Annotated in this window: 53 protein-coding genes (1 of these 53 running past the window's edge); 34 read left to right on the top strand and 19 right to left on the bottom strand. The window is 52.7% G+C overall.

What is annotated here, in order from left to right; genetic code table 11:
* Together IE073_RS14155 and IE073_RS08075 are read left to right on the top strand one after the other, a co-directional pair.
* A protein-coding gene (locus tag IE073_RS14155) for a MotA/TolQ/ExbB proton channel family protein (RefSeq protein ID WP_233349933.1) crosses the window boundary here: on the top strand, nt 1-154 show its end. The gene continues 197 nt to the left of window position 1, outside the view; the window shows 154 of its 351 coding nt (coding positions 198-351); its start codon lies off the left edge, out of view; its stop codon occupies nt 152-154.
* Nucleotides 155-175: 21 nt separating this feature from the next.
* Nucleotides 176-511 carry a hypothetical protein gene (locus IE073_RS08075; RefSeq protein ID WP_189584062.1) on the top strand — a complete coding sequence of 112 codons (336 nt, stop codon included), beginning with the start codon at nt 176-178 and terminating at the stop codon, nt 509-511.
* 64 nt (nt 512-575) lie between these two features.
* Here the strand turns inward: IE073_RS08075 and IE073_RS08070 are convergent, their stop codons facing one another.
* The gene (locus IE073_RS08070) at nt 576-761 is read right to left on the bottom strand and encodes a hypothetical protein (RefSeq protein ID WP_233349931.1); all 186 of its coding nucleotides are present in this window, start codon (nt 759-761) and stop codon (nt 576-578) included.
* Between the two features lie 310 nt (nt 762-1071).
* Here IE073_RS08070 and IE073_RS08065 point away from each other — a divergent pair, with 310 nt between their 5' ends.
* Complete coding sequence (locus IE073_RS08065) at nt 1072-2637, top strand: YifB family Mg chelatase-like AAA ATPase (RefSeq protein WP_189584056.1); 1566 nt, start codon at nt 1072-1074, stop codon at nt 2635-2637.
* 192 nt (nt 2638-2829) lie between these two features.
* Entirely contained in the window at nt 2830-4086 is a 1257-nt protein-coding gene (locus IE073_RS08060; protein WP_189584053.1) for a response regulator, read from the top strand.
* Nucleotides 4087-4095: 9 nt separating this feature from the next.
* On the opposite strand, the gene IE073_RS08055 is transcribed toward IE073_RS08060, so the two are convergent.
* The gene (locus IE073_RS08055) at nt 4096-5739 is read right to left on the bottom strand and encodes an MFS transporter (protein ID WP_189584050.1); all 1644 of its coding nucleotides are present in this window, start codon (nt 5737-5739) and stop codon (nt 4096-4098) included.
* Between the two features lie 137 nt (nt 5740-5876).
* Here IE073_RS08055 and mutS point away from each other — a divergent pair, with 137 nt between their 5' ends.
* The 5 genes from mutS to IE073_RS08030 are packed head-to-tail and all read left to right on the top strand — an operon-like array spanning nt 5877 to nt 14494.
* Nucleotides 5877-8570: a DNA mismatch repair protein MutS gene (gene mutS / locus IE073_RS08050; RefSeq protein ID WP_233349929.1), complete on the top strand. Its 2694-nt coding sequence runs from the start codon at nt 5877-5879 to the stop codon at nt 8568-8570.
* A 1-nt stretch (nt 8571) separates the two neighbouring features.
* Nucleotides 8572-11391 (top strand): [protein-PII] uridylyltransferase, encoded by a 2820-nt coding sequence (gene glnD / locus IE073_RS08045; protein ID WP_189584047.1) that lies wholly within the window; start codon nt 8572-8574, stop codon nt 11389-11391.
* Complete coding sequence (gene murJ / locus IE073_RS08040; protein ID WP_189584044.1) at nt 11392-12969, top strand: murein biosynthesis integral membrane protein MurJ; 1578 nt, start codon at nt 11392-11394, stop codon at nt 12967-12969.
* Between the two features lie 22 nt (nt 12970-12991).
* Nucleotides 12992-14014: a tryptophan--tRNA ligase gene (gene trpS, locus IE073_RS08035; RefSeq protein ID WP_189584040.1), complete on the top strand. Its 1023-nt coding sequence runs from the start codon at nt 12992-12994 to the stop codon at nt 14012-14014.
* Nucleotides 14015-14017: 3 nt separating this feature from the next.
* On the top strand, nt 14018-14494 hold the full coding sequence (locus IE073_RS08030; protein ID WP_189584037.1) for a copper chaperone PCu(A)C: 477 nt from the start codon (nt 14018-14020) through the stop codon (nt 14492-14494).
* Between the two features lie 3 nt (nt 14495-14497).
* Here IE073_RS08030 and IE073_RS08025 read toward each other — a convergent pair whose 3' ends face one another.
* Nucleotides 14498-15382, bottom strand: coding sequence for a M48 family metalloprotease (locus IE073_RS08025; protein ID WP_189584035.1), 885 nt, complete (start codon nt 15380-15382; stop codon nt 14498-14500).
* 101 nt (nt 15383-15483) lie between these two features.
* The gene (locus IE073_RS08020; protein WP_189584032.1) at nt 15484-16485 is read right to left on the bottom strand and encodes a M48 family metallopeptidase; all 1002 of its coding nucleotides are present in this window, start codon (nt 16483-16485) and stop codon (nt 15484-15486) included.
* A gap of 77 nt (nt 16486-16562) precedes the next feature.
* On the opposite strand from IE073_RS08020, the gene IE073_RS14295 reads away from it, so the two are divergent.
* From IE073_RS14295 to IE073_RS07995, 5 genes are read left to right on the top strand one after another with little or no spacing between them, the layout of a single operon-like run.
* Nucleotides 16563-17141 (top strand): NifU family protein, encoded by a 579-nt coding sequence (locus IE073_RS14295; protein WP_189584029.1) that lies wholly within the window; start codon nt 16563-16565, stop codon nt 17139-17141.
* Nucleotides 17142-17147: 6 nt separating this feature from the next.
* Complete coding sequence (gene tsaB / locus IE073_RS08010) at nt 17148-17744, top strand: tRNA (adenosine(37)-N6)-threonylcarbamoyltransferase complex dimerization subunit type 1 TsaB (RefSeq protein WP_189584026.1); 597 nt, start codon at nt 17148-17150, stop codon at nt 17742-17744.
* A 38-nt stretch (nt 17745-17782) separates the two neighbouring features.
* The gene (locus tag IE073_RS08005; protein ID WP_189584023.1) at nt 17783-18205 is read left to right on the top strand and encodes a GNAT family N-acetyltransferase; all 423 of its coding nucleotides are present in this window, start codon (nt 17783-17785) and stop codon (nt 18203-18205) included.
* Nucleotides 18206-18259: 54 nt separating this feature from the next.
* A complete protein-coding gene (locus IE073_RS08000; protein ID WP_189584020.1) occupies nt 18260-18670 on the top strand; it encodes a Fur family transcriptional regulator in 411 nt (136 codons plus the stop codon).
* Nucleotides 18618-19487 (top strand): hypothetical protein, encoded by an 870-nt coding sequence (locus IE073_RS07995; RefSeq protein ID WP_189584017.1) that lies wholly within the window; start codon nt 18618-18620, stop codon nt 19485-19487. The genes IE073_RS08000 and IE073_RS07995 overlap by 53 nt, the downstream gene beginning before the upstream one ends.
* Here the strand turns inward: IE073_RS07995 and IE073_RS07990 are convergent.
* The 3 genes from IE073_RS07990 to IE073_RS07980 form a co-directional block, all read right to left on the bottom strand.
* Complete coding sequence (locus IE073_RS07990; protein ID WP_189584014.1) at nt 19484-19939, bottom strand: hypothetical protein; 456 nt, start codon at nt 19937-19939, stop codon at nt 19484-19486. The two genes, IE073_RS07995 and IE073_RS07990, sit on opposite strands and share 4 nt — an antisense overlap.
* Nucleotides 19940-20091: 152 nt before the next feature.
* A complete protein-coding gene (locus IE073_RS07985; RefSeq protein ID WP_189584012.1) occupies nt 20092-20676 on the bottom strand; it encodes a hypothetical protein in 585 nt (194 codons plus the stop codon).
* 18 nt (nt 20677-20694) lie between these two features.
* Nucleotides 20695-21264, bottom strand: a complete 570-nt coding sequence (locus IE073_RS07980) for a hypothetical protein (protein ID WP_233349927.1) — start codon at nt 21262-21264, stop codon at nt 20695-20697.
* A gap of 97 nt (nt 21265-21361) precedes the next feature.
* Between IE073_RS07980 and miaB the strand changes: the two genes are divergently transcribed.
* The 3 genes from miaB to IE073_RS07965 all read left to right on the top strand — a co-directional run bounded on the left by miaB (nt 21362) and on the right by IE073_RS07965 (nt 24797).
* Entirely contained in the window at nt 21362-22771 is a 1410-nt protein-coding gene (gene miaB, locus IE073_RS07975) for a tRNA (N6-isopentenyl adenosine(37)-C2)-methylthiotransferase MiaB (protein ID WP_189584006.1), read from the top strand.
* A gap of 560 nt (nt 22772-23331) precedes the next feature.
* On the top strand, nt 23332-23937 hold the full coding sequence (locus tag IE073_RS07970) for a hypothetical protein (RefSeq protein WP_189584003.1): 606 nt from the start codon (nt 23332-23334) through the stop codon (nt 23935-23937).
* A 152-nt stretch (nt 23938-24089) separates the two neighbouring features.
* Nucleotides 24090-24797 (top strand): hypothetical protein, encoded by a 708-nt coding sequence (locus IE073_RS07965; protein ID WP_189584000.1) that lies wholly within the window; start codon nt 24090-24092, stop codon nt 24795-24797.
* A 29-nt stretch (nt 24798-24826) separates the two neighbouring features.
* Here the strand turns inward: IE073_RS07965 and IE073_RS07960 are convergent, their stop codons facing one another.
* Together IE073_RS07960 and IE073_RS07955 are read right to left on the bottom strand one after the other, a co-directional pair.
* Entirely contained in the window at nt 24827-25276 is a 450-nt protein-coding gene (locus tag IE073_RS07960; protein ID WP_189583997.1) for a helix-turn-helix transcriptional regulator, read from the bottom strand.
* A 132-nt stretch (nt 25277-25408) separates the two neighbouring features.
* Nucleotides 25409-27067 (bottom strand): AbgT family transporter, encoded by a 1659-nt coding sequence (locus IE073_RS07955; protein WP_189583994.1) that lies wholly within the window; start codon nt 27065-27067, stop codon nt 25409-25411.
* Nucleotides 27068-27295: 228 nt separating this feature from the next.
* Between IE073_RS07955 and IE073_RS07950 the strand changes: the two genes are divergently transcribed.
* The 10 genes from IE073_RS07950 to IE073_RS07905 all read left to right on the top strand — a co-directional run bounded on the left by IE073_RS07950 (nt 27296) and on the right by IE073_RS07905 (nt 36930).
* Entirely contained in the window at nt 27296-28306 is a 1011-nt protein-coding gene (locus IE073_RS07950; protein WP_189583991.1) for a restriction endonuclease, read from the top strand.
* 57 nt (nt 28307-28363) lie between these two features.
* Complete coding sequence (locus IE073_RS07945; RefSeq protein WP_189583988.1) at nt 28364-29314, top strand: PhoH family protein; 951 nt, start codon at nt 28364-28366, stop codon at nt 29312-29314.
* Nucleotides 29315-29416: 102 nt separating this feature from the next.
* A complete protein-coding gene (gene ybeY, locus IE073_RS07940; protein WP_189583985.1) occupies nt 29417-29863 on the top strand; it encodes an rRNA maturation RNase YbeY in 447 nt (148 codons plus the stop codon).
* Nucleotides 29864-29870: 7 nt separating this feature from the next.
* On the top strand, nt 29871-30839 hold the full coding sequence (locus IE073_RS07935; RefSeq protein WP_189583982.1) for a hemolysin family protein: 969 nt from the start codon (nt 29871-29873) through the stop codon (nt 30837-30839).
* 13 nt (nt 30840-30852) lie between these two features.
* Nucleotides 30853-32442 (top strand): apolipoprotein N-acyltransferase, encoded by a 1590-nt coding sequence (lnt, locus tag IE073_RS07930; RefSeq protein ID WP_233349925.1) that lies wholly within the window; start codon nt 30853-30855, stop codon nt 32440-32442.
* A 90-nt stretch (nt 32443-32532) separates the two neighbouring features.
* On the top strand, nt 32533-32967 hold the full coding sequence (locus tag IE073_RS07925) for a helix-turn-helix domain-containing protein (protein WP_189583976.1): 435 nt from the start codon (nt 32533-32535) through the stop codon (nt 32965-32967).
* A 93-nt stretch (nt 32968-33060) separates the two neighbouring features.
* Nucleotides 33061-33768 carry a tRNA (guanosine(46)-N7)-methyltransferase TrmB gene (gene trmB, locus IE073_RS07920; RefSeq protein ID WP_189583974.1) on the top strand — a complete coding sequence of 236 codons (708 nt, stop codon included), beginning with the start codon at nt 33061-33063 and terminating at the stop codon, nt 33766-33768.
* A gap of 25 nt (nt 33769-33793) precedes the next feature.
* Nucleotides 33794-34507 carry a ribonuclease PH gene (gene rph, locus IE073_RS07915; RefSeq protein WP_189583971.1) on the top strand — a complete coding sequence of 238 codons (714 nt, stop codon included), beginning with the start codon at nt 33794-33796 and terminating at the stop codon, nt 34505-34507.
* 49 nt (nt 34508-34556) lie between these two features.
* A complete protein-coding gene (gene pgi, locus IE073_RS07910) occupies nt 34557-36116 on the top strand; it encodes a glucose-6-phosphate isomerase (protein WP_189583969.1) in 1560 nt (519 codons plus the stop codon).
* A gap of 208 nt (nt 36117-36324) precedes the next feature.
* Nucleotides 36325-36930, top strand: coding sequence for a peptidylprolyl isomerase (locus tag IE073_RS07905; protein WP_189583966.1), 606 nt, complete (start codon nt 36325-36327; stop codon nt 36928-36930).
* Nucleotide 36931: 1 nt separating this feature from the next.
* Here the strand turns inward: IE073_RS07905 and IE073_RS07900 are convergent, their stop codons facing one another.
* The gene (locus IE073_RS07900; protein WP_189583964.1) at nt 36932-37399 is read right to left on the bottom strand and encodes a hypothetical protein; all 468 of its coding nucleotides are present in this window, start codon (nt 37397-37399) and stop codon (nt 36932-36934) included.
* An 83-nt stretch (nt 37400-37482) separates the two neighbouring features.
* On the opposite strand from IE073_RS07900, the gene hisS reads away from it, so the two are divergent.
* Both hisS and IE073_RS07890 read left to right on the top strand, forming a co-directional pair.
* A complete protein-coding gene (gene hisS / locus IE073_RS07895; RefSeq protein WP_189583962.1) occupies nt 37483-38991 on the top strand; it encodes a histidine--tRNA ligase in 1509 nt (502 codons plus the stop codon).
* A gap of 35 nt (nt 38992-39026) precedes the next feature.
* Nucleotides 39027-39398, top strand: coding sequence for a c-type cytochrome (locus tag IE073_RS07890; RefSeq protein WP_189583960.1), 372 nt, complete (start codon nt 39027-39029; stop codon nt 39396-39398).
* A 27-nt stretch (nt 39399-39425) separates the two neighbouring features.
* Here IE073_RS07890 and IE073_RS07885 read toward each other — a convergent pair whose 3' ends face one another.
* Nucleotides 39426-40691 carry a hypothetical protein gene (locus IE073_RS07885; protein WP_189583958.1) on the bottom strand — a complete coding sequence of 422 codons (1266 nt, stop codon included), beginning with the start codon at nt 40689-40691 and terminating at the stop codon, nt 39426-39428.
* A gap of 77 nt (nt 40692-40768) precedes the next feature.
* The gene (locus tag IE073_RS07880) at nt 40769-41839 is read right to left on the bottom strand and encodes a hypothetical protein (protein ID WP_189583956.1); all 1071 of its coding nucleotides are present in this window, start codon (nt 41837-41839) and stop codon (nt 40769-40771) included.
* 238 nt (nt 41840-42077) lie between these two features.
* Between IE073_RS07880 and IE073_RS07875 the strand changes: the two genes are divergently transcribed.
* On the top strand, nt 42078-42629 hold the full coding sequence (locus IE073_RS07875) for a peroxiredoxin (protein ID WP_189583954.1): 552 nt from the start codon (nt 42078-42080) through the stop codon (nt 42627-42629).
* Nucleotides 42630-43098: 469 nt separating this feature from the next.
* On the top strand, nt 43099-43785 hold the full coding sequence (locus IE073_RS07870; protein ID WP_233349923.1) for an MBL fold metallo-hydrolase: 687 nt from the start codon (nt 43099-43101) through the stop codon (nt 43783-43785).
* Here IE073_RS07870 and IE073_RS07865 read toward each other — a convergent pair.
* Nucleotides 43782-46916 carry an intermembrane phospholipid transport protein YdbH family protein gene (locus IE073_RS07865; protein ID WP_189583948.1) on the bottom strand — a complete coding sequence of 1045 codons (3135 nt, stop codon included), beginning with the start codon at nt 46914-46916 and terminating at the stop codon, nt 43782-43784. The genes IE073_RS07870 and IE073_RS07865 overlap by 4 nt on opposite strands.
* Before the next feature lie 302 nt (nt 46917-47218).
* Between IE073_RS07865 and IE073_RS07860 the strand changes: the two genes are divergently transcribed.
* Together IE073_RS07860 and IE073_RS07855 are read left to right on the top strand one after the other, a co-directional pair.
* Nucleotides 47219-48652, top strand: coding sequence for a M23 family metallopeptidase (locus IE073_RS07860; protein WP_189583945.1), 1434 nt, complete (start codon nt 47219-47221; stop codon nt 48650-48652).
* Between the two features lie 101 nt (nt 48653-48753).
* A complete protein-coding gene (locus IE073_RS07855; RefSeq protein ID WP_189583942.1) occupies nt 48754-49548 on the top strand; it encodes a DUF4282 domain-containing protein in 795 nt (264 codons plus the stop codon).
* Nucleotides 49549-49607: 59 nt separating this feature from the next.
* Here the strand turns inward: IE073_RS07855 and IE073_RS07850 are convergent, their stop codons facing one another.
* The 6 genes from IE073_RS07850 to IE073_RS07830 form a co-directional block, all read right to left on the bottom strand.
* Nucleotides 49608-50354, bottom strand: coding sequence for a class I SAM-dependent methyltransferase (locus tag IE073_RS07850; RefSeq protein WP_189583939.1), 747 nt, complete (start codon nt 50352-50354; stop codon nt 49608-49610).
* 55 nt (nt 50355-50409) lie between these two features.
* Nucleotides 50410-52986: an ATP-dependent chaperone ClpB gene (clpB, locus tag IE073_RS07845; protein WP_189583936.1), complete on the bottom strand. Its 2577-nt coding sequence runs from the start codon at nt 52984-52986 to the stop codon at nt 50410-50412.
* Between the two features lie 118 nt (nt 52987-53104).
* Nucleotides 53105-53782, bottom strand: a complete 678-nt coding sequence (locus tag IE073_RS07840; protein ID WP_189583934.1) for a DUF4167 domain-containing protein — start codon at nt 53780-53782, stop codon at nt 53105-53107.
* 193 nt (nt 53783-53975) lie between these two features.
* Nucleotides 53976-54878: a peptide chain release factor N(5)-glutamine methyltransferase gene (gene prmC, locus IE073_RS07835; RefSeq protein ID WP_189583931.1), complete on the bottom strand. Its 903-nt coding sequence runs from the start codon at nt 54876-54878 to the stop codon at nt 53976-53978.
* 38 nt (nt 54879-54916) lie between these two features.
* Nucleotides 54917-55354, bottom strand: coding sequence for a hypothetical protein (locus IE073_RS14140; RefSeq protein ID WP_233349920.1), 438 nt, complete (start codon nt 55352-55354; stop codon nt 54917-54919).
* Nucleotides 55351-56103 (bottom strand): alpha/beta hydrolase, encoded by a 753-nt coding sequence (locus tag IE073_RS07830; protein ID WP_189583928.1) that lies wholly within the window; start codon nt 56101-56103, stop codon nt 55351-55353. The genes IE073_RS14140 and IE073_RS07830 overlap by 4 nt, the downstream gene beginning before the upstream one ends.
* A 29-nt stretch (nt 56104-56132) precedes the next feature.
* Between IE073_RS07830 and IE073_RS07825 the strand changes: the two genes are divergently transcribed.
* Nucleotides 56133-57239, top strand: a complete 1107-nt coding sequence (locus tag IE073_RS07825) for a glycosyltransferase family 4 protein (RefSeq protein WP_189583925.1) — start codon at nt 56133-56135, stop codon at nt 57237-57239.
* The last annotated feature ends 243 nt before the right edge of the window (nt 57240-57482 follow it).

Raw genomic sequence — 57482 nt, 5'->3', positions numbered from 1 at the left:
TATGGCGGCGGGAATTTCAGAAGCGCTAGTGAATGCTCTGTTCTCTCTGCCCATCACACTTCCGGTATTGGCGCTCATCCAATGGATCGCGCGGCGACGGTTTAAGAAAAAACAAGCTTTGTCGGACAAAGCGGGGAAAGACGTTTTCTCCTGAGGGTGGGGCGAAGGCGCACTTATGATCTTACTGCTGCTCGTTATTCTCTCGTCCGTGCTTTTGGCCATTCCCAGCTTCATCGTTTTAAGGTGGAAAGCCCGACCGGTTCGATCCTATCTCATTGCTCTTGGTGTTTTATATCTAGCGATCAGCGCGCTGATGGCATGGGGCTTAAGCGGGAATGAAATGTTCGAGGCGGAAGAACCCAAATTCCTGTTCGCGGAAAAGATTATCTTTGCGCTCGCTATTCTTTTTGTTCTCGCACCCATTCTTGCTCTGATTCAGTGGTTCGGGCGCCGTCGATATAAACGCGAGTTGGGCGTTTCCCGTGAGAAAACAAAACAGACCTTTGACTAAACAAAAATGCGCCGAACACCCTCTCCGATGTCGGCGCTTTCTTAAAAGCGAAGCTGTGCGGGCCTTATTTCCCCATAACTTTGCCGAGGATCGCTGTCAGCAACCCGCCGCCAACACCGCCCGATACGATACCGCCCAGAATGCTACCGATGTCCAAACCCGCTTGGTCGGCAGGGCTGGCAAACACGCCTTCCAGACCTGGGATCATCGGCGCTAGCGCCGCGAGGCCGGTGCCCCCGACTACACCCATTAAAGCTCGGGACAAGAGTCCGAGTTTTAGCCGCATAAATTCACCAGCGACTACCCCGCCACCGGCGCCACAAAGAAGGCTAAGGGTTAGAGATAATGAATCCAAAAAATAAGTCCCCGAGTGGTTTTCTCCGAACGGGATAGGGCCAAACCCGATTGAACCGCAAACAATTTCCACGGATACGTAAAGACGAACACGCTACCTCTATTTGCAGGTTTGACAAACTAACGTCATAAAGTTCTTGATTTGTTCTTTCACTTCTGTTTTCCTAAAGCTTATATAATTTCGTTCGATGCCGACGTGAGGACCTATGGTCGCCCGCTTAACCACCGTTGCTTTTCAAGGCACAGAGGCGCGCCGCGTTGATGTGCAGGTACAAGTCGTGTCGGGCGGAAAACAAATTTTCAATGTCGTTGGCTTGGCAGATAAGTCAGTTTCTGAGGCCAGAGACCGCGTCCGCGCCGCCTTTGTATCCTTGGGTCTGCATCTGCCGGGTAAACGCATTACCATAAATCTTGCGCCCGCCGACTTGCCCAAAGAGGGCGCACATTATGACTTGCCCATTGCGATTGGCCTCCTCGCCGCTATTGGCGCAATTCCTGCTGATGCAGTCGCGGGTTTCGCTGCGATCGGCGAACTCTCCCTCGATGGAACGATCTGCGCGGTGCCAGGCGCATTGCCAGCAGCGGTCATGGCCAGCAGTCATAATCTAGGTCTGATTTGTCCCGCTGAAAATGGAGCCGAAGCCGCCTGGGCCGGCGACCTTCCCCTTCTGGCGCCTCAAACCCTCGTCCAATTGATCAATCATTTTAAGGGAACACAGGTTCTGGCCCGTCCAGAGGCGGGTCAAATGCGAGAGCTAGACAGCCCGTTAGATATGCGGGACGTCCGTGGTCAAGAAACTGCGAAACGAGCTTTGGAAGTTGCTGCCGCTGGTGGACATAATCTTCTGATGGTGGGTCCGCCCGGTTCGGGAAAGTCCATGTTGGCGGCGCGCCTTCCCGGACTATTACCGCCACTGGCTGCGAATGAACTTTTAGATGTGTCGATGATCCACTCCGTTGCGGGATTGCTCAGCAAGGGGGAGTTATCTCGGGCCCGGCCCTTTCGATCGCCGCATCATTCGGCGTCAATGGCGGCCATGGTTGGCGGCGGGTCCAAGGCCAAACCGGGCGAAGCCTCACTCGCCCATCGCGGCGTCTTGTTCTTGGACGAGCTTCCCGAATTTACGCCCCAAGTTTTGGACAGTTTGCGGCAGCCCCTCGAAACAGGTGAAATTTCCGTTGCCCGGGCCAATGCGCATGTGTCCTATCCCGCGCGGTTCCAGCTCATTGCAGCCATGAACCCCTGTCGATGCGGAACGGGTGGGGCCGATGGCATTGCGTGTCGTCGCGGCGCGCGCTGCGCTGCTGATTATCAAGCGCGCGTATCGGGACCATTTATGGACCGTATTGATATTCAAATTGATGTGCCCGCCGTCACGCCTGCCGATTTGGCGTTACCCCCCGCTTCTGAAGGGACGGCTGAGATCGCATTGCGGATTGCGGCGGCGCGGAACCGACAAATGGATCGGAATGACGGTGTGGTGAATGCCGCCTTAGGTCAATCAGAGCTGGAAGGTGTGTCGGAACCCGATGCCGATGGCCGCAAACTCTTGATCCAAGCCGCCGAAACGCTTGGCCTCACCGCGCGGGGGTATCACCGTGTCTTGCGGGTGGCCCGCACATTGGCAGATCTTTCAGGATCAGACGGTGTGCACCGCTTACATATCGCAGAGGCCCTATCTCACAGGCGGGCGCGAACGGGATTGGTGGCAAATCAGGCCCAGACAAATGTATCTAGCCGAACGCCACGAAATCCATTTTACTCGCAATAGACAGATGGATACTCGCGCGAGGGTTGATTTGACAATAAATACAAACCTAAATGTCTCCGCGATCGCAATATTTTCCAGTATGGTAACCGTTTTTTCAGATTGAGGGTTCAAAACGGGTGGAAACCTAACCCACCGTCGCGATGTGACTACATCACCAGATGTGTGGACTTGGGTAAAACCAGGGATGATATCATGTCACCAGACGACATTTTTGCCGCACAATTTTGGCCTTGGCCCGACCCCGCGATCAAGCGGGACGCACAAGGGCGTGTTTTATTTGTCAACGCGGCCTTCTTGGCCTTATATGGTGGGCGTGTCGAAGATTGGCGCGGAAACGCAGTCGGCGGCTGGGCGGCTCCACAAGTTGGTGGACCCTCGCGATTTGAAACTCGCATGCCCGCAGGTGATGGCACAGAACAAGTTTATGACTGGATGGAACAAACGCTGGCTGATGGTCACGCGTTCGCGCTCGCACGAAATGTAACCATCTTTACTCAAGCGCCTGATCCAATCCCCAATGAAACCTATGCGCCAGAGCCAGACTATACGCCTGTCCAACAAAACGAGCCGCCAGCTGCTCAACAAGAGCAAGCGGCCGATGACCGAGCCTTTGCTCAGAATGGCGCACCAGCTGAGATGCATAACCCTATCGCCGCGCATTGGGAGAACGTCGATACAAGTTCTGAAGAGACCTACGCTGAACCAGACTATGCTGAACCGACTTTTGAGCCTGCACCTGCGGCAGCACACCAGCCTGAGATGGCTGCGCCTGAAATTCCCGTTCCGCAAATTCAAATCCCGGAAATCGAAATTCCGTCTGACGAGGCTTACGCCCTAACAGAACAGGTACAGCCACAGCGTCAACATCAAGACGCCCCACGCGAATTTGAACGCCGGCCGCTTCCGATTGAGGATGAATCTGCGGTTTTAGGCAATAATTGGCGGGACGCTGTGATTGCGAAAGCCGTCGGCGCCGCTGATGTGGCCAAAAATATTGAGCCAGCAGCTGCCGAAGTAGAAACTCCAAGTGCAAACAGCGATAGGGAAGGTCCAATCCGCATATTGTTGGCTGAAGACAACGCTATCAATGCACTTCTGACACGGACGCTACTGGAGGCTGATGGTCACACGGTTGATACCGTCGAAGACGGGCAACTCGCTGTCGAGGCCATGAAATCATCTACCTATGATTTGATCTTCATGGATATGCGTATGCCAAATATGGATGGCCTTGAAGCCACGCGTAAAATTCGCACATTGCCAAATGTCAGCAAAGGTCTGCCAATCATCGCCCTGACAGCCAACGCATTTGATGATGATCGAAATGCATGTTTCGACTCTGGCATGAATGATTTCATGACCAAGCCTGTCAGCGCGGAAGAACTCGCTGAAAAAGTTCGGGACTGGACAAACCCAGAAGCCAAAGCCCGCATCGCAAACGCGGCTTAGCTTGAAGCTTTAAACGCGTTCGCTTCTGGCAATTCGGACCCACTCGGCGAGCGCCAGAGCGCTCGCAACGCCCCCGAATGCTGCACATAGTACAAAAGCTCTCGCGAAACCCTCTTCCTCAATAATCGCCCCGATGGTTGGCCGTCCAAGAACGCCAAGCAACATCACCAAGCTTGCCAAGAGTGAGTATTGCAAGATCGCGTAACGCTTCGAAACGATTGAGGATAAATAAGCAATCGAAGCCGCGCTGGCCACGCCAACTGCGATATTCTCAACAGCAATCACGCTCGTCAGTCGGGCCATGCGTATGTCCATGCCAAACGCCCCGAACAAATGATCGATTTGGAAAAAGATCAAAACTGGGTCCGTATATGTTGCGCCCATAGCCAGATCAGCAAATAATAAATTGGTCACCGCCGCAAAGACCGCCCCGAAAAAGAAAACAGGCATGCGTCCAAAACGCAGCATCGCTAATCCGCCGATTGCGATCCCGGCGATCGTTGCAAAGACCCCAATAAGCTTGGATGCAAAACCAACCTCTGTCAGCGTATGCCCTAGCGCGCCATAATTTTCTCCGAGATAGAACGGATAGGCAAACCCGCCCCAAATCAAATCGGTGAAACGATAAGATAGAACCACCATCAGCACTAGAATTGCTGTCCAACGCAGACGCCCAACAAGCTCCATCATTGGCTCTACAATGGCCATAAATAAAACGCCCAGCACGCCTTTGGAGGCTTCATAGCTCCCGGCTTCGGCCCGGCTCTGAAGGTAGACGAGCCAAGCCGATACAATGCCTAACCAAATAACCGTCGACACCACCACCCAAGGGCCTTGGTTTCGGATAAAGTCGCGGGCGCTATGATTTTCGGGATCACTCAAAACTCCGACAGCGAAATCTCCGATCAGATAAAAGCCGATTACCCAGCCCGCCAGCACCAAGAGAGTGCCAATGTTTTTCTGTTGGGCGCTTAATCCGCAATCTTGATCATTTGCACTCCTGTCCCAGTCCTCAACCTGCGTTGGATTGGCGAGGATAACGCCTAAGACCGACGCCGCCAGCAAGCCCGTCGCCGCCAAAAAGGTGAACCGCCACCCGAAAATATCGGCGAAGATCAACGCGACGAAACCACCCAACATGGACGCGGTTCGGTAGCCAAATTGCTCCACTGTTGAAAGTATATCCAAATGTTGGTCGTCTCTGGCAGCTTCGATCCGCCACCCGGCTAAGACAATGTCAAAGCAGGATGAGCTAAACGCAATCCCGACAGCGAGCGCCGCAATCAGTCCAAGCCCTGATGGAGGTTCTGAAAATGATAGGATGCCCATGCCGATTGTTGAGATACCCAAAAACAGGAACATCCAAAATCGTCTTGGGCCAATATTGAGCCCCAAAGGCGTACGCCGACTCTGCAGTGCAGCAGCCCACATAAATTTGAAACCGTAAGCTAGGATCGCCCAAGACAGCAGTCCAATTTCAACAGGTTTTACGCCCGTCGTGGTCAACCAAGCGTTCAAGGTACCCGCTACAATCACGTAAGGCAGGCCAGAGGCGAGGCCCAAAATCAGCATCGCCAGCACTTGGCGATCTGTTAAAGCTAGCTTTAGGGCTTGGCGCGTTGTTAATTTTGAGGGGGTTGCTGTCTGGCTCATGTCGTCTTGCTTAGGGCAAGCGTCTCGGCCTTCCAAGGTCTTTGCGCCCCATCAGAATAAACACACCAGCTAGATGCAGTTTTACCGATGCCTAGTGCTTGCGGCCTTGCCCGTTTTGGGACAGGTTCCCGCCCGAAATGACAACGCAAACCAAACCCGAAAAAGCGCATAAGCTGACCCCTATGATGGAGCAGTTCCTTGCTATCAAAGACGGTGTCGGGCCTGAGGCCGTCCTGTTTTATCGCATGGGTGATTTTTACGAGCTTTTCTTTGACGATGCCGTTCGCGCGGCTGCGGCATTAGATATTGCTTTGACCAAACGCGGCAAGCATTTGGGCGAACCTATCCCAATGTGCGGCGTTCCCGTTCATTCCTCCGAAGTTTATCTTCAGCGCCTGATTAAAAAAGGTTTTCGTGTTGCGGTCTGCGAACAGACTGAAAGCCCAGCGGAAGCCAAAAAACGCGGCTCCAAATCCGTTGTTCGCCGCGAAGTCGTACGGCTCGTAACGCCCGGTACGCTGACGGAAGATTCACTCCTAGATGCGCGGGGCTCCAATATGATCGTCGCGATGTCTCGCACGCCCGCGGGGGGTCATGGGTTGGCGTGGGCGGATGTTTCGGACGGGACCTTTAAAACGGTGTCTGCGCCCGCCAAAGATGTGCCCGCACAACTCGCCGCGCTGAGCCCGCGCGAATTAGTGTTGCCAGAAGCCCTGTATCATGACGCCGACTTCATGGGCGATCTTTCATTGGACGGTATCGCGCTCACGCCCCAACCCGAGACTAAATTTGATGTTCGTGCGGGTGAACGCCGCTTGTCTGAACGTTTTAAGGTCGGCGGCTTGGACGGATTAGGCGATTTCTCAAATGCAGAAATTGCGGCGGCTGGGGCCTTGTTGGAGTATCTGCAACTCACGCAAGCTGGGGCACCTGTTCAACTCTCCGCGCCTAAAGCCTCGAAAACGAGTGGGTATCTTGCGATTGACCCTGCCACGCGCGCAAGCCTTGAGATTGATCGCACGCAAAAAGGATCACGGTCTGGGTCATTGCTGTCTGTCATCGACCGGACTGTAACGGGTCCCGGCGCGCGGGAGCTCTCCGTTCGGCTCAATCGCCCCTTGCTGGATGTTGACGATATCAAAGCACGCTTGGACGCTGTCTCGTTTTTCGTGGAACATGAAGATATGCGCAGGGCCCTGCGCGGACATTTGCGCGGCGCAGGCGATATGGCTCGGGCGGCCTCTCGTTTGGCGCTCGGGCGCGGCGGGCCGCGTGACCTCAAAACGCTCTCCGAAACTTTGCGTCTGGGCGAAACGATCAACGCACATTTCGCACAAAGCCCTGACATCAAACCCCCAGCCAATGTCGAGCGGGCCTTAACCGGCATTAGTCTGGCGCAAGAACCTGACATTGCAAAGCTTGCGCGGGATTTAGGTAAAGCTCTTCTGCCAGATGTCCCGATGCTGGCGCGCGACGGGGGATTTGTGGCGACAGGATGGACGCCAGAAATCGATAAGCTGAAAACGCTACGCGATGACTCGCGACGTTTGATTGCAGGGCTTCAAGCTGAATATGCTAAACTCGCAGAAGTTTCGACGTTGAAGATCAAGCATAATAATGTGCTGGGCTATTTCATCGAAGTTTCGCCCAAACATGCCGACACCATGCTATCGAAGGGACCCGAAAGCCCCTTCATTCATAAGCAGACATTGGTGTCAGGTGTGCGATTTACCACCGTGGAACTCGCTGATCTCGACAGCCAGATTGCCAGTGCGGCAGAACGGGTGACCGCCTTAGAGCTTGAGGTCTTCAACGGTTTCGTTGAGCGCGTGATAACCCATGTTGAAACTATTCGCGGGATGGCGGCCTATCTCGCGCAATTAGATGTACAAGCAGGGTGGGCGCTTTGGGCCGAAGAAAACAGAGCTGTGCGCCCCATTGTGAATGACGGTCCTGACTTCATCATCAAAGGTGGACGACACCCCGTCGTCGAGGACGCGCTGCGCAAATCGGGCGCGCCCGCCTTCACCGCCAATGATTGCGCTTTGTCATCAGACGCGAACTCTGCGGCCCGTCTGACTTTGATTACCGGCCCCAATATGGCGGGTAAGTCGACCTATCTGCGCCAAAACGCGCTGATGTTTATTCTCGCGCAAGCGGGCGGGTTTGTCCCCGCGGCTTCGGCCGAAATTGGCGTCGCGGATCGTCTGTTCTCTCGCGTCGGTGCCTCTGATGATTTGTCCAAAGGTCGCTCGACTTTCATGACCGAAATGATCGAGACAGCCGCGATCCTCAATCAATCAACCGAGCGTAGCTTTGTGATCTTGGATGAAATCGGACGCGGTACTTCCACCTTTGATGGGTTATCCATTGCTTGGGCGAGTGTGGAGCATTTGCTGAGCGTGAATAAATCACGCGCCCTTTTCGCCACGCATTATCATGAACTAACGGAACTCATTGATGGTCTGGATGGCGCGGAGAACGCGAGTCTTCGGGCGAAAGAATGGGATGGCGATTTAGTCTTTCTCCATGACGTTCGCCCTGGGGCGGCGGACCGCTCTTATGGTGTTCAGGTCGCAAAACTAGCAGGTTTACCCATGGCGGCGGTTGAACGCGCACGGGCCGTATTGGAACGATTAGAGTCTGAGTCTGTGAATTCAGCCTCCGCCCCTGTCGGCTTGCCTCTTTTTACAGCGGCCGTGACGACGCCGCCTGAGCCTAGCGCATTAGAGCTTGCTTTGGCGCGCCTTGATGTTGACGCCTTATCGCCCCGACAAGCCCTTGATCTCCTTTATGAACTGAAGGTCAAAGCCCAAGAGAAGATAGGATAATATGGCCCGCATCCCACAAACATCCGCTGGCATCCCTGACCGCGCCGCGGCGCCTGACACAGATTTGTCCCAAGTCGATTTAATTTCAGAATTAGATGCATTGTCGGCGCAGGGCGGCGATGATTTACGCCTCAACGTTTTGACGCTGTTGAAGATGCGACTGGCGGAAGCCAAGAATAATGCGCAAGAGCGGTTTGAACATGGCCGCCTGGACGGGTTGGAAACAGCGCGGCTCTTGGCCTCTGTGCATGATGGTATCGTTACCGCGTTATGGGATTTTACAACGCGCCATATTGCGCCTTTGACAGCGGTCGAATCAGAGTCAGAGCGCCTCGCACTTTGTGCTGTGGGTGGATATGGGCGCGGCGAGATGGCGCCAGAATCTGATCTCGACCTTCTGTTCCTGACTCCCGATAATAATAGCTCCCCTCGCACAGAAGCGGTCACCGAATATATTCTTTACATGCTCTGGGACCTCAGCCTCAAAGTTGGGCACGCCTCGCGCACAGTGGAACAATGTTTGAAGCTCGCAAAAGAAGATCAGACAATCTTGACCAGCCTCTTGGATGTTCGACATTTGGCTGGGGATGAGGCGCTCTCGGAGGACCTTTACCGCCAATTCCGCAAGACCATCACCCGCGGAAAAGGACGAGCCTATATTGCGACCAAACTGGCAGAGCGGGACGAACGCCATGACCGCGCAGGTAACTCCCGATATGTCATTGAGCCGAACATTAAAGAGGGCAAGGGCGGTCTACGTGATTTGCACGTGCTTTATTGGATTACCTCTTTTCTGGACAAGGCGGGTCAGATCACGGATCCGCAACGCGCCTATGATTATGCCGAAATGGGTTTGTTTGATGAACGCGCGGCAGGGCGCTTCAGGCGAGCGGCTGATTTTCTCTGGCGAACGCGACATCATTTGCATTGGACGGCAGGCCGTCCGACGGAGCAGCTAAGCTTTGACATGCAGGTCAAGCTCGCACCGAAAATGGGTCATGCCGTTCCCGAAGTCGAAGTCGCGGTGGAGCGCTTCATGCGGGAATATTTCACCAATGCCCGCGAAGTGGGCGCGCTGACGCGAATTGCCTGTGCGAAGCTGGAAGCCGAAAAGGCCCTGAGGCTTCCCAAAAGTTTGGATAAATATTTACCGGGGTCGCGGCGAAACCTTAAAAACGAAGACTTTGTGATTGACCATGGGCGATTGATGTTTGCCGATCCGATGACCATTCGTGAAAAGCCGTCGCAAATTTTGCAATTATTCGAAACCGCAGGTCGCCGAAATATCGATATTCACCCCGATGCTTTCTCTGAAATTGATTTCCGTCGTAATCTGATTGACCACGATTTCCGAAATAGCCCTGAACATTCAGAAATTTTCCAGAAGACACTTCTGACCGCCAAAGCCCCATATGCGACGTTAAAAACGATGAATGAAGCGGGTGTCTTGGGACGTTATCTTTCCGAATTTGGTGGCATTGTCGCGCGAACGCAGTTCAATATGCATCACGCCTATACGGTGGATGAGCACACATTGCGGCTTATCGATAATTTCGACAATTTGGCAAAGGGGCGCCTCGACGCTGACATGCCTGTCACCGCGCGGATTGCCGCCGAATTTGATAATACGCAACGGCTGACCATGATGCTGGCCTGCCTCCTCCATGATACAGGCAAGGGCAAAGGTGATCAGTGTATCGAGGGCGCGCAACTCGCGCATCGCGCCTGTAACCGTTTAGGCATTCCTCAAGACATTACGGATGATGTCGCGTGGTTGGTCCGGCGTCACTTAGATATGAGCGAGACGGCCCAGCGCCGTGATATTTCAGACCCTGATACAATCGCGGCTTTCGCAAAGCTGGTGGGCTCTAAACGGCGCTTGGACCTATTGGCTGTATTGACCGTCGTGGATATTCGTTCCGTGGGCCCCGGCATTTGGAATGATTGGAAAGCCACACTCTTGCGTGGCCTTTATATGGCAACGGACGCCTATTTAGATGGCCGTGAAGAGCTTGCCCCTGCCGCTAAAGCCGCAGCGCGGAAAGAGCAAATTCTGGAACGGCTAGAGCCTGGCAAGCCCGAATTTATTGCGCCAATTACAGATCACCTCCCCGATAGTTATTGGATTGGTTTCACCATGAAGAAACTGGTGATGCATATGGCGTATTTTGAAACGCTGTTAAAGGCGGGTCATGATCCTTTGCTTCATTCTGCGACGCAGACACGCGTTAATCCACGCCGTAAGGTGACAGAGCTTTGGGTGCTAACCCGTAACCGTCCTGGATTATTTCGAGACTTATCCCTGGCGATTACGGCCAGCGGCGCTTCGATTACGGGCGCACGCCTGAATACGGGCGATGATGGAATGGTCATGAATGTCTTTTATCTTCTGAGTGCAGATGGTGAAGCTTTTGGTGAACATTCTGCTCACCTCCTTGAAAATTTGCGCAAACGATCTCGTATGGCCGCCGATGGACAGACAGACGGATTGGCTGTTCCCAAACCCATTCGGTCCCGTCGCGCGGGGGCCATTCCTGTCCGACCTCGGGTGCATTTTCCGGAAACGGGGGATGGCAATGCCTGTATCATTGAAGTTCAAGGTCGTGACCGACCAGGGCTTTTATACATGTTGGCGGCCGAATTAAGCCAAGAAGGTTTTGACATTACCTCAGCCCATATTGAGGTTGTCGGCACCACCGCTGTTGACGCTTTCTACGTGCGCTGTGCCGCTCTGGACGACGCACGGAAAAAAGTCGTGCGCAAGAGATTGCTTAAAATTCTACGGGACCCTGATAAAAAGTCAGCAAAGAAGGCAGCCTAAGTGAGACTTTTGCGTTCCACCGCTGTGATTGGATCGCTGACCTTGGTCTCGCGCCTCTTGGGTTTGGTGCGCGATATTTTAATTGCGCGTTTTTTAGGTGCGGGCGTCGTGTCCGACGCCTTTTTTACGGCCTTTAAACTCCCGAACGTCTTTCGTCGTATGTTTGCAGAAGGCGCATTTAATGCGGCCTTCGTGCCGCTCTATGCCAAGCGTATTGAACAAGACGGCGAAGCCGCCGCCGATGGATTTGCCAGCGAGGCGGCCGCGGCCTTGTTCTTTGTCGTGGCGCTTTTGGTCATCGGCTTTGAGCTGACCATGCCGTGGACCCTCAATATTATCGGCTATGGTTTGGGGAAAACTCCCAACGCCGCAGGTATCACGCCCTATGATTTGGCCGTGCTCTATGCCTGGCTGACCATGCCTTACCTCTTGTTTATGTCCATGACGGCCTTGTTCTCGGGTGTGTTAAATACCCGAAATCATTTTGCCGTCGCAGCCGCCGTTCCGATTGTTTTGAACGTTATGATGATCGGCACACTTTGGGCGGTGGGAAGTTTGGCGTGGTCTCAGCGTTTAATTGGCTTGGCCCTATCTGCGGCCATCGCGGCGTCAGGGGCGCTGCAAATGATACTGGTCGTTTGGGCCTGTCGCAAAGCGGGCGTCAAATTTGGTCTGCGGCGGCCACGCTTTACTACGGGCGTTCGACGACTTTTAATCTTGGGTGTGCCCGGCATTATAAGTGCGGGGATTACGCAAATTAACCTCCTTGTCAGTCACGTCATCGCAACGACCCAAGAGAGCGCGGCGAGTTGGCTCACCTATGCTGATCGCCTTTATCAGTTACCGCTTGGAATCATCGGTATTGCGATGGGCGTCGCGCTCCTACCAACACTCTCTCGCGCTATTCGGGCGGGCGATGATGCGGGGGCGAAAATGTCGCTTAATCATGGGATCGAAATCTCTCTTTTCCTAACGCTACCTGCGGCCGTTGCGCTTTACGTCATACCTGATTTTCTAATCTCCGGCATTTATCAACGCGGCGCTTTCACGCCCGACACAACTGCTCAAGTGGCCAAGGCGTTGCGATGGTTTGCCCTTGGCTTGCCAGCCTTTGTTTTGCTGAAGGTCTTAACACCTGCCTTTTTTGCGCGCGAAAACACGCGAACCCCTATGATTTGGGCGGGCATTTCTGCGGCGATCAATCTCTCTCTGGGCTTTGCTCTTTTCAAAACAATTGGGTTTCATGGTTTGGCGCTAGCCACATCTATCGCCGCTTGGGTCAATGTCCTCGGCCTCGCGATTTTATTGCTGCGATCTGGGGATATGGTGCTCGGGGTTAAATTACGGCGGACATTGCCCCGTATGGCGCTTGCAAGTGCGATAATGGGCGTGGGCCTATCTTGGGTGCAGATGCGGCTACCAGATTTGGGCGACTTGAACATTCTGATGGACTTTATCTGGTTGGGCGCTGTCGTGGGCGGCGGATTTGTCCTGTATGTCATCGCCGCCACCCTCTTGCGGGCGTATGACCCCGCAGATATAGGCAGGGCGTTCTCTCGCTCGGTGAAAACACCCTAATAAGATGCCAAAGGCATAATTCATGACTGACTCCTATTCTGGACCTGATCGCGTCTTTTCTGGCGTTCAACCGTCTGGCTCCTTGCACCTTGGAAATTATTTGGGGGCGTTGAAAAAGTTCGCCGCCCTTCAACATGAAAAAGACTGCGTTTTTTGCATTGTCGATTTGCACGCGATTACTGTGCCGCAAGACCCCGCTAAACTGGCTGACCAGACGCGAGAAATCGCGGCTGCCTATTTTGCTGCGGGCGTCGATCCGAAAAAGGCGATCGTTTACGCGCAATCTTCGGTGCGCGCGCATACAGAGCTGGCATGGTATTTCAATTGCGTCGCCCGAACCGGGTGGTTGAACCGCATGACACAGTTTAAAGACAAAGCGGGCAAAAACGCTGAACGCGCCTCTGTTGGTCTCTATACGTACCCTGTGCTTCAGGCCGCAGATATTTTGGCTTTCAAAGCCACGCATGTTCCTGTGGGCGAAGATCAGAAACAACATTTGGAATTGTCCCGTGATATTGCGGCAAAGTTCAACCACGACTTCAACGCGCCCAATTTCTTCCCAATGCCAGAGCCTTTGATCAAAGGCCCCGGCGCGAAGGTTATGTCCTTGCGTGATGGCACTAAGAAGATGTCAAAATCTGACCCGTCCGACGGATCGCGCATTAATTTGACCGACACCGCCGATCAGATTGCAAAGAAGGTCCGCAAGGCCAAAACAGACATGGGGGCCGTCCCATCCAGCGCTGAGGAAATGGAAGGTCGCCCTGATATTGCGAACCTCATTGGTATTTATGCGGCGCTGTCAGAACGCAGCGAGGCCGATATTATGAAGGAACATGGCGGCAGCCAATTCGGTCCCTTCAAATCGGCACTGGCCGATGTCGCGGTGGAAACTCTGCGGCCCGTGACGGAATTAATGAATCGGTATTTGGCCGCGCCGGACGAAATTGATGTGATTTTATCTAAAGCTGGTGATGACGCCGCCGCGATTGCCGACCCCATTGTCGCGGATGTCCGCCGTATTATTGGATTTAGAGGAGCTTAAATCATGCGCCATTTTCTTCTAACCCTTGCCATTCCAATCGTCGCCAGCTTTGCCCTCGCGGGCTGTGGTGAACATACCCATTTGGGCGAAGGCATTGAACTCTCAAACGTGCGAATTAATCCGCCCCTTCCTGGACAAACAACTGGCGTCGCTTTTATGCGAATAGACAATCATGGAGATACGGATCGCCTGATCGCGGTGTCATCATCCGTCAGTGATCGCATAGAACTTCACACCCATATCGAAGAAGGCGGCGTCATGAAGATGCGCCGTGTTGACGGAATTGAACTACCCCATGGCGAAAGTGTCGATCTAAAGCCCGGCAGTTTTCACGTGATGATATTTAACGCTGAAATGGCGCTGGGCGATGAGGTCGTTTTGACATTGGACTTCGAAACAGCGGACGATTTAACGGTTGTTGCGCCTGTCGTTATGCGTGGTGAAATGCGCCAAGGCGACATGGACCACGGCAGCCATTAAAGTCTAATTAAACGAAAGATTTCGGAAGGGCTCGGCGTTCTTCCGAGATTGTTTTTGTATCTTTTGGATGCGCGTGAGTTCCGATTGAAAATTCTCATAGCGCGTTACTGTGCTGGGGTGGGAGCTATCATCTGCTGTGCCGCCGTGGTGTGGATGGGCCGCGCGCTCCCAATAGGCCACGGCGTCGGTCACATCATATCCACTTCGCGCCATTAAGACGAGTGCCATACGGTCAGCTTCTAACTCTAACGCCTGACTTTGGGGTTGATGGACATGGCCCGCAATCACGTGGCCCATTTCATGCGCGATCACGAGGGCAAGGTTCGTGTCATCGGGCACAGAACTCATCAATGCGGAGGTGATTAAAACTTCGCGACCATCTGTATGTCCATTCATGCGCTCTGAAAACACGACCTTCGCTGGAATATCGCACGCCGTCTGAGGGCGAATGCGCGCCGTATATTCACGCCCTTCCGTGGTTCGAACTTTAACTTTGGACAGCACACTATCAAACCCATTGCGCAGAACCGCCCGATTATAGGTGTCCATGATTGGGTCGGAGCTGATCGGGTTTTCATTTACCGACAAAATCTGATCGCCAGGTTCCAAGCGTTGCGCCTCGGCTGATGACCCGGCCCGCACTTCGCGAATGAACAGCCCTTTGCTTTCCAGCCCCAGCATAATTTCCGCCATAGGACGGATCGTTTCTGGGTAATCTTCCAAGCGATGCGTGTAAAAACCGGGGTCCCGAATATTGTCAGGACACAGTGAAGCATTGGCAATTCGTAAGGGCGCGGCGACGCGCGAGAGGCGACGGTTAAAAGCTTGATACTCAGCCAGAACCTGCTCGAAAGTCGTATCATCGGGCCTGGGTGACGTCGGAGACATGATACTGACGGTCTGGATTTCGGACAGGTCTTGCGCCGAAGCCTCATGCTTTGCGCAGGCCGAGATGAGCGTTGCAACTGAGAGCGCGCCGAGAATTAAGCTTATGTACCGGATGGACTGGCTCCATTTTTGAAATTGGGAAGCAAGGGTTTCCCTTCGGATTGCTTGGCTTCAATTTCATCACGACTCGCTTGGATACGCAAATAACGATCTGGAAATGTTGGATGGGACTTGGCGCGATTTATGCTTTTGGGGGAGACTTTCGCGAGCCGACGCCAGAAATCTTCAACGCCTTGTGTCGAATATCCCGCGCGCTTGAGATAATAAAGACCCACATAGTCCGCCTCACTCTCAAAGGGTCGTGTGTAGCGCGTCCCGCCAAAACTGAAGATAAAATTGCCCACAATCTTGCGGATGTGACCCATGGTATTGTGCCCCAACTCATGGCCGATGATGAGGGCCAATTCTTCATCACTCTCTACAAAATCCATCATCGCGGTCGTCATCGTGATGTTCCTGCCATCGGCATAGGCGTTGATTGCTCCGCTGCTGGACAGCTTTAGCGCATAATCGCAGACGGAAACGGGGTCGATAGCGACGGAAAGCGTTTCTGTTCCACGTCGAATATTTAGCGTATTGTCACGTAGGAACTCGCTCCAAGCTTCTGAATCCAGCTCAGCCGTTTGGCCGTCATCGTCTAAGATGATGTCACCGCGCTGGAGCCCTGACACATCTGCCGGGCTGCCTTTGGTTATGTGCAAAACGCGTTGAGTGTCATCTGCGCCTAGAACGCGACCTGCGGAGGACCGTAATCTTTTTGGGTAGGATTTCAGACTATGCATTTTCACGCCGATGGCGGGACGGGATTTTGGGCAGAGTTCCACATTTGCGGTCAATATAGGCCAGCCAACGCGAAGAAGGCGCTCTGACTTGTCTTCTATTTGGCGCAGGGCCGTTGTTTCTTGCATTTGTGTTTCTGCGGCTAAATCCGGTGCGCTAATCTCGGGCAGGCGCGTGTCCAGACCTGCGCAGCCGACCAAAGCCATGCAGATTGAACCGCACAGCAGGGTTCGAAAATCAAATTTGGGGCAACGGAGCATCATGGCCCATTCATGCACGGTTCCGTGACATGTGGTCAATGCGCCTTGCGTATCGCACGCAGCTGTCCCAAATAGCGCTTATGTTTATTCAAACCGAAGATACGCCGAATCCGGCGACGTTGAAATTCCTTCCTGGTAAAGAGGTTGTTGGCGCTGAAGGTCGCGTGCGCGAATATACGCGCGGTGACGACATTGCCGATGCGCCCATGGCCGAGATGTTGTTCATGATTCCTGACGTGCACCGCGTCTTTTTCGGGAATGATTATATTTCCGTGACGCGCGGCGAAGACGCGCAATGGAAACACCTGAAACCCGCCGTGCTTGGCGCGATCATGGATTTCTATGTCGCAGGTGGCACACCGCTCTTAGATCAGCTGCAAGCAGGCGAAGTTGAAGAGCGCGTCTATGAAGGTGAAACCCTCGAAATTGTTGAGCAAATTAAAGAGTTGATCGAATTGCGCGTACGGCCTGCTGTGGCGCAGGACGGTGGCGATATTGTTTTCAAACATTTCGATGATGCTGACGGTATGGTCTATCTGGAAATGCGCGGCGCCTGTGCGGGCTGCCCGTCTTCAACGATGACACTCAAACACGGTATCGAAAACCTGCTGAAACACTACGTTCCCGAAGTGAATGGCGTTGAACAGGCTGTGGCCTAAACGCCAATGTTGGTTCTTGGCCTCGATACGACGGGTCCTGACTGCTCTGTCTCCCTCGTGGATGATGCGATTATCTGCGCCCATATCAGCCGCAAGATTGGCCGTGGCCATGCCGAAGTCCTCGCAGGTATGGTGGCAGAAGTTTTTGATGTCGCGAATTTAAAGCCCGGTGATGTGGACCGCCTCGCCGTTTGTACGGGTCCAGGCAGTTTTACGGGTTTGCGGGTCGCACTCTCTTTTGCGCTAGGGTTTGCGCTACCGCGCGGTTTGCCTGTGGTCGGAATCGACGCCTTAGAACTGACGGCGAGAGGCCTTGACCCCGAAGCCACCCGACGTGTTGCCGTGCAACAAGACGTCCGCCGGGGCGAGTTTTTCTATGGGCTTTATGAAAACGGATCGCCCAAATCTCCACCGCGCGCCATGCTCAAAGAAATGTTGGCGCAGACCCAAGCCGACCAAAACATTCAAATCGTTCATGATGCTAAAGTCGATACCCGTATCCTCGCATGGCTGGCAATAGACCGCGACCCCGAAGACTTCCCCGCTGAACCGCTTTATTCGCGCGGTCCTGATGCGAAACTCCCCGGCGGAAAATCGCTTTGATGACTTTGCGGCGTCTAGGCGCTCAAGACGCGCGCGACATGGCCACCATTCACGCGCAGAGTTTTGCCCCACCCCACGGGAGCGGAGGATGGGATGCTTTGGAAATGGCGACGCATTGCCAGAAAGATCTTTGCTTCGGATTGGATAGTGAAGACGATCTAGCGGCTTTCATCATTCTCTCCGTTGTTATGGACCAAGCTGAGATTTTGACAATTGCCACCGCGCCGTCTGCCCGTCGCACAGGGTTGGGCCGCGCTTTATTGGACCTTGCGATCTCAGAGCTAGAAGCGCGTGGCGTAACGGATCTGTTCTTAGAGGTCGCCGAAGACAACGCGCCCGCGATCGCGCTCTACCGCAGCACAGGATTTATCCCGATGGGGCGACGTCCGGGATATTATCGCCGCGCGGGTGGACGGGTCGCGGCGCTGACGCTCTCCCGAAAACTCACAGGCTCTGGATGAAACCTATCGTCCGAAGGCGCTAGACGGCGGGGCTCTCTCACCCTATTAACCCTTATGACCAGTATTCTTGAAACTCGATGTATTGAACGCGGCCTCCGCATGACGGAACAACGGCGCATTATTGCCAAAGTCCTCTCCGAAGCCACAGACCACCCTGATGCCGAGGAAGTTTACACCCGTGCCAGCCAGCATGATCCGAAAATTTCACTCGCAACAGTTTACCGCACCGTGCGCTTGTTTGACGAAGCCGGTATCATCGAAACCCATGATTTCCGCGATGGTCGGGCGCGCTATGAACTCGCCGAAGGCGAACATCACGATCACCTGATTGATGTCCATTCGGGTGACGTCATCGAATTCGTCAATGAAGAGATCGAAGAGCTACAAAAGAAAATCGCGGAAAAACTCGGCTATGAACTCGTCGATCACCGCATGGAGCTCTACGGGCGTAAGATCAAAACCTAAGCCCGGACGCCAACCGGCCGTTGACATCATGTTCTCCCGTAATCTCATCGACCCAGACGTGGCCGAATGGCAATTTGATGGCTTTGCGTGGCTGATTGATAATTTCGAAACGAAGCCTGCGCTCGCCGACAGCCCGTTAATTCTGCCGACCCCAGACTTCTTTCCAGAAATTGACGCGCTTTCCCCAACGCAAGCCGACCATATTTTCCGTTTAGTCAAAGCCCAATGTGGGTTCAACGAAGGCGATATCTTTGAGCTTGAGGGTAAATCAGGCCGCCCCGATGCGTCGCTCGGCGGTTTGGCGATGGTCGAAACAACGGGCGACACGGCCTGTGGCACCTATCAGCTTATTCCTTCGAAAGTTGGAAATCCGCGCGAGATTATTCGATATGATCTGGGCCTAGAGAACAAGCCCGCGCAATTGATCGCAACTTTTGCGCATGAACTGTCTCACGCGCTGCATACGCGGGCGAAAGCGCAATTGGAAATCGAGCCAGAGCTTTATGAGCTGTTCACCGACCTCACGGCGATCTTCCTCGGCTATGGTGTTTTCCTCGCCAATACGCGGTTCGAATTTTCGCAATTCACGAATGCCGATACGCAAGGCTGGCAAGCCCAAGGCGCAGGTTACCTCCCCGAAGCCGACATGGTCTTCGCCACCGCGTTATTTATGCGGATTAAAAATATGCCAAAGGAAACGGCCACGCCGCATCTAAAACCGCGCTTGCGGAAAATGTTGAAAAAAGCCTGGCGGCAGCTAGATAAAAATATGGATGAGGTAGAGGCGTTGCGGGTTAGAGTGCCATTGGCGGATTAGGGGTTTCGTGTGTATCGTCTGACATAATCATCAAGATGAACTCCGCATTCAGGGCGACTGAGTTTGAAGGCTTTCCCTAAGAATTCCTCTTCATCAAAAGCATTTTTTATATCCATGAAACACATGTCGCGAGGTGGTGTCTCTTCACCAGTCTTGAAATATGTTTTCCATTGCTCATTCGTGTATCCACCATCCGAACAGATATTGGACTGCAAATCACCCGATATATTTCTATGGACGACAATTAAAGAAATTTGGCTTCTCGGAAAACTAGCTGCGCATGTTGAGCCGCGATGAATTTGTATAGTTTCGTATTCCGATGATTCACCTACATAAGTTTTCCAGATCTTGAGGCGATTGGGATAAATTCCACTATTCCATTCGCTTTGGAACCCACCGCCTACTGGAGAAGCCAAAACTACAACCGCGCCTTCTGTCACGATTTCAGACATGGAGCGATCTTCCGAGCAACTACAGGCCCACGCCAAAGTTGGGTGAAGCAGAAAAATGATGAAGAGTGCGATAAAGCGCATTTTATTCCTTCTCAATAAAGGCGGCCTTGTGCAGATCATTATGGTTACGGATCAGGTTGAAGCGTTGCGGGTTAGAGTGCCGTTCGGAGTTCAAGACGCTTCTTTTTTATAAATGCAACGTAATCATCACGCCGTTGCTTTTCTGCTTCCTCACTAAGATACTCACAATTATCCTCAAGCGATATACCGTCATCCTTTTGCTGCTCACACTTCCAAAAACTTGGCACATAGGTATCTTCACCCGTTTCGAGGTATTTAATGAGTGTGGTCGGGTCGATAGAATTCATCGTGCAGGAATTAGTGGCCAAATATTCTTGTGAGTTACCTGAATCATACGCGATGATTAAATCCGAACGACCTAAGGTCGGATAGATACCACAAGCCGCGCCGTCGTTCCTATGTCGAACGGATATTGTTGTTTCAGAGATACGTGAAAATCCGTCCAAGACCTCAAATTGAGTTTCGACATTTCCGCTTGATGGCCTTCCACTTTGGTCGCTTAGCCAGGTGCTCTGCACGGGCCGCGCCCAAACGACAGTTTTGCCTTCCGCAAATTTACTAACCCAACCGCCTGCTTGTGAACATGAGCAGGCATAGCTTACGCTAGAAAAAGCGAAGGTGAGGAGGGTGATCAAAATTGCGGTATTTGATTTCATAATTATTTTCCAATTACTTTACGGGCGCGGGGAATAACGGAATTCTGTATTATATTGGGGGATATATTGCTCGCAGACCTCTGCGTTATCCAGCTGAAAGCTACCAACAAAGATTTCGGCGTGATAGGCCATGTTGATTTTTTGATAGCAGAGTTCACGTTCGACAGGCCAGTTACACTGAAAGCTCTCCTCTTTCAGCTTTTGAATTTCTGTTCGTCGCGTTCGTTCGGCAATATTAACGATTTCGCCATGAGAGGAGCGTTCGAGATACCACTCTCCGCGGCAATGGGTACGCTTTAGATCCAAAACATGTTGTCCTTCGAAGAGCTCGAAATCGCGATGGGCGTGCCGGACCTTCATTGTTTTTGGTTCCGTCGTTGCGCGAAACTCACCGATTCCGAAAACACTATCGATCTGAAGCAGGCTGTATTTCACATCGCCTTCCGCGTGACGTTCCACACTCACGACTTCGGCGATAACGCGCTTATTGGGGGTTAAATCACAAACAGGCGGACTCATTGAATTGATCTGCGCAAAGCTGATTTGCGGAACGTAGACTAAAAGACAAAGTGGCAGGATCGCTTTCATATTGTTATATAATCACATTAAGCAAGCTCTGTCTAGATCACCTTGCCCAAACGTCTCCGCGCGCCTATAGGCCCGCCAACACATATTGGAGCTTATTATGTCACCCCACGAAAAAAACGTGGCACGTGACGTCGACACCCCTGCGATCATCGCAGCCAAACCCGACGTTATTGCGCCCGCAAATACCAAAAAAGTTTTCATCAAAACCTATGGCTGTCAAATGAATGTCTATGACAGTGAACGGATGGCCGATGTCTTGGCCCCGATTGGCTATGCCCCTGTCGACACGCCCGACCACGCGGACTTGGTTATTCTCAACACCTGCCACATCAGAGAAAAAGCCGCCGAGAAAGTCTATTCAGAGCTAGGCCGCATTCGTAAACACAAAGAGCAAAACAAACCTGATATGAAAGTCGCGGTCGCGGGCTGTGTTGCCCAAGCCGAGGGCGCCGAAATCATGCGTCGTGCCCCCGTCGTCGATATGGTTTTGGGGCCGCAGACCTATCACAAACTCCCGGAAATGATTGCGAAAGTTCACCGCAGTTCTGGCGAAGTTTTGGAAACAGAATTCGACACGATTGAGAAATTTGATCAATTGCCAAAACACCGCAGCGTCAAAGGGTTCTCGGCGTTCCTCACCGTTCAAGAAGGCTGCGATAAATTCTGCACCTTCTGCGTTGTGCCCTATACGCGCGGCGCAGAAGTCAGCCGAAATGTGCAACAAATCGTCGACGAAGCCCGTGGCCTCGCGGCGCAGGGCGTGCGTGAAATCACGCTCATTGGGCAGAACGTAAATGCCTATATAGCTGAAGGTCCCGATGGGACGCAGTGGGGCCTCGGACAGCTTATCCGTCACGTCGCCTTGATTGGTGGGATTGACCGTATTCGGTTCACGACCTCGCACCCGCGCGATATGGATGACGAACTGATCCGCGTGATTGGCGAAGAACCGAAACTCATGCCTTATCTGCATTTGCCGATCCAATCGGGCAGTAATAAAATCCTGCGCGCGATGAACCGCGATCACACCTATGATCACTATAAACAGCTGATCGCCAAAATCCGCACCGCCCGTCCAGAGATCGCGCTCTCAGGTGATTTCATCGTCGGCTTCCCGGGTGAAACCGAACTGGATTTCGAAGAGACGATGCGCTGCGTCGAAGAAATCGGTTACGCCAGTAGCTTTAGTTTCAAATACTCCATCCGTCCCGGCACACCCGGCGCGTCCATGCACCGCCAAGTGGATGAAGACGTAAAACAGGATCGTCTCGTGCGCCTGCAAGAGCTGCTCTACACCCAACAAGAAGCCCATAATAAATCCCTCATTGGGAAAACGCTTTCGGTCTTAGTCGAAGGCGCGGGCCGCAAAGGCGGGCAACTCTTCGGTCGCTCACCCTATCTAACAGGCACACATTTCGACGGCCCAGAAAATTTGATAGGGCAGATTGTGGATGTGACGATTACGGAAGCGGGGCGGAATAGCTTGGTTGGGGTTTTGGCGCGGTAAACGGAGGCGGAGCTATTCACTCCAAACAGGTTGCGATCACCCAAACCGATAATATGCACGCCCTGTTCTATGGACGAAAATTATTGATGGGGGCCGTTAGTGCTGCTTCCGTAATATTTTTCTCGACAAACATACTCTTCTTTGTGGCGGGTGTCCGAAGTCTATGGCCGCTACTCATCTTTGCAGCACAGTTCTCTATTATAGTCTTTGTCGGAATTTGTTTTGTTGTCATTGTTGCGACGCTTGCGGGGCACGCAAGGCTCAAGCCTGACTCTTGGACCTTCACGCCTGAGGGTGCGACTTTGCGCGATAAAACTGGACGTGTCGTTGAAATGCGTTGGGAACAGATACGTCGTATTCGGTTTTTGCGGAAAGGCATTGTAGTGGAAGGCCGACCCAACGGGTACAGATGGATACCCAGTCGTGCGTTTTCTCCCCAACAGACCCAGAAATTAAAAGCATATTCACGCGGTAGATTGTCTAGGTCGATGTTGATAACCCCGAAATAATAGACCCTTCAAGTTTAACTCAACTTAACCGTTCTGCTCTAACCAATCCCTATGGAAAAACCCTGGTGCGAGAATATTCAAGTCGTCCATGATACAGCGGTGTTGTGGCCGTCTGCGATTACACTTTCATTTATTTTGGCTGCCCTCGGCGTGTTTTTTACTTATCAATCCTTGCAGGATGGCGACGCAACAATTCAATGGCTCTACGGGCCAATCCTGTTACTTTTCGCTATTCTTCATTTTGACGGCGTCAATACGGACCGCGCTGACATGCAAGCCCTCTCTCGGGATGATGGAAAGGTTGTGATGATTGGCAATGTCTCGCGTCAACAGATCGAATTCGGATCGATAGGCTCTAACGCTAATTCTCGTCAGTTAGATGTAAAACCTTGGACGTTTTGGCACTTCCCCCCACATCATAGAGAGGCAATCTGGTTCCATGTCGGAAAGGTACGGATCAAAACAAATGCGGGCTTACTCACGGTGAAGGGGGGAAACAGATGCAATGGTTTTCGTTGTGGCATGACCGTGGGTGACCGCATACGTGTTTCGACCCATCAAAGCCTATATGTTAAGCCGAGACTCAAACCAGGCCAGACAGGTTATTTCGAACCCTATTATTCCGAAGCTATGAAAATAGAGCGATGCGATGATTAGGTGCGTTTTCATGTTCGGCACGACCGATTATACACGTGAAGATTTTAGAAGCGGGGCGGAATAGTTTGGTTGGGGTTTTGGCTTAGGTTTGAATTGTTATATCAGGTTTGAACTTTACCCATTTTTCAAACCTGTTGCATACTAACTCAGGCATGATCAAAGTCGAAAATCTCTACAGTGCATTTTCAAATGTACCCCGCCCCACTCAAATTCCAGGTTGTCGTGCTGGGTGCTGTTTGACAGAGGGTGAAGTCGGTACACTTCTGAGAAAAAACTTGCACGAGCTCTCTGATGGTCTCTTATCAACATATCTTTGGCATGCCTTTCATCTCGATAAGGACGACTGTGACTTTAAATACTTCATACCCAGAATTCTGGACCTAAAGTTACAGGGTACGAAATCTAAAGATGAAGGTATTTGCGTAAATTTGGACACGCATATTATAGGTGTTCGCCTCGGCACATCGAATTTTACAAATTGGTCGAGCGTGCAATTTAAATCTGTCGACGACCTGATATTTGAGATTGTTACGACCTTAGCCTCTTATGGTGATTATTCCGAAATCGGTGATTGGTTATGCGCGATCTCTTTCACCGATATGGATAAGGTGCGTTATTTGGACTTAATAGATTCCCTTCCTGAAATGACGATAAAGCACATTTTTAGTTGCTCATGGAAACATATTCGAAGAGAAGGGCGCGTCAGGGGGCCCTATTGGGATGATGTTCCAATTGAAACCTCTAAACTGGTTTTAGACTGGCTGATAGCCAAAGAGAGCGAGCATACATTTTTCAAAGCTAGCCGTCCTAACCGAAATCGAGCGCGTGGCAAAGCTGGTCGAAAACGAGGGTTAAGATAGTTTTTTGATTGCTAAATATGGTTTTCAAATCAGCCTTCCCTTGCCGCGCCAAATCGCGCGACTAATTCCACAATCACAACCGCCAGTCCGTGGCCTGCCATGCCGACGGTCATCCAGATCGCGGGGACCGTCATATTATCGCCGCCCGGACCATCGGACAGGCTGATGCCTGCAAAGACGATCAACACAAACGCCCAACTAGCGGCAACAATAAAGAACGAGAGGTGAAGCGCAGATTTCGATTTTTCGATCTTTTGCTTCGCCGCTTCCGCCGCAATATCTTCGGGGGCAAAGGTCAGCGCCGCTGCGTCGACATTATAGGCCGCCGCCAAAGCCGTGATGGATTCACGTGACGCGTTGCCGCCATTTTCGATGCGTTGAACCGTCCGCAGCGCGATGCCTGACAGGTCCGCGAGGTGCTCTTGCGACCAAAACCGTTCTTCGCGCCAGCGCTTTAATTTCTCTGTATCAATATCCATTGTTCGACAGCCTTTCACATTTTTGCCTGCCCACAGCATATCGCTGCGCGGCAGACAGACAAGGAAAGCAGGGCGTCAGTCCTATGACATTGACCCGCCACCTCGCTGACAGCGGGGCGACAGCCGGGGTTTCTACTGACCCGGCAGTGTGTAGGCCATTGGCGCGCCTGGTCCCAAATCAAAGCCGAGATAAGCCCAAGCCACGACGAGGATGACGCCCGTGATCAGCATCCAAATCGAATAGGGAATCATCATAGCGGTGAGGCTACCGAGACCAAAATCCTTCTGCCAGCGGCGGGCAAAGACAAGGATCAGCGGGAAGTAGACCATCAATGGCGTAATGATATTGGTTGCACCGTCACCCACGCGATACACGGCCGTCGCGCCGTCAGGACTAATCCCGAGCAACATCAGCATTGGCACCATGATAGGCGCGAGTAACGCCCATTTCGCAGACGCACTGCCAACAAATAGGTTGATGAGCGCGGAGAAGATCACGATCAATCCCAGCAAAATCGGCAATGGCAATCCACTGGACTCAATGGCGTTGGCCCCATGCACCGCCGAAATCAGCCCTAAGTTTGACCAGCTAAACATGGCAACAAAATGTGCGGCGGCAAATGCAAGGACGAGATAATACCCCATGTCCTTCATGGCCTCACTCATCATATTAACGAGGTCGCGGTGATCTTTGATCGTGCCCGCTGCTTTGCCATAAGCCCAACCTGAGGCGAGGAATAGAACAAGAAATCCTGCGACCAGTGATTTGAAGAAATCCGAGTAGTTCGCAACAGAGCTACACTCACCTGCGGCCGCCAAGTCTGTCGGACAGGCGGCTTCATTAATCAGCGGCGTGCCCGGACCGAAAGTCATAAAGAGCCACATCGCAACAACACCGATTACGGCAAGCCCCGCCATGCGGAGGCCTTTTCTTTGCTTGTCCGTGAGGGGCTTATCTTCTTCGGCATAGCTCGCATTTTCACCGTCAGCGACCCATTTGCCGAGACGTGGTTCGATGATTTTATCCGTCACGTACCAGATCAGCGGTAGATAAATCACGAGAAGTGCCATGATGAAATAGGTGTTGCCCGCGATATTGGCGTCGTAGCCCGCGACAAGAATCTCACCCGCTTCTTCGGTAATTCCGTAAAGCAATGCATCCAGTTGGCCCGGCGCAACATTGGCTGAAAACCCGCCAGAGACGCCCGCAAACGCTGCTGCGATGCCCGCCAATGGATGGCGTCCTGCGCTGGCGAATAAAACGCCCGCCAATGGGATAAGGACCACATAGGCTGCATCCGCGGCGTGATTGCCAACCATCGCGACGAGCGCAACGACGGGTGTGAGTAAAAATAAAGGCGCTTTTCTGACCGCGGCCCGCATAGCGCTAGCAAAGAGACCAGAGCGCTCTGCGACACCCGCACCCAGCATCACGACGAGGACATAACCGAGTGGATGAAAATGGGTGAAGGTTTTGGGCATCTCGACCCAAAGGCGCGCGATGTTTTCTCCTGAGAGCAAGCTCATCCCAGGAATAACGCCATCCGCACCGATACTAAAACGGTTCTTCTGGCTTTCGGGCATTCCACCCAACACTTGGTCACTTAATGTCGCCGACCCGCCCGTCATGGCAACAATGACAGAAATCACGATCAAGATGATAATCAGATAGAAAAACAAGAAAACAGGATCAGGCAATTTGTTACCTGTCCGTTCAACCCAACCCAGAAACCCTTTCGCAGGGTCTTTGGCGGGCGTGGCGGCGGGTTCGGGTGTTTTGGGGTCGGCCATGTCTATCTCTCAAATGTGAAAGGAGTAGCGTCTTGCCTAAATTGGAGTGGGCAATGAAGGCAAGGGTTAAGTGCGTTTTTGACATGATACGCGTTGACGTCAACGTGCACGTTTCGCAGAGTAACGTTATGAGCGAGTTGATTGTATCATAGGCTTGCCCCTGCTCATCGATTTTGGTCGGCTTCCAGTTTGGCCGAAGGTGAAAATAAAAGAATACATGGAGAGCATATGATTGGGTGGATGATCAGAGCTGGAACCAAAGGAGTCCTTTTCGATAAATTTGTTGATGAAGGAATAGCCTCTATCGGCTGGAGAGACTTAGGGGCAATCTTGCCAGAAGACACGGTTGAAACCCTTCGAGAGAAAGTGGCAAAACAGTGGCCAGATTGGCACCCAAACCGAGTCATTATGTCCGCTGGACAACTTCATCGGTTTGCCAAGGTTATCCAGACCAATGACTACATCGTTACGTATGATCCGTCGCAACGCATTTATAAAATCGGAAAATCAAAAGGAGGCTATCGTTTCAATGATAGTTTTGAGCATGACGATCATGGAAATATAATTTCAGTAGACTGGACATTGGAAGTCGCCCGTGACGATTTACTACCTCGAACAAAAAATTCCTTGGGTGCGATCAGCACACTTTTCAAGATCCCTGATCACGCAATGCGCGACTTGCTTGATACATCAGCTGGCGAGCCTCCTGTAGGTAAATCGGTCGAGCCGCGAGACAATGAGAATGATACGGAAGATGACATCGCATTTACTCTTGAAGCCATCGAAACTCGTGCTGCTGATATCATTGCAGATAAGTTGGTACGGTTAAGTTGGGAAGATATGCAGGAAGTCGTAGCAGGCGTATTACGCGGCATGGGTTACAAGACGGATGTCAGCCCAAAAGGTCCTGACAGAGGAAAAGATATCATCGCATCTCCAGATGGGCTCGGCTTTAGCGACCCAAGAATAATTGTCGAAGTAAAACACCGAGCCAGTACATCTATGGGTGCATCAGAAATCCGCGCATTTTTGGGGGGGCGCCAAGACGGAGACAAATGCCTCTACGTCAGCACAGGGGGTTTTACTAAGGAAGCGAGGTATGAAGCAGAACGATCCAGATACCCTCTAAAACTACTCACGCTTTCTGAATTAACGGAATTGATTTTGGCAGATTACGAAGCTTTGGACGCAAAAACGAGGGAGCTTATACCACTGACGAGAATCTATTGGCCGAATTAGTGGGTTTTGAGGTCATCATTCCTCGCAATCCACTCCAACACCGCCTATCTATCGTCCATGAGCAAACAGACTGAAATATTTGAATTTGATGATGTCGATTTGGTGCGGCGTTTGTGTGGGTCCAACCATGCGAACTTGGCCCTGATCGAAGATGCCTTTGGTGTTTATATCGAAGCCCCCGGGTCCGCCGTCCATATTAATGGCGATGGTCCGTCCGTGGCGCGTGCGGGTGAGTTGGTCAAAGAAATCTACCAACGCCTGGAGCGCGGCTGGCCTTGCGGACCGTCCGATATTCGCGCCCTGATCCGCGCGATGGGCAAAGGTAAAGTCAAAGCCGCGACGACAGATGCGATCATCCCATTTCCGCGCCGCAGTCCGATTGTTCCAAAGACTCCGCGTCAGGAAAAATTCATTCACGCGATGCGCGAACAAACCATCACATTCGGTGTCGGTCCCGCAGGTACAGGCAAAACATTTTTGGCAACAGCCTATGGCGCGTCACTTTTGGCACGTGGCGAAATAACAAAATTTATCGCCTGTCGTCCTGCGGTAGAAGCGGGCGAAAGGCTCGGCTTTCTGCCCGGTGATCTAAACGAAAAGGTCGACCCCTACATGCAACCCATTTGGGACGCTCTGCATATGGTGCTGGGCAAGGATGAAGTCGATCGCCGACGCGCGACGGGGGATATCGAAATCGCACCGCTGGCCTTTATGCGCGGGCGAACTCTGTCTGATGCTTTCGTGGTCATTGACGAAGCGCAAAACGCGACAATTCCGCAAATGAAAATGGTGCTGACGCGATTGGGTGAACGCGCCAAATATGCGGTGACAGGTGATCCGACGCAGACCGATTTACCGCGTGGGCAGACTTCTGGTTTGGCACATGCGCTCGGTATTCTTGAGGGTATTAAAGGCATTGAACAGATTAAATTCCTCGCCAGTGATGTCGTCCGTCATCCGCTGGTCGGGAAAATTGTCAACGCCTATGAAAAAGGACCGAAGGACTAGCTGAATTCTCCCTGAGGTCCGTCGTTTTAAAGCCGTCTTCGTGAACTTAATCCCTGTACGCCACACTTCCCCATCGCCGTGGAACCTTGTAAGCGCCCGCCCATGAACGCGTCTATCGACATTGCTATTCAATCCGAGGGCTGGCCTGCGTGTGAAGGCTTGATTGCGCGCGCGGTTGAGGCGGTGTCAGATCAGTTTGAGGCCCCGCGTATCGGCGAGCTTTCCGTTGTGTTGTCGGATGATGCGCAGGTGCGGGTTCTAAACCGCGACTATCGCGGCAAAGACGCCTCAACAAATGTACTCTCTTTCCCGCAAGATGGCATGTTACTGGGCGACATTGTTCTTGCGCATGAAACTCTGCTGCGCGAAGCGGCTGGAAAAGCCGTTTCATTTGAGGCGCATTTTACGCATTTGCTGATTCACGGATGGCTGCATCTGCAAGGCTTTGATCATCTGACGGATGATACGGCCGCAGAGATGGAATCCATTGAAATCGCGGCACTGGCCACGCTTGGCATTGACAACCCCTATCAGGTAAACGACGAATAATTTTATTATGACCGAAGAAAGCCCATTACAGGCACCCCCCAAGCGTCGCCTTCGCGACCTCCTGAAACGTCAAGCGCCGCATGTCGCGGTCACACCACATGCCTCTGACCTCTCCGAAAAACGGATGGTCACAGCCGCAGAGCGGTTCCACCGCTTGCGCGTTGATGATGTCATGGTGCCGCGCGCCGACATTGTCGCTGTTGAAAGCTCCTGCAAGCTGAAAGATTTATCCGATGCCTTTAAGGCCGCGGGTCACTCGCGCTTGCCTGTTTATAAAGAAACCCTCGATGAGCCAACAGGCATGGTCCATATCAAGGATTTGCTGCCTTACCTGTTGTTGGATGCAAAGGGTCGCACGAATAAGACCTATCCTGACAAAAAAGTGCTACAATATATTAAGCGCGAAGTGCTCTTCGTCCCGCCCTCCATGTTGGCGCAGGATCTGCTGCGCAAGATGCAGGGGCGTCGGATTCATATGGCGATTGTCGTCGATGAATATGGCGGAACCGATGGCATTGTTACAATCGAAGATCTGATCGAGACGATTGTTGGCGACATTGATGATGAACATGACGAAGTCGAGCCCGAAGTCCAAATCGTGACGGGCACAAGCGGGCGTTCTATCTGGGAAGCCGATGCGCGTATTCACATTGATGATTTCGAAAAAGCCCTCGGTCGGGATTTCGCAACCCCAGACGAAGAAGATGGCGTCGACACACTTGGCGGATTGATCTTTACTTTGGCGGGTCGCGTACCTGAACGCGGTGAAATTATAAAGCATGCGTCAGGTCTGGAATTTGAGGTCATGGATGCTGATACGCGGCGCGTGAAACGCCTGCGAATATCGGACGCTAAGCGTAAACCCGTCACGGATGTGAAGCCGGGTAAAAAAGCCTCAGGCAAAGACGAAGCCCCGGTGCTGAAGCCAGAAAAGCCTAGCGACGCGCCCGCAACGCCTGCGCCCACGGGCCAGTAGAGGCAGGTTGTCCATGCACGTTCCCCTTATACTGCGTTCGCAAGGGTGGACTGGACGAGCTCTCGGCCTTATTTTAGGGGCCATCGCGGTTTTAGGTCACGCGCCATTTCACTTTTGGCCAGTAACCATCGCCTCTTTCGCTATTCTTTTTGCAAGACTGCAATGGGTGGCTGAAACTAAACGGCCCGGCCGTCAGGGTTTCTCGGTCGCACTGTGGTGGGCTGTCGGATATTTTGCGGCGGGCACATTTTGGGTTGGTTCTGCCTTCATCGAACGCGGGCCGGAATTTATCCCACTGATGCCCTTTATGGTGGCGGGCCTCGCGTTTCTCCTCGCGTTTTTTTGGGCCCTCGCGGGTGCGTTTTTCGCGCGCGCGCGCCTCTCGGGTGTCTTGGCGGTCCTGACCTTTACAGCGGCATTCACCTTGGCCGAAATCGCCAGAGGAAACGCGTTTGGTGGATTTCCGTGGAACTTGCCGGCCTATATATTTGAGGCGGGATCACGTCCGTCACAAGTGGCGCGCTGGATCGGCGCCTATGGCCTTTCGGCCTTGGTCCTATTTGTAAGTGCGGCTCTGGGGCAGGCAGTTTTTTGGCGTAAACGCATTTGGCCTTTTGCCGTCGCCGTCCTTCCGCTCGTGGCGATTTTTGGGATCGGCCATGTTCGCCTGGCCAACGCCCAGCTTGAATTTCACGACGACGTTAACTTGCGGATCGTTTCCGTCCCGTTCAAACAATCTGAGATGATGTCGCCCGACACGGCCATTGGTATCACCAACCAATTTATTCGCGCTAGCATATCGCCTGGCATCAAAGATGTGACCCATGTGATTTGGCCCGAAGGCGCGGTACGCGGTTTTGGCGGGCCTGCGATGGATGACCCAGATCTGTTGAATGCAATGGGGTCGCTGCTTTCGGATGGGGATTCAACGCCGCCTGTGTGGTTGATGAACTCGCTTCAGACCGAAATGGAGCAAGGCCGTCTGCGATATTATAATGCGTCAGTTGCGATTACATTTGATGAAAACGGTGTCCCTGCTGTCGCGGGATCCAATCGGAAGCGTAAGCTCGTCGCGTTTGGCGAACACATTCCGCTCATGGATTGGTTCGAAGACGTACAATTCCCGCTGATCTCGACAAATTTGGCGTCCATTTCTCCGGCTAAAACAAAGACGCTGATCGACTTTCCTGGCCTTCCGCGCGTCTCTCCGCAGCTGTGCTATGAAGTCGCCTTTCCCGGTTTGACGCCTACCGATGAAAAAAATCCTGCCCAATTTATTCTGAACCAATCCAATGATGCATGGTTCGGCCGCAGCGCTGGCCCAGCCCAACACGCCAATATTGCGCGGTACCGCGCCATTGAAACGGGGCTCCCCATCGTGCGGGCCGCGTCGAATGGTATCAGTGGTGTTTTTGATCCTTACGGACGAATTCACGGTAGAGTTGTGTTTCCCGAGGTGTCCTATATTGACACAACCCTAATTAAACCTCTGAAATTTAACAGCAAAATTAAGCTTATTGAGATATTGCTGCTCTTGATAAGTTTATCAACATGCGTCATAAGTTCGCCCATTGGTAGACGCGGTGTGGGACTGCGGTACTAACTTAGAAACTAAATAGTATTGACGTTCGTCATTTTTGGTGGGGGCACCAAGACTTTTGTCATTTGGCACCGAACGTAGATGGGATGAATTATGACTGAAAAACTTGGGCCACGTTCACCGAATCCGGTGGACGTACACGTCGGCGCACGCGTGCGACTCCGCCGTAAAATCCTCCGCATGAGCCAGGAAAAGCTAGGTGAGCAATTGGGTGTTACTTTCCAGCAGGTTCAGAAATATGAGCGCGGCGCAAACCGCATCGGCGCATCGCGTCTTTGGAAGCTTTCAGAAGTCTTAGATGTGCCCGTTGGCTTCTTCTATGATGGCTTGTCGACAGAATATGGCGGTCAATCCGACAATCCAGCTCTCCTATCAGAGGGTCCAGACCAGTCCCCAATCGTGTATGATTTCATCAATTCGACAGATGGTGTTAGCCTCGCAAAAGCTGTGCTGAAGATTAAAAACAAAGCGGTCCGCCGCCAAATTTTAGAACTTGCTCGCTCTTTGGGTGGGTCTGAAGAAGAATAGCGCTTTATTGCGCTGCTTACTCGCCCTATAGGCCCGTCACACTGTGAAATGGGCTGAATCTCTGATTTTGTCTGACGTGAAAATAGGCAAGGCATGAGTTTCGACCGCGAGTCAAATAAGTTTCGAACATTCGGGCGAGCCAAGGGTCGCCCGTTGTCGCCGCATGTCCAAGCGGTTTGGGATGAAACATTTCCTAAATTGAAATGGGACATCGACGCCCCCCTTTCTGATCTCGAGGCGAAAGATGAGCTTTGGCTCGAGATCGGATTTGGCGGTGCTGAACACTTGCTTTGGCAGGCTGAGGCCCATCCTGATATTCACCTGATCGGCGCAGAGCCTTTCATGAATGGTGTCGCGAAAGCTGTCCGTGGGGCCGCGGAAGCCAACCTCTCCAATCTCTCGCTGCATCATGGCGACGTGCGGGATGTCTTGTCCGCGCTGCCAGATCAATCTTTATCGCGTATCTTTATTCTTTTCCCTGATCCGTGGCCTAAATCCCGTCACAATAAACGTCGCCTGTTGCGAACGAAGTTCATTGGTGAACTTTACCGCGTTCTAAAACCAGGCGGCGAATTGCGTTTCGCCTCTGACATTATCCATTATGTTGATTGGACCCTTAGCCGCCTCAAACGCTTTTCTGGTGAAGACGGCGGAGGATGGGAGTTTACCCATGACGCCGTAAATCAATGGCGTGGGCGTGGCGACGATTGGCCCGGCACCCGCTATGAAGCCAAGGCGGGTCGTGAAGGTCGGCCTTGTCACTATTTTAAATTCCGAAAAACCGAAACAAACCCAAAGTAACACACCAAAATGAATTGGAACTGCCATGCGTCCGAATAACCGTGCTTTAGATCAACTCCGCGATGTCACATTTGAAACGGGCGCCAATGCTTATGCGGAAGGCTCCTGCCTCGTTAAATTTGGCGGCACCCATGTTTTATGCACCGCCAGTATCGACGAAGGCATCCCTCGCTGGTTGAAAGGCAAGGGACGAGGTTGGGTCACGGCGGAATATGGCATGCTTCCCCGCTCGACACATACACGCAACAGCCGTGAAGCAGCGCGCGGAAAACAAAGCGGTCGAACAATCGAAATCTCACGCCTAATCGGTCGCTCTTTGCGGGCCGTGATTGACCTCGAAAAATTGGGTGAACGCCAGATCATTATCGATTGCGATGTGATGCAAGCCGACGGTGGAACACGGACCGCCTCAATCTCCGGCGGTTGGGTCGCGCTTTGGCTGGCGTGTGAAAAACTCGTCGAAGCGGGAGACCTAACAGAAAATCCTGTATTCGCGAAAATGGCCGCCGTGTCTTGTGGTATCGTGGATGGCACATGCCGTCTCGATCTCGAATATACCGAAGACAGCGCCGCCCAAGCTGATGCGAATTTTGTGCTCACAGACGCAGGTGGAATCATTGAGGTTCAAGCCAGCGCCGAAGACACACCGTTTTCCGCCGATGAGATGGCTGAACTGACACGCCTCGCCGTAGAGGGCATCAGAGAGCTCTGCGCTCTTCAGCAAGCTGCCGTTAAATAAAATTACGCCCCCACCAACAGGCGGGGGCAAAGACACATAGGACCTCGCCATGACCGACCGCCATACGCTTCTCTCTTCGATCGCGACGGAAGCTGATCGCGATATTTCAATCGCGTCTCTCTTTGACGCAGAGCCAGACCGTCTCGAAAACTTTGTTATGCGTGAAGGTCCGCTGCGCGCGGACTTCTCCAAGCAAGCTTTGGATGCTGCAGGCCTGAAGGCGCTTCTGGACATGGCAGCAAAATGTGATCTGGAAGAATGGCGGTCCAAGCTTTTCTCTGGCGAAAAGGTCAATACGTCGGAAGACCGCGCTGTTCTCCACATGGCCTTGCGAGGCGTTGGCGGCACAGATGAAAACAAGGCCGAAGTCGCCGCGATGCGTCAGCGCATGGCCGATTATGCCGACACTATTCGTGCCGACGGTAAGTTTAAAAACATTGTCCACATTGGAATTGGCGGTTCAGACCTCGGTCCGCGCCTTGTTGCAGATGCTTTCGAAGCCAGCGCCGAACAATCTTTAACGCTTCGCTTTGCAGAGAACGTCGACGGCGCATCCGTCAATGATGCGATCAAAGGTTTGAACCCCGCCGAAACTTTGGCTGTTGTTGTGTCGAAATCGTTCGGAACGCAAGAAACCAAAATGAACGGAGAATCCGTTAGATCTTGGTTGGGCGAATATGGAAACAGCAATATGATTGCTGTGACGGCGAACCGAGCTGGCGCAGTTGGGTTTGGTGTTGCTGCCGAAAACGTCTTCGACTTTTGGGATTGGGTTGGTGGACGTTATTCCGTTTGGTCCGCAGTTGGGCTGTCCTTGCAAATTGCATATGGGCCGGATGTCTTTGCCGATTTTCTAGACGGCGCGCGCGCTATGGATCTGCATTTCCGGGATCAGCCTTTGCAAGAAAACCTACCCGTAATGATGGCTTTGGTTGGCATTTGGAACCGCAACGGACTGGGTTATGGTTCGCAGGCTGTTATTCCTTACAGCCGTCGCCTTCGTAAGTTTTCAGCGTTTCTCCAACAATTAGAAATGGAAAGTAACGGTAAATCCGCCACGCGCGATGGAGCGACCTCGACTTTAACCTGCCCTGTAATTTGGGGAGATGAAGGCACAAATGGCCAGCACGCGTTCTTCCAATGGCTGCATCAGGGAACAAGTGAAGGCCGGTATGGCGGCGCGCCCGTTGATTTCGTCGCTGTGTTGAAAGATCACGAAAATCGTCCCGCCCATCATGCGGCTTTGCTGGCGAATTGTTTTGCCCAATCCGAAGCCTTGATGTTGGGTAAATCCGAGGAAATTGTGCGCGATGAATTGGGCACACGCCCCGATTTGGATGCCCTCGCGCCGCAAATGACCTTTCCTGGCAACCGCCCGTCGACGACACTGACGCTGGATGAATTGTCGCCTAACGCGCTGGGTCATTTGATTGCGCTCTATGAGCACAAAACCTTTGTCCAAGGCATCGTCTGGAATGTGAACAGCTTCGACCAATGGGGCGTACAACTCGGCAAGGTACTAGCCACGACAATCTTGGATGAAATGGAAGCGGGAAAATCAGGCGATCACGACGCGTCTACGACCGCGCTGATGCAGCTTATTAAATAGATTTCTGCGAGGAAGTTTAGGGCGGGCAGGGAGTTATGTTGGGGGCAACCACAATAACTCAACCTGCCCAGGCTGCCCGCGTTCATCCCCCCAGATGTAGACGTTGACAACCTTGGCGGTGTGTTAAGGTCCGTAAGGTGAACGCAAACTGAACGCTCCATTTTGGGGACGCTCTAGACAGTTTCGTCTTCTCGGTTCATGAGAGGGCATGCGCAATATTCTCCTTTCGACAACTCTAATGCTATCGGCTTGTTCGGCGAGCGTTCAGCCCAGTTCGAATGAGCCCGTCGTCTTGCTGGAGACGACCGAAGGTCCGATTGAAATCACAGTTTATCCTGACCGCGCACCAATAAGCGCCGGTGATTTTCTGCGCTATGTGGATGGTAAACATTATGATGGTCAGGGATTTTACCGCGTTGTTCGCGCCGATAATGATCCCAGAGATATGGGCATGAGCCTGATCCAAGGCGGCCGCTTAGATCAAGAGGTCATCGGCGGGCCTATCGCTCACGAGCTCACAACGCAGACAGGTATCAGCAATGCGAATGGAGCTGTTGCCATCGCGCGCGACGCCCCGGGTACGGGCAGCGCGACCTATTTTTTTATCAACGTCGGAAACAATGATTTTCTCGACACGGGTGGAACGCGAAATTCGGACGAACAAGGCTATGCCACCTTCGGCCGCGTCACCGACGGCATAGACGTGGTGAAACGTATTCAGGCAATGGAAGCCAAAGGCGTGTCCGATGTGGGCGTGACCAACGGGCAGATCCTCACGGAACCAGTCATCATTACGCGGGCCTACCGAAAATAGCCTAGCCTTGTTTGGCAAGCTTTATAATTGTCTCTAAAGCGGTCTTCATCATTTCGGTCTTGTCGGCACCCATGGGGGCAGCGGAATAACAATTATTGATCGCAACGGCCTGATCGGTAAAAATTTGGGCTTGCGGGTGACGCACTTTCAGTCCGGTTACCATCTGGCCTTTGAATGTATCGATCTGCGTCTGATAATCGTTGGCTGCCGCTTTATCGCCGTTTGTGAAAACCAGCAGGCCTGGGTCGACATGCTCGCTTTGCAGAAACGCCTCATATGTTTTTAAACCGCTGACCACGGCGTCCACGTCGGTCTTGTCGTATTTTTTAACAGAGCTCACACGTTCAATCGTGAAATCGATAATGGCCTGACATTGCTGAACGTCATTGACGCTGGGTTTAGCGTGAGCCGCTGCGCTGATTGACAGAGCCAATCCAAGCCCCAAAAATTTTGATATGATGTGTTTCATGAGACTGCCCCGCTGTAAGTTTCCGACTTTCTGCCCAGCTTACGGACTTGCCGCAATACCTAGTTTGTGGGACAGCGCCAATTATGGCTAAAAATAAGAAACAGAACAAACCTTTCCGTCCGAAAGCCCGCCGTCCGCGCGGCTTTGAAGATCGCGCCGCAGAGACCTTGCGTGCAGAAGCGCGTCTGATCGAGGCCGCTTTTTCAGTCTATGACATCCATGGGTTCGAGCCGCTGCAAACGCCTGCTTTTGAATTTGCGGATGCGCTCGGGAAGTTTTTGCCTGATGATGACCGTCCAAATACGGGTGTCTTCGCGCTTCAAGATGATGACGAACAATGGATGAGCCTGCGCTATGACCTAACTGCGCCGCTCGCGCGTTTTGTTGCCGAGAATTATGATGCGTTGGCAAAGCCTTATCGCCGCTATCAAGCGGGCAGCGTTTTCCGTAATGAAAAACCAGGGCCGGGGCGCTTCCGCGAGTTTACCCAATGTGACGCTGACAGTGTCGGCGCAGCGGGGGCTGCGGCTGATGCTGAAATGATTATGCTGGCTGCCGAAGTCATGCGCGCCGCAGGTTTAAAGGACGGCCAATATGCCATCCGCGTAAACAATCGCAAATTACTGGACGGAATTCTCGAATCCTCTGGGGTTCCCAATACCGCCGAAGGCGCTGAACAACGCCTGCAGGTTCTGCGGGCAATTGACAAATTGGATCGTCTCGGCGCAGAGGGCGTCGAAGCTCTTCTCGGCGACGGCCGCGAAGACGAAAGCGGCGATTACACGGATGGCGCTAAATTAAATGCGGCAGGCATCAAAGCCGTCTTGGGATTCACGACAGCCTCCACAGATAATCGCGCGGATACGATTCGGACCTTAGAGGGCTTGATGGGAACATCTGAGCGGGGCTTGGATGGCGTGAAAGAGCTTGTGCAGATCGATAGTATTTTGAACGCGGTCGGCTTTGGCAATGATCGCGTCGCCTATGATACCTCGATCGTGCGCGGGCTGGGGTATTACACGGGACCCGTTTTTGAAGCGGAACTCCTTACAGATATTCGCGATCGTAAAGGTCGCCCTGTTCGCATTGGCTCTGTCGGCGGCGGGGGTCGTTATGACGATCTCGTTTCGCGGTTCCGTGGACAAGCCGTACCTGCCACGGGCTTTAGTTTTGGCGTGTCCCGTTTCCTCACAGCGTTGGAGCGGATGGACGCATTAGAGTCTTCCGTGAAACCACCCGTCGTTATTTGCGCTTTCGATAAAGCGCTGATGGGCGAATATTTTAAAATGGCGGGTGAATTGCACCGCGAAGGTATTCGTGCCGAAGTCTTTGTCGGCGCAGGTAATGTCACCAAACAGATGAAATATGCGGATCGCCGCAATGCCCAAGTCGCCGTCTTGATGGGCAGCGACGAAATGGCTGCAGGGGAAGTGACGTTGAAGGATTTATATGAAGGCGCCAAAGCCGCCGCCGCGATTGAATCGAATGAAGAATGGAAGTCCTCTCGTCCCGCCCAAGAAACTGTCGCGCGCGGAACTTGGGTTGCCGCTGTGAAAGCCATGTTAGCCGATGGAACAGAAACTAATGCCTAGGAATGCGGATGATGGCGGCCTAGGGTTTTATTATTATGAAAATTTTGAAATCGACCACACTCGTTATTTTAAGTGCAGCCCTCCTCGGCGTATCCAGCTTGGCGGCATGCCAACAAACACAAGTTCGTCAGGCCGATCGTGAAATTGATTCGACCTATTTGGAATTGGGTCAAGAGATCGCGCGGACGAATTGTGCGTCCTGCCATAGCATAGATGTAAGTGGAGCGAGTCCGCGACCAGATGCGCAGCCGCTTCGAACCGTCTTTGGCCGCCGAAGCGCCGAATCTCTCGCGGATGATTTCCGAGAGCACATTCATGTCGGCCACGCGGACATGCCGGATTATGATTTCACGGTGAAAGAGACCGAAGGCTTGCTGGCGTATCTGGCCTCCATTCAAGCCGAATAAAAAGCCCTTAAGCTCCTAGACGAGGTGCTATTTAATGCGTGCGCGAAACTTGATCTCAAATGTCGGATCAGGATCGCCAAACGCCATTTGTCCTTTGGGGTTGAGGCATATGAATTTGACGTTCGGATCATAGCCTGCCGTTGGACTGTAAGTGCAATCGCTGAAGTCCGCTGGCGGCGTCGATGCATATCCAACATCCGCTGGATAAGTCAGGGTCAGTCCCGACCCAGTATCAATCCCGACAACGGGCTGGCTCGGCACCCCCACGAGATCAATATCGCCATTATAAAATGTGACCTCATCTGGCATGTTATCGACCAGAAATATCGTATCCGTATCTGTCGCCAGTAGTCCCGTATTTGTCAAAAGAATGGAGTAAACAACGTCATTTCCCGGCAGAAAATAGGTGCCGCCACCCACCCCATCCCATAAGGCTACGGACTTAGAAGCAGTAACAGGGTCGGTCGCTGAAAGACAGTTCAATGGATCTGCTAGGTTGCTGTAATTAAATGTTCCGGCCTGAACGCGTGATCTGAAGACTGCATTTTCGGCATCATTTACCGCGCCCGGCGTATCGGTTGCTGCGGCAGATTTGGAAAAATTTGTACCATCATACCAACTTCCACAGGAAAACAGGAATGTCGATTGGGAGCCTGAACCCGTTCCGACCTTAAACGACCCTGCTGGATAGGGCAGGCCGATGTCGCCATAGGTGAATCCATGATAGAGCGCTGCGCTCGGGTCCCTTGCTTGGGCGACATCTCCACCGTTTCGCATAAGTAAAGGCGCGTAGGATGGCGTCGCCGCAATGGCGCAGGACGAATAACCCGAATTGGATGATGTCGGTGGCCCGCTGCAAGTTTTTATGCAGCTGCCTTGGCCCTGTAAAACATAGACGCCATCTCCGTTGGCATCGGTACTGTCGTCAGGCGGTAAATTTGTATTTGGATCATTTGCATTATAGACAACCACGATTGAACCTGGGGATAGTAACCCGAGCGCCGAACAATTGGCGCTATCGGTTATCGTGTCGAAGCGCGCGTAACCTGGTGCAATGCCCACGCCAGATACGGAGCCTTCCCACTCGCCGTTATTATCATCGATGATCCAGTCGTGTAAGTCGACGAGGCCTGTTGGATTGACAGAGGATCCGACAACCATCAATTCAATAAATTCTTTAGAGCCGGACGTTCCGTTGGAGGCTTCATTGACAATGATACCTTGCGCCAATGCCGTGCCCGAAAAACAAAACCAAAGTGCAATGTAGCGTAAGGATTTCCGGACTAACTCCATCGAAATGTCCCGCTGGGGATGATCTAAGGTTGCACCCTATGTCTAGCGGCTTAACAAAATGTGACTGTTCGGCAGTCTCAGAAATTAGACCTCAGGATTTGAGAGCCCTTGTGGGACTTTCCAGAGACCCATTTTCCAATGGGCGTTTTGTCCCCGCCGGATGAAAACTTTTTCGCCGTTATTGTCCACATATACCAATCGTCAGAGTCATGGTCTTTAATTGGGACGACGAATTTAAATTCATCCCATTTATAGGTCCAGACCGTCTCCGTGCCGGACCACGTGATGTCACCCCCTAGCGAGACATCAACATCCTCAACGTTGATCTCTTTGTCTTTTCGTTCTCGCGCGGCGATATCCTTCGTCGTCAAAACGATCGGGCCGTAGTCGCCGAACCCATATTTCTTCGTGTCCAAAATCGACTTGGCAGCCTTGAGACGGGCCCTGTCCTTTGATTTTGCTGCAGGAAGTTTGAAGTTCTCAAGCGCTTTTTTCTCGGCGTCTGCTAATTTTCTTTCATATCCAGCCAAACTTCTGAGGAAGGCTTTGGGTTTCGCTGCGTCCCCATCCGTTGCGTCCGCGATAGCGAGAGCCGCTTCGCCATAGGCGCGTAACCGAGCGAAATTCTCTGCGGCTGTCGGACCCTTGTAATATTGCATTTCGGTTTGGTAGCCATTCAGCCCATCAGACATGGCTTGAGCCATCGTGGCATAGCTTTTGTCGGACGCCCTTTTCTGCGCGTCAGCAAACCGTTGCAACCGCTGAACATCTGAGTTGTCGTAGGGGGCACCTTGCGAAACCGTGCCAGCGTTGCGGCCGAGATCAACTTTGGCAAAGGTCGGTAAAAACTTTTGACTTGCCACAATGGTGCGTCGGGCCAGGGCGGCATCTTTAATCCATGTTTCGATTTGGCCCTCTTCGAAGGGCGGATAGATCGGCCGCGGCACAGGTCGCGACTGGAGACCCTTGTCGATTTTCGCGAGGGCCGCGCGGATGTCTACTAAGGCCTGCGTATCATCCGCTTGAACCGTCATAATATTTTGCGTGTCTTGAGGTGAACTCGGTGATGGGGCGGCACGGGACGTTCCGCTCACGGCCAGCAAGAGTGCTGTTCCGAGAATAAGTGGCTGAAGTTTATGATCAATCATGGCGCGCTCCCTAACCTTGATCCAACTTTATCATAATTTCTCAAACTGACCAATGACCCCTATTTTGAAGCCAAATTGTCGCCCTGAATTTGGGCGCAATTTTGGACCTGCGCTTTAAATCCTGTCTCACAGACATTGACTCTTGAAATTCGCTTGAGGGTGATTACCTCCCGTCGCGACTCCTTAGGGAGACCGAAATTCACCCGAACACCTGTTATTTTCAAAAGAGAGATTTTACATGTCTGAAACACCGAAGCACGTTCCTGACGTTACCCTTAAAACACGCGTCCGCGATGAAACTGTCGAAGGCCCAAACCCATTCCGTTGGGAAGATTTATCGACAGGCGAATTCTTTAAAGATCGCACAGTTGTCGTCTTCTCCTTGCCTGGCGCCTTTACACCAACCTGTTCCTCCTCGCATCTTCCGCGATATGATGAGCTATATTCTGATTTCCAAGCTTTGGGCGTGGACGAAATCGCCTGTATTTCCGTGAACGATGCATTCGTCATGTACAAATGGGGTCTGGATCAAGGCAATAAGAACATCACATTGCTACCTGACGGCTCGGGCACATTCACCAAAGAAATGGGCATGTTGGTCAAGAAAGACAATCTCGGTTTCGGTGCGCGGTCTTGGCGTTATTCCATGCTCGTCGTAAATGGTGAGATCGTGAAGCTCTTCGCAGAGCCAGGCTTTGAAGATGATTGCCCTATCGATCCTTTCGAAGTTTCCGACGCTGATACAATGCTTTCATACCTCAAAGAGACACGTAAATCTAAAGCGGCTTAAGGCCGATTTTTGAGTAAAAAAAGACCCGCGCCGGGAAACCGTGCGCGGGTCTTGCATTTGGACCATGTGTCAACTGACGGCGCTGGTCTTGGGGGAAGGTTCCACCTTCAGTCAACGGACCATATGAGACCTTGTTAAGGGCCTGAACCTGTCGGGACCTTTTCCAGATCATGACAAAAAGGTTATATCTCTTAGACGTGTCTCATTCCCGCTTTCACAGACTTTCCAGAAAAAATAGGCCACACACGGGAAGCGCCTTCAAGGGGGGGAAGTGGCGCCCATCGCGTGTGGCCCAGTTACACATGTGATCCGAGGGGAGGGAAACACAAGGTATACTCGTGTATAGTCGCTAGCTCATGACATGATTATGACGCGGCAATGAAACAATTGTCACAATTGAACCGCCAGCTCCGCGTCTGCGGCGTCCATCCCTCTTGACCCTGAGCCGTATCCACCACAGATGGGAGCCATGGCCCGTCTCGACCTCAAACTTATTCCTGTCACACCGTTCCAGCAGAATTGTTCCCTGCTCTATGATGTAGATACAAAAGAGGGCGTCTTAATTGATCCGGGCGGAGAAGCGACCCGCCTAAAAGAAACCCTTGATGAAATGGGTATCACTCTCAAGGCGATGTGGCTGACACATGGTCACTTGGATCATGCGGGTGGTGCGGATGAGTTGCGTGAGACCTTAGGTGTTGAGGTCATTGGTCCGCATAAAGATGATCAATTTTGGATGGATGAGATTGGTGCGCATTGGTCAAAATATGGCCATCCCGGCATGGGCCGCTCTGTGGTGCCCGATCGCTATTTGGAAGACGGCGATGAATTAGAATTATCCGGTGTAAAATTCCAAGTGCTACACACGCCTGGCCACACGCCCGGCCATGTCGTTATTGCAAATCAAGATATGAAAATCGCCTTTGTCGGAGACGTTCTTTTCCGAGGGTCGATTGGCCGCACAGATTTTCCGAAAAGCAATCATCAAGATTTGCTGAACTCCATTACTGGAAAGCTCTGGCCCCTTGGCAATGAGATGCGGTTTGTCCCAGGACATGGTCCGATGGGAACCTTTGGCGGAGAACGTAAGGACAATGCTTTCGTTGCCGATGATGTCATCGGACATACGGGACAAAATAGGTCCGGTCCTGGCTAAGGAATAGCCTCGCCATCGACGAGAATACCTTGGGGCAGTGCGCCGTTTTGCCGTAAAATCTCCGACTTCACTTGGGCGTTGGAATTAAAGCTCCGCGCGATATTAAACAGTTCGCCAGCGACTGAAATATCAAACCGGAAAGGTTGCGCATTTAAAACGCGATCATTTGCGCCATCGAAATTCAGTCCGATTTCCAGCTCTCCATCTAACGGGCCATCAATGGCCGCGCTGAGTTCGCGATACCGAAATTCTCGTAGGGCATCGCGTGCAAGGTTCGCATATTCACTGGCGCGCTTTTCACGCAGAACGGCGATAGCTTCATCTTGACTGTAAATAGGGACGCTTGGACCCGGATCAACGCGTAAGACGCCGCCCTCTGGAACAGACAGCCGTCCGCCATCAACCAAGACTTCGACCCCCCGAATGATAATCGGGAAGGTTCCAACGACCGTACCCGTCGCCTCAATTTTACTGTCGCCAATGTTTTTTAGGAAATCCCCTAAGGACACGTCTTTGACCCGCATGGTCACGCGGTTTTCTTCAGCCGCATAAAGCCATGTGAAAGGATCCAGTGACAAGGCGCCGTTTCCAATCGGCCATTCTGCAAAATCAACACCTACGCCCGTGGGCAGAAGTCGGTAGGTCACGGTGCCATCCTCCAACTCCAGGCCTGGGTTAAAGCGTCTCATGGTCAGGGTCTGGGGTCCGTCTGTCTCCATCGGCAGGAGGGAGCTAAATGTCACAGAGGTATTTAAACCCTCGATCGGGCCGGGTGCAGTGCCTAAATTAATGTCCAATACATCCACCACTCCGCTGGAATGGGTCAAAGCGCCATCAGCAAACCCGATTTTTAACCGGGCTTGGGCTTCACCTTCGACGCTCGCAATTTTACCTCGGAGTGAAGGGAAAAGGGCTTGCGGCTGCAGTCCATTATTCGTGAAATTAACCGATGGGATCAGGATAGCGGCTTCACCAACACCATTTTGATAGGCGTAATCAACAATGACCTTTGCATCATTGGCTTTTGCAATGCGCAAATTTGTCTGACCTGTAAAACGACCGTCGGCAAAATTCACAACTCCATCTGCGGGGAATTGAACCAAACCTGCCGCCTTGGCCGTCTCGGCAAATTCCGTTCCGATGAGCTTGATACTGCCATTGCGATGCGCCACCTCATAGACCAAAGGTGTGCCGGTAAGATCAACGGTCATATTCATGATGTTGACCAGCGGCGTTTGGGCCGAAATGTTCGGGCTGTCCAAGGTCAACTCGACCGGCACATCGGGCATGATTTTTGCCGTCAGATGCGCGCTGGCCGCCGCCGCTTTTGTCCCAGCTGCGGGTAAGGTTTCACTTTGATACGTCGCATTGGTAATTATGGCGTCCCAATTCTGCCGCCCTGCACCGAAGATTGACCCTTCAAGGGAAAGGGCTTCGGCTTGAAGTTCAAGTCGCTGAGCGCTCGATGTCTGGGTTTCCGGCTGGGTGAATGTGAATTCCGCTTGTCCCAGACGCGCATTCAGCAGACCGACATCCGGCCGTTTAACAAAAAGCGACCGTGTCGCAGGCAATGAAAACTCTGCATCCTCAATGATCCAAGCGGTTGGTGTCTCCATGCGCGCAAATGTAACGCGAGCGTTTGGATTTGGCGTAAAGTCAATCACTTGACGGTTTTCATGCAGGGCCACATCCAGACGCCCGCGCAGAGCCAAGTCTTCAACATATCCGCCGGGTAATCCCCCGTCGAAACTTAGGTTTGTATTAATCGCCAGCCGTCTCGGGGACTCAGCGCCCCGATAATTTAGCTCCGCACGGATTGGGCCCAGTCTTACAGGCCGTTGATTTACGCCGGTCACGCGCCAATTTTCTGTCGTGCTAAGGCGCGTTGAAAATTGACTTATGCCGTCCAGTTTAATTCCATTTGGTGAGCTGGCCTCTAATTGGATATTCGTCAACTTTAGGGAGGCCGGTCGGGTGAACCCCGCGTCTAATCCGACAGTAATTTTCTGTTCGGCTCGATCGAAAATATAGAGTGGCGTTTCGGCCCGTGGTGTTAATGTCAGGCGGTTTCGCGGGGTTGTCACACTCACAGGCGTGTCCGTTGTAACGGTAAATCCTGAGGGCCCGTAGGTAAGTTGACCTGTTCCCGCGAGATCAGAGCCGACGAGAAATTCTCTAACCGTTTTAACCAAAGTGGGCGCATAATGTTCTGTCACCGGGACAACGCGCAGAGCAGTTGCAAGCGACAGTGTTTCGGCTAGCTCATCTGCACGTGCAGGTCGGGGTGTCCGCGCAGCTTTTGTTGTGAGGTTCCACTGCCCTGTGGCGGTTAAACCCGGGTTCCGCGAAATGTCCCCGTCCCATGTTAGATCCACAGCATCTGCCGCGAAAAGGGTGCTTGCGATCTTATCGCCATTAATCGCAATTTCCCCGCGATAGGTCAGCTCGTCCAAATTGGCCGTTCCGTTCAAGCGCAAGGTGGCATCTTCGATTTGAATATCTGCGTTTGAGAGAACAGCCGTTTGCGTCTGGCCTTCTATGGTAAAAGTCGGCCCGTTGCGGTTTAACGTGGCAAACCCCGCGCCTTCGGCCCGAAAACCGCCATAAGATAAAGCCGAAGGGGCGAGCGTGATTTCTGCATCAAACTGGTCTGCGGCAGGGACCGTCGCGTCGATATAAAGTGTGGCCTCCCCCAAAGGTGAATTTAAGGCCAAGGTTCCATTGCTGACTTGCACCCCATTTTTGGGGAAGCGGGACGGCGCGTCTTTCGCCCCGTCTGTATTCTGCGCGTCGTCTAGAAGTTTGACTAGCCACGCGTCGGAGGGCTTCCAATCCTCCCCGAGTGTGAGCTGTAATGTCAGTTCCTCAAGTTCTAAACGTTCTAAAACCCCATCGCGAATATCAGGCCAAACATATTTCGCGCGCAGTTCAGACGCGCGTAGAACCTCTTTCCCATCACGGTTTAAACGAATATTGCGGATCGTGGCGTCGGTGCTGGTAACGGAGGTAATGTCCAGCTTCGCCTCAAAGCCAGACTCCGCTAAAGTCTCAATCACCAAATCTTCCATCAAGCTGTAGCGCTGCGTCCAAGCCCAGCCAGCCACACAGGCCACGGCTAGCAAAATAAGCAATAAGGCCCAAAGACACCACGCCCACCAACGAAGGTACCAACGCCGTTTGCGCGTTTTCGCGGACGCCCGTGAAACCGGTGAGGCCTTTGGCGCATCTGTATTTATATCTTGCGCAGAAATGGCCCGACCTCCTACCCTAATGCATAGATGAGGTTCTCTTGTAAGACCAACAAAACCAACCGTTAAAAATTGGTCAGTTTACACGGAGAGCAAGATATCGTTAACCCTGATTTAGGGAAGATTAGGGCAAGGTGGGAACACTTGATACTCTTTCGACACACGCGCGCCCCGGGCTATGAAATATGACTGACCCAAATTTGAATAAATCGTCTGCGCCATCGGGTGTGTTTGTCGACGGTCTAAAAATTCGCGCCAGCGCCTTTGCGCGCCTGCGTCATACTGTTATCCCGCGCGAGAACCATTTTCGGTTTCTGGTCGCCGCGGCAACAGTGGGTGCGATCGGCTTGGTCGCCTTGCCTGACCGGACTGAGGCGACGGTCAATATTCCTTCGGATTCGGCCCTTGTCGTGGAACCAACGCTGGATATCAGCCGGTTTGATATGGGCTTGGATGAGGCTTTCACACCCAAGACCACTGTCAAGACTGTGACGCTAAAATCAGGCGATAACCTGGGCCCGCTTTTGCAACGTAACGGACTTACAGGACAGCAAGCCTACCGCGTCACGCAAGCGTTTGGCGACGTGTTCCCGCCGAGAAACCTGCGGGCCGGCCAAAGTTTCGATCTTTATTTTGCAGAAGGCTCGCTCGACCACCTGACATTCAAACCAAATGTCGAAACCACAGTGTTTGTGGATCGCACCAGCATCACCGAAGATGGTGAGTCATACAGTGCGCGGAAAGTGGCCGCCGAATTCAAATATGAAACGATTGGCGTGAAGGCGACTGTTGAAAACTCACTCTATGTCGATGCAACCCGTTTGGGCGCACCTGATAAGGTCGTTGTCCAATTTGCCAATATTTACGAATATTCCGTCGACTTCCAACGCGATATTCAACCCGGTGACGCATTTGAAATGTTCTTTGAGGTCGCGCGTGACCAAAAAGGGCAAATCGTCAAAGCGGGCGACCTGCTCTACACCTCCTTCTCCCCGCGCGGAAAAACATCCGAATATTGGCTGTTTGAAGACCAAAAAGGACGCGAGAATTTTTACGACGCTGCTGGCAAAACAGCCAAGCGTAAATTGCGCGCGACACCTGTAAATGGTGCGCGCCTCTCATCGACATATGGCAGCCGACGTCACCCGATCTTGGGTTATCGCAAAATGCACACCGGCGTTGATTTCGCTGCGCCACGTGGCACGCCAATTTTGGCTGCGGGTTCAGGCACCGTTGAACGCGCCAATCGCTATGGTAGCTTTGGGAATTATATCCGCATCCGTCACACAGATGGATATAAAACGGCCTATGCCCATCTGAAAGGTTTTGCGCGCGGTGTGAAATCTGGCGCCTATGTTAAACAGGACCAAGTCATTGGATATGTCGGCACGACGGGCCGCTCGACTGGGCCGCATTTGCATTATGAAGTCATTCATAACGGTAAGAAAATCAATCCGCGTCGTTTGTCACAACTTTCGGGTAAACCCTTGGCCAGCAGCCAGCGTCCCGCTTTTGATAAACGTCGTGCGGAAATTGATGATCTGCGGGGACGGTCAGAAATTATCACGCCGCAACCCCAAATTGGCGCGACTCTGTCCGCAGAAGCTCTGCCGGAATAGATAAAAGAGTCCGAGCCGGTTGAGCGGCCGACAGCCCACTTGCGGGTCATTCGTTAATTGTTTAGACTTAGGCCTAATTGAACCATCAATTAGGTCGTATCATGAAAAATTTTTTCAACTTCTTCTTTTCCTTTGATAAATTATTCAAAGAAAAACTCGTCCCGCCATTTTTCCTGCTGGCCTTAATTGTATTTGGCTTGGCCTTTTTTGCTGAGGCCTTGGACTCTTTAAGCCTCGATATTCTTGCAGCAGCTGTCTCAGTCGTGAACTTCTTTGCGTCACTGTTTCTTGGCATCATCACAATTCGGATTATTGCGGAGCTGATGGTTGCGATTTTCCGCATCAATGACAATCTTTCGCCAGATAAAGGCAAGTCAGAGCTCGCGGATTATGATCCGATGGGCGAAGCCCGTAAAGCCGCAGAGATCGCGGCCGCCCGCACACGTGAAGCGACCAAAACCGTCAGCGAAAAAGCCAGCGGCGCGACCAAGAGCCTGCGCGAGAATGTCGGCGAGATGAGTGATACGGTTCAGGAGAAAGCCAAATCAGCAAGTGCCTCCGTCCGCCATAAGGCCGAAGACCTCTCAGAGTCAGCCAAACACAAAACCGAAAGTGTGATGGGAAAAGGCAGCACGCCTCGACCCGATGCCGAGCCAACACCTGTCAAAATCCTAGAACCCGTTGCGGCACCGAAAAAGCGTGGCCGTCCCGCGGGTTCGAAAAACACAACGGCTTCTAAGTCGACGCCAGCCAAGAAAACGCCGACACCCCGAACGAAAGCCGCGCCACAGAAACGCGGTCCGAAACCCGGATCAAAAGCGCCGCGTGATGCCGATGGGAACCTTCTGAAAAAAGACGGTACGCCCCGAAAGAAGCCTGGACCAAAGGCAAAGTAGGTCTGTTCTAAATACATTGATTAACCCGGGCCACGCGCTCGGGTTTTTCATTTGCGCTGTCAAGAGATACGCGCGCCCAAAGTGTTTAATGGCAACCGGACTTTCCTGACGTCATTGCCCAAAATGTTCAGCGCCGTTTTCCGAATATCCGAAAGGGCCGCTGCATGCCCATCTTCTCTCGCGCGGAAGTGGGCAGACCAACTTTCAATATGGTCTGCAAAATCTTCGGCGCTCCAAGAGAGTTCGCAGGCAAACTCTGGCATAACCACGGGCGTAAATGGCATTTGTAATTCAACAGGGTCATATCCGCGCCAACTCAACCGATTGCCTTCCGCCCAATAAGGGTCGATCAGATCGAGAATGGGCGAGAGTAAATGTGCCTCCATGCCGGCATCGACCTCAGCCCTGTGATAGGTCCAAGCGCAAAATAAGCCCCCCGCTCTCGTCACGCGTCTCACTTCTGCCCAAAATTCAGGGGCGGCAAACCAATGCAGAGCTGTCGCGACTGTCACCACATCTGTCGTTGCATCCGCGAGTGTTGACTGACCGGCGGGTGACGCGTGATAGGAAATCCGAGGATGTTGGGGCGCCGCCGCAATTTGAGCCGCCGATAAATCAGTTGCGACGACCTGATCGAAATGACCAGCAAGGGCGACAGCGGCTTGTCCTGAACCTGTTCCGACATCTAAAGCGAGCGCGTGGCTTGGCACCTGCGCGGCAATCCAATCAAATAATTCGGGCGGGTAGGAGGGTCGTCCTTTGGCATAGGTGGCGGCTTGTCGGCCAAAGGTTTCAGCATTAGACATAGGGGTAAGCTACCGCAGAGCGGCGCTTACCCCAAGTGTTAAGAAGGGTTAGCCGCTATCCCGAAACGACGTCGAGCTTTATGCGTCCACCCACTGCGTCCACATTTACCGCGTCGCCATCATTAATCTGCCCAGCGAGGAGCTCGCGAGCCAGCTCATCTTGGACTTGTTTCTGGATTACGCGCTTGAGAGGGCGCGCGCCGAAACTTGGATCATAACCTGCGTCACCCAAATGTTTGCGGGCGGCCTCGGAGAGGTTCACTGTAATGGATTTATCTTTTAACCAGCCTTGTAAGCGCTTCATCTGGATGTCCACAATCGCACCCATATGCTCGGGCTTAAGGCGTTCGAACAGAAGGATTTCATCGATACGGTTCAAGAACTCCGGACGGAAATGGGCATTCACTTCGGCCATGACACCGACTTTCGCCCCCTGAACATTATCGCCATCAGCGAGGTTCAACAAATGTTGGGCCCCGATGTTTGACGTCATGATGATCAGCGTATTCCGGAAATCAACCGTGCGGCCTTGTCCATCGGTCAAGCGACCATCGTCCAAGACTTGCAGCAGAACGTTGAAGACGTCTGGATGGGCTTTCTCAACTTCATCGAACAACACGACCTGATAGGGTCGACGTCGCACCGCCTCGGTCAGGGCTCCACCTTCGTCATATCCGACATAGCCGGGAGGCGCGCCGATCATGCGAGAGACGGAATGTTTTTCCATATATTCCGACATGTCCAAACGCGTGATCGCTTGGTCATCATCAAACATAAAGTTGGCCAGTGCCTTTGTCAGTTCTGTCTTACCTACACCTGTGGGGCCGAGGAACATAAAGCTGCCGATGGGACGTTGCGGATCCCGCAGGCCAGCCCGCGCACGGCGCACGGCATCCGAGACAGCGGACACAGCGCGGTCCTGTCCGACCACACGTGCCGCCAAAACTTTTTCCATATCCAGCAGCTTTTCACGCTCACCTTCCAGCATTTTCTCAACAGGCACGCCTGTCCATTTGGCGACGATGCCCGCAATGGTTTCGGATGTGACCGTTTCGCTCGCCATGGCGTCGTCAGATTGGTTTTCTAACTCTGCCATCTGAGTTTCTAGCGCCGGAATGTCTTCATGCTGCAAACGCCCTGCGGTTTCATAATCCCCGCGACGTACAGCATCAGACAGTTCAAACCGCGCGTGCTCCAACGCTTCTTTGACATCCGTTGACGATGCCAATTTGGCTTTTTCGGCCTGCCAGGTTGCGCTCATCTCATCGGACTGTGATTGCAGATCATCGATCTCGGCTTGACGTTTCTCCAGACGATCTTTCGACGCAGAATCTGTTTCCTTTTTCAGGGCCTCAACTTCGATACGCAACTGCACAATCCGGCGGTCAATTTCGTCGAGTGCTTCGGGCTTACTGTCGACCTGCATGCGCAAGCGTGACGCTGCTTCATCCATCAGGTCGATGGCTTTATCTGGCAGGAACCGATCTGTAATATAGCGATGAGATAGTTGCGCCGCCGCGACAATCGCCGCGTCAGAAATGCGAATGCCGTGATGGACTTCGTATTTTTCTTTCAGGCCTCGCAGGATCGAAACCGTATCTTCCACAGTGGGTTCGGAGATAAACACGGTCAGGAAACGACGGGCGAGCGCCGCATCTTTTTCTAAATGTTTGCGATATTCATCCAGCGTCGTTGCGCCGATACAATGAAGCTCGCCGCGCGCCAACGCAGGTTTCAACAGGTTCGCGGCATCCATAGCCCCGTCGCCTTTACCTGCGCCGACGAGTGTATGGATTTCATCAATGAATAGAATGATCTGCCCATCGGCTTTTTCGACTTCTTTCAAAACCGATTTCAACCGCTCTTCGAACTCACCGCGATATTTTGCGCCAGCGATGAGGGAGCCCATGTCGAGCGCCAAGAGCCGCTTATTACGCATGCTCTCAGGCACGTCGCCAGAGACGATACGCACCGCTAGCCCTTCGGCAATAGCAGTCTTACCGACGCCCGGTTCCCCAATGAGGAGCGGGTTGTTTTTTGAGCGGCGTGAAAGGACTTGCAGCGTACGACGAATTTCTTCGTCTCGGCCAATAACAGGATCGAGTTTCCCATTTCGCGCCGCTTCGGTTAGGTCGCGGGCATATTTAGACAGGGCCTCATATTGATCTTCGGCCGAGTCTGATGTGACGGGGTCTTCAGAGCGAACAGATTTAATCGCTTCACCTAAGCGGGTCGCGTCAACGCCAGATGTGGAGAGCGCCTCGCGCAGGTCTTTATCTGCCTGCGTGACCGTAGCGAACAATAGGCGCTCGAGTGTGACAAAGGCATCGCCCGCATCTTTGGCTGATTTTTCCGCAACCGCAAAAACTTTGGTTGCGGCTTTAGACAGGGATAATCCTGACCCGCCTTCGACGCGGGGTAATTTGTTCAGGGCGTGCGCAACCGCTGTGTCAACAGCATCGGGCGAAGCCCCCGCCATTTGTAAAAGATTACGGGGAAGGCCGCCATCTTCGTGAATTAACGCGCTCATAATATGCGCGGGCGTCAATTGTTGATGGTCGCGCGTGACGGCTTCAGTTTGTGCCGATTGAATAACGCTGCGTGAGCGTTGTGTGTAGGCTTGGATGTCCATGACTCACCTCGAGAATAAAATTTCAGCGCGCCGCGTTTGGCCGCCGTGTATCTATTCCGAGATAGGAATTAAGTCCTGATGTTCAAGACAGAACTTAGATTCTATTCTAGGCCGAAGTTTACTCCGCAGCTTCGATCGTCTCAACATCCGCTTTTTTACGCGCAGGGGCCTTGCGGCGGCGCTTTGGCTTTTCCTCGGAAACGGCGTCATCTGACGCTGTTTCATCGGCGTCTGCCTTGGGGGCTTTTACTTTTTTGGGTGCGGGCTTGCGCGGGGCCGCTTTACGGGGGGCTTTGGCTTTTACAGCCTCCTCTTCGGGCGCGTCGGTTTGCGGCGTGACCACTTCGAGTTCAGCAGGCGCATCTGTGTCGGCTTGGCGATTGTCGTCGCGCGTATTGCGGGTGTTGCGGTTATTATTGCGGCGCGTATCGCGTTGCCCGTCTCTGTTGTTATCCCGGCTATTTTCGCTGTCATCTTCGCCGTTTTCAGCGCGTTTCGCGGCGCGTTCAGCTTCCTGCTTGTCGCGCAACTCTTGGGCTTCGCGCTTGGCGGCTTCTTGAACATTCATCAGACGCAGATAATGTTCGGCATGCTGCAATAGGTTTTCGGCTTTAACGCGATGACCGCTCATTTTCGCATCACGTGCCAGCGTTGTATATTTTTCGTAAATCGTTGATGCTGTACCGCGAACTTTCACATCTGGGCCTTGGCTATCCAAAGACCGGTTATGATTATTGTGGTTAGTATTACGATTTTTATTGTTGTTATTACGATTACGGCCGCGTTGACGCTTCATCGGATTTCCTCAAAGGGGCGACATTCGACTAGGCATGTAGAGCACGTCGGTGTGCATTGGCCCTTGTCTGTCAGTTATTTTCAGCGGTGTTCGGGTGGTTTAGGGGTCGAACGCTCTGCGCTGCTAATTTCGCGTAGCAAAGCCAAGGCCACATGAAAAGCGATTTTTTGACCCGACTTCCAGTTTAATCAGCTCAGGCGGGGGAGCCTTGAGCCCAGACCGCGCGATCATTTCCACCCAAGTCACGATCGACAGAGATCTGGCTCCATCCGTCTGCGCGCAGCAAATTGCTCAGGGATGCGGCTTGATCAAACCCAATTTCAAAACCTAACCAGCCGTCAGGTTTCAAACGGGCTTTTGCGCCGTCTATAATGGCACGATAGGCGTCCAACCCATCTGGACCCCCACGTAGCGCCAGATCAGGATCAAAGCCGAGAACTTCTGGCTCTAAGCCTTTCATCGCGGCATTTGTGATATAGGGCGGATTGGACAAGATCATATCAAACCGCGCCGCATTTGGCACAGCGTCCCACCAAGGCCCCTGTACGAAACTTACGCGATTTTCCACGTTCAGGGTTTTGGCATTCGCTTTGGCGACGGCCAAGGCGTCAGGGGAGAGGTCGGTCGCCAATAAAGTTGTCATTTCTAACTCGGCCAAGAGCGTTAAACCAATCGCGCCACTCCCTGTGCCCAAATCAATTAACGCGTGAGGCACATGCGGGTTTAATCGCGCAAGAGCCCCGCGAATGAGGGTTTCTGTATCTGCGCGGGGGGATAAAACAGCTTTTGAAATTTGGAACCGACGCCCGTAAAACTCACGCCAGCCCAAAATATGATCAACGGGTTCGCCTGCTAGGCGACGTTCCATTAATTGTTTGATCGTCTCAAACACCTCAGGCGTCAGGAACTCCGTCCCGCGTAGCATCATGGCGGTCCGGTCTAGACCCGTCGCTGATTCCACAATCTCTCGAGCGTCATCTTCCGCAAAATCCAAGCCGGCCTCCTCAAAAGCCTGCGTCAAAAACCGTTTCGCAGATCGCGCATTCAAGCCGGAATAGGGGCCAGAGCGCGGGCGTTGATCGAGGGGAATTACCATAAGCGTGAGATAGGGCAGCTTTGCAGGATTTGCAAAGGTCAGAGTCTGGACGTAACTTTCATAAGGTTTTCTCCAAGGACGCCAAAAAATCTACCTTTCACGGCCTCGGCATTTCGAAATTCTATATTTGTGACGTCACAAAACAAAACACGGCCTGGGCCTGACTTAATATCCTTCAGCGGAATATTGAGAGGTCGATGGCCGACTCTAAAAAAGAACTTTGGCACTAAATAAAGATGGGTCTCTGAAACATAGCTGTTCACCACGGAGCTGTAACTCACCATGGAAAAACGTGAGAAACCTAAACCCATTGACTGTGACCCGTAACGCTCCCCTACCGGCTTTGCGTCTGTGCCATACTCTGTCGCGAGTGAGGCCCACCCACTCAATCGAGACAATAGGAAACAGGCCGCGATCCAAAGAAGCGGAAATCCCACCAAGAACCCAAAAGGGGCAAAGATTGCGGGGTTGCTCACACGGACAGGCTTTCAATCGCGGTCTCAATCAGGCGCAGGTCGCTTTCGCGCGACAGGCTATGATCGCCGCCTGCGACGAGGGTGTAGGTCACGTCTTTCGATGTCAGCATATCGATGAGACGTTTCGAATGGGTCCAAGGGACGACTGTATCTTCATAGCCTTGCAAAATCCGAACAGGGCATGTCACGGGAATGGGCATGTCCAAAATCTGCCGCGCTCGCCCGTCTTCGATTAACGCCTTGGAATAGGCGTAAGGTTCGTCATAGCCCGAGGGCTCATACACAACCCCGTCATTTTCAAGCGCTTTGATCTGGGCTTCGGACCAGCCAGCAACCGTTAGCTTTTCTGTAAAATCAGGCGCGGGATTAATCAAAACAAGGCCTGCGGTGCGCGGTGTATTTGCAATTGCAGTCAGCAGCGCAGCCCATCCCCCCATAGAGGAGCCGATCAAAATTACAGGACCGGTCGTCAATCTATCCCGAACCCGACCAATGTCAGCAGCCCAGCGTGTCATTGTGCCGTCGATGAAATCACCGCTGCTTTGCCCATGTCCGAAATAATCAAAGCGAATGAAGGCTCGCCCGCGCGCCTGCGCCCACGTGTGTAGGTGCGTGGCTTTACCGCCTTCCATATCTGACTTTAGGCCGCCACACCAAATAAGGGTGGGCGCGTCTGCCAAGGCGCCATGCCCGTCAGTTTTCTCATATGCGATATAATGGCCGTCAGATGTTTTCAGAAAGTCGGGCATTTTGATTCCGATTGGTTTAAGGAGCGTCCATGAATGTGCTGCAAATTTTGCCGGAGCTCAATGCCGGAGGTGTCGAACGGACGGCTTTAGAAGCCGTCGAGGCTTTGGTTGCGGCGGGCCATGGCGCGCATGTGCTTTCCAATGGGGGGAGACTGGTCCCTGAGTTAGTGGCGCTGGGCGGAACTCATCACACCGCAGATATTGGCTCGAAGAATATTCTGACTGTGCCGTGGCGCATTGCGGGCATTCGCCGCCTCATTGCAGACTATAAAATTGATATTGTCCACGCACGCTCTCGTGCGCCAGCTTGGCCCGCTATGTTTGCCGCGCGCGCGGAGAGGGTGCCCTTCGTGACGACCTATCACGGGATTTATAATGCTAAATCTGCGCTGAAACGCGGATATAATTCGGTGATGGCCAAAGGCGATATTGTCATCGCCAATTCTAATTTCACGGGCGAACACATTATTCGGGAACATGGCACAGACCCCAACCGGATCGTGGTCATTCCGCGCGGCGTCGACATGGCGATCTTTGACCCAGCGCGAATTCCGCCAGAAACCGCAAAAGCCCGTCGTCAGAGCTGGGGCGTAGCTGACGACGCAACGCTCATTTTATTGCCGGGGCGATTGACGAGCTGGAAAGGGCAGCGCGTCGCGATAGAGGCACTGGCGCATTTAGGGCCAAATTATCATCTTGTGCTTTTGGGCGATGCGCAGGGCCGTGATAGCTATGTTGCAGAGCTGAACGACCTTGCCCAAACGCATAATGTTGCAGACCGCGTGCATTTACCAGGACATGATACGGATGTCGCGACGGCCTATCTTGCGTCAGATATTGTCATTTGCCCGTCGACCGACCCCGAAGCATTTGGACGCACCGCCGCCGAAGCCCAAGCTATGGGCCGTCCCGTTATCGCGAGCGATCATGGCGGCGCCGTTGAGGTTGTCGTTCAGGGTGTCACGGGCTGGCGCTGTCCTCCGGGCAACGCCCTGTCCTTGGCGAAAGCCATTGGCCGCGTGGATCAGCTGACGGGTCCGTCACTGGCGCGGGAACGTATTTCAGAGCAGTTTTCGAAAGCGGCGCTGCAATCTGCGCTTTTGCGCGTCTATGGGAGTTTCCAACACGGAGTGTAATTCAAGGCGTAGGACCGAATTTCGTGCGAAACCTTTACCAATTCGGGGGGTTTCCCTTGTATATGGTCCATAAAACCGCCATATGCGGTCACTGTAAAAACACGGATTGAATTACTTAGGAGCACTCCAATCGCTAGAAGACCCCTCTCGGCCCAACCCGCCAAAAAAATCAAAGGCCCACGCGTAAATCGTGACATTACCGCCGATAATGTCCTACTCATTTTGGCCGATGGAGAAAAAAGA

The sequence above is a fragment of the Litorimonas cladophorae genome (assembly GCF_014652455.1).
In the GTDB taxonomy this organism is placed as follows: Bacteria; Pseudomonadota; Alphaproteobacteria; order Caulobacterales; family Maricaulaceae; genus Litorimonas; species Litorimonas cladophorae.
This window is presented reverse-complemented; position numbering and strand designations above follow the sequence as displayed.

What these genes read in the sequence shown, in the direction of transcription:
- IE073_RS08075 (WP_189584062.1), top strand. Translation starts at nt 176, where the DNA reads ATGATCTTACTGCTGCTCGTTATTCTCTCGTCCGTGCTTTTGGCCATT.
- IE073_RS08070 (WP_233349931.1), bottom strand. Translation starts at nt 761, where the DNA reads ATGGGTGTAGTCGGGGGCACCGGCCTCGCGGCGCTAGCGCCGATGATC.
- IE073_RS08065 (WP_189584056.1), top strand. Translation starts at nt 1,072, where the DNA reads ATGGTCGCCCGCTTAACCACCGTTGCTTTTCAAGGCACAGAGGCGCGC.
- IE073_RS08060 (WP_189584053.1), top strand. Translation starts at nt 2,830, where the DNA reads ATGTCACCAGACGACATTTTTGCCGCACAATTTTGGCCTTGGCCCGAC.
- IE073_RS08055 (WP_189584050.1), bottom strand. Translation starts at nt 5,739, where the DNA reads ATGAGCCAGACAGCAACCCCCTCAAAATTAACAACGCGCCAAGCCCTA.
- mutS (WP_233349929.1), top strand. Translation starts at nt 5,877, where the DNA reads ATGACAACGCAAACCAAACCCGAAAAAGCGCATAAGCTGACCCCTATG.
- glnD (WP_189584047.1), top strand. Translation starts at nt 8,572, where the DNA reads ATGGCCCGCATCCCACAAACATCCGCTGGCATCCCTGACCGCGCCGCG.
- trpS (WP_189584040.1), top strand. Translation starts at nt 12,992, where the DNA reads ATGACTGACTCCTATTCTGGACCTGATCGCGTCTTTTCTGGCGTTCAA.
- IE073_RS08030 (WP_189584037.1), top strand. Translation starts at nt 14,018, where the DNA reads ATGCGCCATTTTCTTCTAACCCTTGCCATTCCAATCGTCGCCAGCTTT.
- IE073_RS08025 (WP_189584035.1), bottom strand. Translation starts at nt 15,382, where the DNA reads ATGTCTCCGACGTCACCCAGGCCCGATGATACGACTTTCGAGCAGGTT.
- IE073_RS08020 (WP_189584032.1), bottom strand. Translation starts at nt 16,485, where the DNA reads ATGATGCTCCGTTGCCCCAAATTTGATTTTCGAACCCTGCTGTGCGGT.
- IE073_RS14295 (WP_189584029.1), top strand. Translation starts at nt 16,563, where the DNA reads ATGTTTATTCAAACCGAAGATACGCCGAATCCGGCGACGTTGAAATTC.
- tsaB (WP_189584026.1), top strand. Translation starts at nt 17,148, where the DNA reads ATGTTGGTTCTTGGCCTCGATACGACGGGTCCTGACTGCTCTGTCTCC.
- IE073_RS08005 (WP_189584023.1), top strand. Translation starts at nt 17,783, where the DNA reads ATGGCCACCATTCACGCGCAGAGTTTTGCCCCACCCCACGGGAGCGGA.
- IE073_RS08000 (WP_189584020.1), top strand. Translation starts at nt 18,260, where the DNA reads ATGACCAGTATTCTTGAAACTCGATGTATTGAACGCGGCCTCCGCATG.
- IE073_RS07995 (WP_189584017.1), top strand. Translation starts at nt 18,618, where the DNA reads ATGAACTCGTCGATCACCGCATGGAGCTCTACGGGCGTAAGATCAAAA.
- IE073_RS07990 (WP_189584014.1), bottom strand. Translation starts at nt 19,939, where the DNA reads ATGTCTGAAATCGTGACAGAAGGCGCGGTTGTAGTTTTGGCTTCTCCA.
- IE073_RS07985 (WP_189584012.1), bottom strand. Translation starts at nt 20,676, where the DNA reads ATGAAATCAAATACCGCAATTTTGATCACCCTCCTCACCTTCGCTTTT.
- IE073_RS07980 (WP_233349927.1), bottom strand. Translation starts at nt 21,264, where the DNA reads ATGAAAGCGATCCTGCCACTTTGTCTTTTAGTCTACGTTCCGCAAATC.
- miaB (WP_189584006.1), top strand. Translation starts at nt 21,362, where the DNA reads ATGTCACCCCACGAAAAAAACGTGGCACGTGACGTCGACACCCCTGCG.
- IE073_RS07970 (WP_189584003.1), top strand. Translation starts at nt 23,332, where the DNA reads ATGGAAAAACCCTGGTGCGAGAATATTCAAGTCGTCCATGATACAGCG.
- IE073_RS07965 (WP_189584000.1), top strand. Translation starts at nt 24,090, where the DNA reads ATGATCAAAGTCGAAAATCTCTACAGTGCATTTTCAAATGTACCCCGC.
- IE073_RS07960 (WP_189583997.1), bottom strand. Translation starts at nt 25,276, where the DNA reads ATGGATATTGATACAGAGAAATTAAAGCGCTGGCGCGAAGAACGGTTT.
- IE073_RS07955 (WP_189583994.1), bottom strand. Translation starts at nt 27,067, where the DNA reads ATGGCCGACCCCAAAACACCCGAACCCGCCGCCACGCCCGCCAAAGAC.
- IE073_RS07950 (WP_189583991.1), top strand. Translation starts at nt 27,296, where the DNA reads ATGATTGGGTGGATGATCAGAGCTGGAACCAAAGGAGTCCTTTTCGAT.
- IE073_RS07945 (WP_189583988.1), top strand. Translation starts at nt 28,364, where the DNA reads ATGAGCAAACAGACTGAAATATTTGAATTTGATGATGTCGATTTGGTG.
- ybeY (WP_189583985.1), top strand. Translation starts at nt 29,417, where the DNA reads ATGAACGCGTCTATCGACATTGCTATTCAATCCGAGGGCTGGCCTGCG.
- IE073_RS07935 (WP_189583982.1), top strand. Translation starts at nt 29,871, where the DNA reads ATGACCGAAGAAAGCCCATTACAGGCACCCCCCAAGCGTCGCCTTCGC.
- lnt (WP_233349925.1), top strand. Translation starts at nt 30,853, where the DNA reads ATGCACGTTCCCCTTATACTGCGTTCGCAAGGGTGGACTGGACGAGCT.
- IE073_RS07925 (WP_189583976.1), top strand. Translation starts at nt 32,533, where the DNA reads ATGACTGAAAAACTTGGGCCACGTTCACCGAATCCGGTGGACGTACAC.
- trmB (WP_189583974.1), top strand. Translation starts at nt 33,061, where the DNA reads ATGAGTTTCGACCGCGAGTCAAATAAGTTTCGAACATTCGGGCGAGCC.
- rph (WP_189583971.1), top strand. Translation starts at nt 33,794, where the DNA reads ATGCGTCCGAATAACCGTGCTTTAGATCAACTCCGCGATGTCACATTT.
- pgi (WP_189583969.1), top strand. Translation starts at nt 34,557, where the DNA reads ATGACCGACCGCCATACGCTTCTCTCTTCGATCGCGACGGAAGCTGAT.
- IE073_RS07905 (WP_189583966.1), top strand. Translation starts at nt 36,325, where the DNA reads ATGCGCAATATTCTCCTTTCGACAACTCTAATGCTATCGGCTTGTTCG.
- IE073_RS07900 (WP_189583964.1), bottom strand. Translation starts at nt 37,399, where the DNA reads ATGAAACACATCATATCAAAATTTTTGGGGCTTGGATTGGCTCTGTCA.
- hisS (WP_189583962.1), top strand. Translation starts at nt 37,483, where the DNA reads ATGGCTAAAAATAAGAAACAGAACAAACCTTTCCGTCCGAAAGCCCGC.
- IE073_RS07890 (WP_189583960.1), top strand. Translation starts at nt 39,027, where the DNA reads ATGAAAATTTTGAAATCGACCACACTCGTTATTTTAAGTGCAGCCCTC.
- IE073_RS07885 (WP_189583958.1), bottom strand. Translation starts at nt 40,691, where the DNA reads ATGGAGTTAGTCCGGAAATCCTTACGCTACATTGCACTTTGGTTTTGT.
- IE073_RS07880 (WP_189583956.1), bottom strand. Translation starts at nt 41,839, where the DNA reads ATGATTGATCATAAACTTCAGCCACTTATTCTCGGAACAGCACTCTTG.
- IE073_RS07875 (WP_189583954.1), top strand. Translation starts at nt 42,078, where the DNA reads ATGTCTGAAACACCGAAGCACGTTCCTGACGTTACCCTTAAAACACGC.
- IE073_RS07870 (WP_233349923.1), top strand. Translation starts at nt 43,099, where the DNA reads ATGGCCCGTCTCGACCTCAAACTTATTCCTGTCACACCGTTCCAGCAG.
- IE073_RS07860 (WP_189583945.1), top strand. Translation starts at nt 47,219, where the DNA reads ATGACTGACCCAAATTTGAATAAATCGTCTGCGCCATCGGGTGTGTTT.
- IE073_RS07855 (WP_189583942.1), top strand. Translation starts at nt 48,754, where the DNA reads ATGAAAAATTTTTTCAACTTCTTCTTTTCCTTTGATAAATTATTCAAA.
- IE073_RS07850 (WP_189583939.1), bottom strand. Translation starts at nt 50,354, where the DNA reads ATGTCTAATGCTGAAACCTTTGGCCGACAAGCCGCCACCTATGCCAAA.
- clpB (WP_189583936.1), bottom strand. Translation starts at nt 52,986, where the DNA reads ATGGACATCCAAGCCTACACACAACGCTCACGCAGCGTTATTCAATCG.
- IE073_RS07840 (WP_189583934.1), bottom strand. Translation starts at nt 53,782, where the DNA reads ATGAAGCGTCAACGCGGCCGTAATCGTAATAACAACAATAAAAATCGT.
- prmC (WP_189583931.1), bottom strand. Translation starts at nt 54,878, where the DNA reads ATGGTAATTCCCCTCGATCAACGCCCGCGCTCTGGCCCCTATTCCGGC.
- IE073_RS07830 (WP_189583928.1), bottom strand. Translation starts at nt 56,103, where the DNA reads ATGCCCGACTTTCTGAAAACATCTGACGGCCATTATATCGCATATGAG.
- IE073_RS07825 (WP_189583925.1), top strand. Translation starts at nt 56,133, where the DNA reads ATGAATGTGCTGCAAATTTTGCCGGAGCTCAATGCCGGAGGTGTCGAA.